Source organism: Winogradskyella bathintestinalis, assembly GCF_030407435.1.
GTDB classification, from domain to species: domain Bacteria; phylum Bacteroidota; class Bacteroidia; order Flavobacteriales; family Flavobacteriaceae; genus Winogradskyella; species Winogradskyella bathintestinalis.
Map to the genome: position 1 here is coordinate 1 of NZ_JASDDK010000003.1, position 57671 is coordinate 57671.

The 57671-nt window shown below is 33.5% G+C and carries 43 protein-coding genes (1 of these 43 running past the window's edge); 20 read left to right on the forward strand and 23 right to left on the reverse strand.

From position 1 onward, the window contains the following. Nucleotides 1–1138, reverse strand: a 1138-nt coding sequence (locus QMA06_RS09600; protein ID WP_290206634.1) for an immunoglobulin-like domain-containing protein, incomplete at its 3' end; no start/stop codon positions are given. A 1121-nt stretch (nt 1139–2259) separates the two neighbouring features. Then, on the reverse strand, nt 2260–3444 hold the full coding sequence (locus tag QMA06_RS09605; protein ID WP_290206635.1) for a hypothetical protein: 1185 nt from the start codon (nt 3442–3444) through the stop codon (nt 2260–2262). A 250-nt stretch (nt 3445–3694) separates the two neighbouring features. Between QMA06_RS09605 and QMA06_RS09610 the strand changes: the two genes are divergently transcribed. After that, on the forward strand, nt 3695–5377 hold the full coding sequence (locus tag QMA06_RS09610; RefSeq protein WP_290206636.1) for an RluA family pseudouridine synthase: 1683 nt from the start codon (nt 3695–3697) through the stop codon (nt 5375–5377). 308 nt (nt 5378–5685) lie between these two features. Here QMA06_RS09610 and fahA read toward each other — a convergent pair whose 3' ends face one another. Further along, complete coding sequence (fahA, locus tag QMA06_RS09615; RefSeq protein ID WP_290206954.1) at nt 5686–6978, reverse strand: fumarylacetoacetase; 1293 nt, start codon at nt 6976–6978, stop codon at nt 5686–5688. Nucleotides 6979–7088: 110 nt separating this feature from the next. Here fahA and QMA06_RS09620 point away from each other — a divergent pair, with 110 nt between their 5' ends. The 7 genes from QMA06_RS09620 (at nt 7089) to QMA06_RS09650 (ending at nt 13163) form a co-directional block, all read left to right on the forward strand. Beyond that, nucleotides 7089–8363, forward strand: a complete 1275-nt coding sequence (locus QMA06_RS09620) for a serine hydroxymethyltransferase (protein WP_290206637.1) — start codon at nt 7089–7091, stop codon at nt 8361–8363. A gap of 201 nt (nt 8364–8564) precedes the next feature. Continuing rightward, nucleotides 8565–9305, forward strand: a complete 741-nt coding sequence (gene pxpA / locus QMA06_RS09625; protein ID WP_290206638.1) for a 5-oxoprolinase subunit PxpA — start codon at nt 8565–8567, stop codon at nt 9303–9305. 6 nt (nt 9306–9311) lie between these two features. Then, nucleotides 9312–10043 (forward strand): 5-oxoprolinase subunit PxpB, encoded by a 732-nt coding sequence (pxpB, locus tag QMA06_RS09630; protein ID WP_290206639.1) that lies wholly within the window; start codon nt 9312–9314, stop codon nt 10041–10043. After that, entirely contained in the window at nt 10036–10884 is an 849-nt protein-coding gene (locus QMA06_RS09635; RefSeq protein WP_290206640.1) for a 5-oxoprolinase subunit C family protein, read from the forward strand. The genes pxpB and QMA06_RS09635 overlap by 8 nt, the downstream gene beginning before the upstream one ends. A gap of 276 nt (nt 10885–11160) precedes the next feature. After that, complete coding sequence (locus tag QMA06_RS09640; protein WP_290206641.1) at nt 11161–11670, forward strand: hypothetical protein; 510 nt, start codon at nt 11161–11163, stop codon at nt 11668–11670. Between the two features lie 6 nt (nt 11671–11676). Continuing rightward, entirely contained in the window at nt 11677–12381 is a 705-nt protein-coding gene (locus tag QMA06_RS09645; protein ID WP_290206642.1) for a hypothetical protein, read from the forward strand. Further along, a complete protein-coding gene (locus tag QMA06_RS09650) occupies nt 12360–13163 on the forward strand; it encodes a sensor histidine kinase (protein ID WP_290206643.1) in 804 nt (267 codons plus the stop codon). Before QMA06_RS09645 ends, QMA06_RS09650 begins: the two co-directional genes overlap by 22 nt. Here QMA06_RS09650 and QMA06_RS09655 read toward each other — a convergent pair. The 4 genes from QMA06_RS09655 to QMA06_RS09670 form a co-directional block, all read right to left on the reverse strand. After that, nucleotides 13160–13870 (reverse strand): RluA family pseudouridine synthase, encoded by a 711-nt coding sequence (locus tag QMA06_RS09655; RefSeq protein WP_290206644.1) that lies wholly within the window; start codon nt 13868–13870, stop codon nt 13160–13162. The two genes, QMA06_RS09650 and QMA06_RS09655, sit on opposite strands and share 4 nt — an antisense overlap. Nucleotides 13871–13900: 30 nt before the next feature. Next, nucleotides 13901–14719 carry a 3-methyl-2-oxobutanoate hydroxymethyltransferase gene (gene panB / locus QMA06_RS09660; RefSeq protein ID WP_290206645.1) on the reverse strand — a complete coding sequence of 273 codons (819 nt, stop codon included), beginning with the start codon at nt 14717–14719 and terminating at the stop codon, nt 13901–13903. Nucleotides 14720–15059: 340 nt separating this feature from the next. Continuing rightward, entirely contained in the window at nt 15060–16484 is a 1425-nt protein-coding gene (locus QMA06_RS09665) for an L-serine ammonia-lyase (protein ID WP_290206646.1), read from the reverse strand. Between the two features lie 120 nt (nt 16485–16604). After that, nucleotides 16605–17108, reverse strand: a complete 504-nt coding sequence (locus tag QMA06_RS09670; protein ID WP_290206647.1) for a dihydrolipoamide dehydrogenase — start codon at nt 17106–17108, stop codon at nt 16605–16607. 171 nt (nt 17109–17279) lie between these two features. Here QMA06_RS09670 and dnaK point away from each other — a divergent pair, with 171 nt between their 5' ends. Further along, complete coding sequence (gene dnaK, locus QMA06_RS09675) at nt 17280–19202, forward strand: molecular chaperone DnaK (protein WP_290206648.1); 1923 nt, start codon at nt 17280–17282, stop codon at nt 19200–19202. 369 nt (nt 19203–19571) lie between these two features. Next, complete coding sequence (hutH, locus tag QMA06_RS09680) at nt 19572–21107, forward strand: histidine ammonia-lyase (protein ID WP_290206649.1); 1536 nt, start codon at nt 19572–19574, stop codon at nt 21105–21107. A gap of 131 nt (nt 21108–21238) precedes the next feature. Here hutH and QMA06_RS09685 read toward each other — a convergent pair whose 3' ends face one another. Together QMA06_RS09685 and QMA06_RS09690 are read right to left on the reverse strand one after the other, a co-directional pair. Beyond that, nucleotides 21239–21628: a hypothetical protein gene (locus QMA06_RS09685; protein WP_290206650.1), complete on the reverse strand. Its 390-nt coding sequence runs from the start codon at nt 21626–21628 to the stop codon at nt 21239–21241. Nucleotides 21629–21714: 86 nt separating this feature from the next. Then, nucleotides 21715–24264 (reverse strand): ATP-dependent Clp protease ATP-binding subunit, encoded by a 2550-nt coding sequence (locus tag QMA06_RS09690; RefSeq protein WP_290206651.1) that lies wholly within the window; start codon nt 24262–24264, stop codon nt 21715–21717. A gap of 434 nt (nt 24265–24698) precedes the next feature. Between QMA06_RS09690 and gyrA the strand changes: the two genes are divergently transcribed. After that, complete coding sequence (gyrA, locus tag QMA06_RS09695) at nt 24699–27251, forward strand: DNA gyrase subunit A (protein WP_290206652.1); 2553 nt, start codon at nt 24699–24701, stop codon at nt 27249–27251. Nucleotides 27252–27279: 28 nt separating this feature from the next. After that, complete coding sequence (locus QMA06_RS09700) at nt 27280–28566, forward strand: tetratricopeptide repeat protein (protein WP_290206653.1); 1287 nt, start codon at nt 27280–27282, stop codon at nt 28564–28566. Between the two features lie 53 nt (nt 28567–28619). Here the strand turns inward: QMA06_RS09700 and QMA06_RS09705 are convergent, their stop codons facing one another. Together QMA06_RS09705 and QMA06_RS09710 are read right to left on the reverse strand one after the other, a co-directional pair. Further along, nucleotides 28620–29369: a C40 family peptidase gene (locus QMA06_RS09705; protein WP_290206654.1), complete on the reverse strand. Its 750-nt coding sequence runs from the start codon at nt 29367–29369 to the stop codon at nt 28620–28622. 9 nt (nt 29370–29378) lie between these two features. Then, a complete protein-coding gene (locus QMA06_RS09710; RefSeq protein WP_290206655.1) occupies nt 29379–30557 on the reverse strand; it encodes an acetyl-CoA C-acyltransferase in 1179 nt (392 codons plus the stop codon). A gap of 204 nt (nt 30558–30761) precedes the next feature. Between QMA06_RS09710 and QMA06_RS09715 the strand changes: the two genes are divergently transcribed. Further along, on the forward strand, nt 30762–32813 hold the full coding sequence (locus QMA06_RS09715) for an HD family phosphohydrolase (protein WP_290206656.1): 2052 nt from the start codon (nt 30762–30764) through the stop codon (nt 32811–32813). 247 nt (nt 32814–33060) lie between these two features. On the opposite strand, the gene ribB is transcribed toward QMA06_RS09715, so the two are convergent. From ribB to tpx, 7 genes are all read right to left on the reverse strand, one after another. After that, the gene (ribB, locus tag QMA06_RS09720; RefSeq protein ID WP_290206657.1) at nt 33061–34209 is read right to left on the reverse strand and encodes a 3,4-dihydroxy-2-butanone-4-phosphate synthase; all 1149 of its coding nucleotides are present in this window, start codon (nt 34207–34209) and stop codon (nt 33061–33063) included. Between the two features lie 30 nt (nt 34210–34239). After that, complete coding sequence (locus QMA06_RS09725; RefSeq protein ID WP_290206658.1) at nt 34240–36225, reverse strand: LptF/LptG family permease; 1986 nt, start codon at nt 36223–36225, stop codon at nt 34240–34242. Between the two features lie 51 nt (nt 36226–36276). Further along, nucleotides 36277–36918: a LolA family protein gene (locus tag QMA06_RS09730; RefSeq protein WP_290206659.1), complete on the reverse strand. Its 642-nt coding sequence runs from the start codon at nt 36916–36918 to the stop codon at nt 36277–36279. Between the two features lie 55 nt (nt 36919–36973). Then, nucleotides 36974–39421: an FtsK/SpoIIIE family DNA translocase gene (locus tag QMA06_RS09735; protein ID WP_290206660.1), complete on the reverse strand. Its 2448-nt coding sequence runs from the start codon at nt 39419–39421 to the stop codon at nt 36974–36976. A 34-nt stretch (nt 39422–39455) separates the two neighbouring features. Further along, a complete protein-coding gene (locus tag QMA06_RS09740; RefSeq protein WP_290206661.1) occupies nt 39456–40229 on the reverse strand; it encodes a M15 family metallopeptidase in 774 nt (257 codons plus the stop codon). Between the two features lie 133 nt (nt 40230–40362). Then, the gene (locus tag QMA06_RS09745; protein WP_290206662.1) at nt 40363–40731 is read right to left on the reverse strand and encodes a diacylglycerol kinase family protein; all 369 of its coding nucleotides are present in this window, start codon (nt 40729–40731) and stop codon (nt 40363–40365) included. A 4-nt stretch (nt 40732–40735) separates the two neighbouring features. Then, on the reverse strand, nt 40736–41236 hold the full coding sequence (gene tpx, locus QMA06_RS09750; RefSeq protein ID WP_290206663.1) for a thiol peroxidase: 501 nt from the start codon (nt 41234–41236) through the stop codon (nt 40736–40738). A gap of 282 nt (nt 41237–41518) precedes the next feature. On the opposite strand from tpx, the gene QMA06_RS09755 reads away from it, so the two are divergent. Further along, nucleotides 41519–42241, forward strand: coding sequence for a hypothetical protein (locus QMA06_RS09755; protein WP_290206664.1), 723 nt, complete (start codon nt 41519–41521; stop codon nt 42239–42241). Nucleotides 42242–42319: 78 nt separating this feature from the next. Here the strand turns inward: QMA06_RS09755 and pheT are convergent, their stop codons facing one another. Beyond that, entirely contained in the window at nt 42320–44746 is a 2427-nt protein-coding gene (pheT, locus tag QMA06_RS09760; protein ID WP_290206665.1) for a phenylalanine--tRNA ligase subunit beta, read from the reverse strand. A gap of 281 nt (nt 44747–45027) precedes the next feature. On the opposite strand from pheT, the gene QMA06_RS09765 reads away from it, so the two are divergent. Continuing rightward, nucleotides 45028–46254: a peroxiredoxin family protein gene (locus QMA06_RS09765; RefSeq protein WP_290206666.1), complete on the forward strand. Its 1227-nt coding sequence runs from the start codon at nt 45028–45030 to the stop codon at nt 46252–46254. A gap of 214 nt (nt 46255–46468) precedes the next feature. Here the strand turns inward: QMA06_RS09765 and QMA06_RS09770 are convergent, their stop codons facing one another. Further along, nucleotides 46469–47650: an LETM1-related biofilm-associated protein gene (locus tag QMA06_RS09770; protein ID WP_290206667.1), complete on the reverse strand. Its 1182-nt coding sequence runs from the start codon at nt 47648–47650 to the stop codon at nt 46469–46471. Nucleotides 47651–47797: 147 nt separating this feature from the next. Here QMA06_RS09770 and QMA06_RS09775 point away from each other — a divergent pair, with 147 nt between their 5' ends. The 4 genes from QMA06_RS09775 to QMA06_RS09790 all read left to right on the forward strand — a co-directional run bounded on the left by QMA06_RS09775 (nt 47798) and on the right by QMA06_RS09790 (nt 52752). Beyond that, a complete protein-coding gene (locus QMA06_RS09775) occupies nt 47798–48457 on the forward strand; it encodes a DUF4331 family protein (RefSeq protein ID WP_290206668.1) in 660 nt (219 codons plus the stop codon). A gap of 108 nt (nt 48458–48565) precedes the next feature. Then, nucleotides 48566–49150: a DUF4331 family protein gene (locus tag QMA06_RS09780; protein ID WP_290206669.1), complete on the forward strand. Its 585-nt coding sequence runs from the start codon at nt 48566–48568 to the stop codon at nt 49148–49150. A 93-nt stretch (nt 49151–49243) separates the two neighbouring features. Then, complete coding sequence (locus tag QMA06_RS09785) at nt 49244–50527, forward strand: tetratricopeptide repeat protein (RefSeq protein WP_290206670.1); 1284 nt, start codon at nt 49244–49246, stop codon at nt 50525–50527. Continuing rightward, nucleotides 50527–52752, forward strand: a complete 2226-nt coding sequence (locus tag QMA06_RS09790) for a TonB-dependent receptor (protein ID WP_407704306.1) — start codon at nt 50527–50529, stop codon at nt 52750–52752. The genes QMA06_RS09785 and QMA06_RS09790 overlap by 1 nt, the downstream gene beginning before the upstream one ends. A gap of 275 nt (nt 52753–53027) precedes the next feature. On the opposite strand, the gene QMA06_RS09795 is transcribed toward QMA06_RS09790, so the two are convergent. Further along, the gene (locus tag QMA06_RS09795) at nt 53028–53555 is read right to left on the reverse strand and encodes an RNA polymerase sigma factor (RefSeq protein ID WP_290206671.1); all 528 of its coding nucleotides are present in this window, start codon (nt 53553–53555) and stop codon (nt 53028–53030) included. Between the two features lie 217 nt (nt 53556–53772). Between QMA06_RS09795 and QMA06_RS09800 the strand changes: the two genes are divergently transcribed. Continuing rightward, nucleotides 53773–55920 carry a S46 family peptidase gene (locus QMA06_RS09800; protein WP_290206672.1) on the forward strand — a complete coding sequence of 716 codons (2148 nt, stop codon included), beginning with the start codon at nt 53773–53775 and terminating at the stop codon, nt 55918–55920. Nucleotides 55921–56266: 346 nt separating this feature from the next. Here QMA06_RS09800 and QMA06_RS09805 read toward each other — a convergent pair whose 3' ends face one another. After that, nucleotides 56267–57319, reverse strand: coding sequence for a YncE family protein (locus QMA06_RS09805; RefSeq protein ID WP_290206673.1), 1053 nt, complete (start codon nt 57317–57319; stop codon nt 56267–56269). A 10-nt stretch (nt 57320–57329) separates the two neighbouring features. Further along, nucleotides 57330–57671, reverse strand: the final stretch of a protein-coding gene (locus tag QMA06_RS09810; protein ID WP_290206674.1) for a TonB-dependent receptor plug domain-containing protein. The gene runs 1509 nt beyond the window's last position; the window shows 342 of its 1851 coding nt (coding positions 1510–1851); its start codon lies beyond the right edge, outside the window; its stop codon occupies nt 57330–57332.

Here is a 57671-nt window from a genome sequence, read left to right on the forward strand (position 1 = left end):
ATGTTACAGTATATATTCCTGGGGTGTTAGCATCAACCGTGTCGCCACCAACTGTTACAGCACCAACAGAACAGTTATCAGTAGCATTAGCACCAAGTTCAGTATAAGTATCAGAACAAGCTTCAAGAGTGATGGTAGCAGCACCATTAAGATTGATTACAGGTTTGGTAGTGTCATTAACCGTAACCACACGAGTTACTTCATCAGCAGCTACACCGTTTGTATCAGTTACATTATATGTTACAGTATATATTCCTGGGGTGTTAGCATCAACCGTGTCGCCACCAACTGTTAAAGCACCAACAGAACAGTTATCAGTGGCATTAGCACCAAGTTCAGTATATGTACCAGAACAAGCTTCAAGCGTGATGGTAGCAGCACCAATAAGATTTATTACAGGTTTGGTAGTGTCGCTAACGGTAATTATACGAGTTACTTCATCAGCTGCTACACCGTTTGTATCAGTTGCATTATATGTTACAGTATATATTCCTGGGGTGTTAGCATCAACCGTGTCGCCACCAACTGTTACCGTTCCAACAGTACAGTTGTCAGTAGTATTAGCACCAAGTTCAGTATACGCATCAGTACAAGCTTCAAGCGTGATGGTAGCAGCACCAATAAGAGTAATAATTGGCGGCTCATTATCGGTAACCGTTACGGTAAAAGTACAAGTATCTCCATCTGGATCAGTGCCATTATTGGCTGTTTCAACATAAGTTACAGTGGTTTCACCAATAGGGAATGTACTTCCAGAGCCCAATGTACTTGTTAGTACCATTGAATAATTAGGGATATCAGTGGTTGGCAGTGCAGCAAATGTCACCACAGCATCACATCTACCAGAATCTACATTAACAGATATATCATTAGGACATGCTGAGATTGTTGCTGACAAGGAAGTATTATCATTAACTCTACTAACTTCAGGAAGAATTGAAATATAATTTGCTATTGTATTATAACTATAAATGGCAAAATAGTTAGAGTTTTCTGAGTTGGTGGAATCAGAATAAATATGTTCTAAATCATCATCTATAGAGACATAATTTTCGATTACTGAAGCATGTCCAGAATTTCCTGAAAGAAAAATGAGGGTAATAAAAAAAGTAAAAAACTTTGAGTAATGATTTATCATATCAAAAATAATTTAGCGATTAAATAAATAAACAGCATTTAAAAGACTAATGTTTAATTAGTTGGTTCAATTTTATTATGTGTAACTATAATTAATTTGCTTAGAGGGAAGGGCAAATATAAATTTTAATATTCTATATGCAAACTAAATCATCGATAAGATGTATTTAAAATCCGATTAAATGTATATTTTTTTAACATTACATAGAAAAGACTGATGTTGTTTATTTATTGAATTATACGATTCTATTGATGTTTGCAATTCTAAATCCTGTTTAGATTAGATGCCGTCTAAATTTCGTTTCAATTTAATTTGTAATAGAACAAATAATACCATTAATAAACTAATAGTACTTCAGAAATAATAATTCAAAGATTAATTACTGTATAACTCGGTTTTGAGATTACAGCGTTAACGCTTTGTTTTCCATATTATGATTTAAAAGAACTATCAATAAAATTTAATAAACAAATATATATTTTAAATCGATTATTTTAACAAAAATCCGTTAACTAGCAAAAAATAACTATGAATGAAATCCTTATTATTTAGTGAGTTACACGTATTTCTCAAGATATGTTAAGTTATTATTTACACTGAATTTAACATAATTAAAAATTTTAAGAGTAAATATTATAAAAATATAAACTCTTAAGGGAAAGTGATTATGAGTATTTTTCTGTTTTAATTAGAATTCAGAATTAAAAATATATAATTTCACGATAGGTTTAGGGAAACTTACTTTTTAAATATTAGAAAATTGCAATTGGTTCTCTAACGAATGCTCTGGGTTCGGCAAATAAAGAGCTTAGAACCGCGTAGAACCTGAAAATTTTTGAGATACGCAAAAAAAAAGCAAGTGGTGTTTCTTATTAAAAGGAGATATATGAGCGATGAATCAATGATGTTTAAATGTTGGGTTTGGGAGCATAGGTTAAATAATTGGATTTTTGAAATGACTAGTAGTTACTAATTGAAATAAATGATAAGATATGTCTAGAATTACGCGTTAAATAATCGTTGCTCAAAAATTGCAGTCAACATTGGTTCAGCCTAAGATATAATATAAATTAAACCCACTATAGATAGAACATTTATAGTGGGTTTAATTGGTAATACATCTAACTTCGTTTAATTCTATAATGCATTATAATATCCTTAAGTTTCAACTTTAAATCTTCACCAGTATCGAAAACCATTTGTGCATCACTAGGAAAATTACGTTGTCTTTGGTTCAAAAGGTGAATATCATCTTTAGCTAAAGCTCTTTTATCGCCTTTATAGGTTCCGAAAACATTTTCAAACACAAAGCTACTTTCAATAGAAAACGTATCAATAATTTCATTTTGTTTTATATCTGTATAGACAACATTTGCAATAACTTGAGCTGATTTCGTTTGTATCGCTTCAATAAATCTTGCCTTAACATTTACAATCTTATCGATTTTTATATCATTGCCAAGACTATCTTTTCTCACATTGCCGTTTCGATCTAGTAAGTATTCCCAGCCATCAACGAGTTCTCTTTGTCTTAAAACTTGACGCTCATTTATGCGTTCTGGCGAAATATTAATTTGCCTTAATTGCAATTGCATTGCAAGATCATAATCGATAGTTGGGTTTGCATTCGCGTGATAGGTGGTCCAAAACTGATTTAAACCATAAGTATTAAAATCTACTAGGTCGGTTTCCAACTGTTGAGGAATTATTTGCTGAGTTCTATTTTGAATAGACACACGCACGTAATCCATTCCTTTTTCATGAGCTTCTGTTATTAACGCTCTATTTTCTTCAAAATTCGGATTAATTTGTTCTATATAGTTAAAAATGCCATGTGCGGTTCTTGCCTTAAATTTATCTCCAGAATCCAATAATGTAATGCCTTGTCCTATTAAATAATCTGACGTTTTATATCTATAATCTACAATCTCAGAACTATAATCGTTAAATTTCAAATTCAAAGTTTTGCCATTTATTCGCAACGGCATAACACGCTTAATTGCATTTTGCCTATCTTTCAAATCTATATAAATGTTATAGATGGTTTTGAATTGTTCAGGGTTGCCATCCTTCTTAAGATGATTAATATGGTTTAGATCTTCCTCCAAAACTTTGTAGTACGCATCTTCAAGCATTACTATATAATCTTGCTTGCGATTTTTATCTTTATTATTTTCAAGTTTATTTAAGGCTTCAGCAATAGCGTCGTCATAATTTCCGTTGCTAATGGAACTCTCAATTTGTTTTTTCGCACTACAAGATAGAAGTACGGAAACAAAAACTGTTAATAGTAAAAATCGTTTCATAATCGTGGGTTTTATTGGTTACATTTTAGTGTTTCCAAATATGATGCCAAATTATAAATTGAAGATCATCACATATGAGGTTGGTGGTAGACTATTTGATAAGGAGTAGCTTTTTTTTTTTCCATAAAATTTTTAATTCATAAAGGTGAAAAAGACGGCCTAATGCGAAATGAAATATTCCACGTTTTTATGCCGTTCCATGATACAAACACTAAAGAAATTCGTTTCTTTGCAATATAGTAAAAGGCTTATGTTTAATACGGAAGATGGTTGTTTTCATCCTATAGAATATCCTTCGGAACAGCTTCCGAAACAATTTACCTTTCCATTTTATTATCAGCCACATTCGCTTTGTGTGCTTGCCGCAGATGAAGTGAAAACGTACTTGGCCACTCAGCAAGATTTTGAACATAATTTCGGATTAGATAGTAAGGATATAGGTTTGAAAATTGGAAAAATGTTTGGTATTATGGTTGTTGAAAATTCGGTAGGACAGCTAGGGTACATTGCGGCATATTCTGGCAAATTAGCTGAAAGTAATTATTTAAAGGGATTTGTACCACCAATTTATGATACGTTAAATAAGGAAGGGTTTTATAAACAAAATGAAGGACGTTTAAATCGCTTGACTGCTCAGATAGATCAATTAGAACAAAATCCGGAAATAGAAATTGTTAAAGCTCGATTAAAAGAAGCACAATTTCAAAGTGCACAACGTCTGAGCGATTTTAAGATTAAGGCAAAATCCAAAAAGAATAAAAGAAAACAACAAAGATTAGAAGCAGAGCAAAATTTACCGCTAGCTGAAAGGGAAGTCTTTTTTGAAATTTTAAAGCAACGAAGTATTCAAAGTAATATTGATTTAAAATATCTAAAGTTGCATTGTGAAGCGGACATTGAAAAAAACAACAAAAAATTAGCGGAACTACTTCAACCTATTGAAAGTTTAAAAGTTCAAAGAAAAACCCTGTCAGCCGAATTGCAACAGCGCATTCATAAGAGCTATCGATTTTTAAATGCTAAAGGGGAGACAAAAGATCTATTAGATATTTTTAAGCGCACCGATATAGGAACACCACCTGCAGCTGCTGGTGAATGTGCTGCTCCTAAACTATTTCAGTATGCTTATGAAAATGATTTAAAACCTATTGCCATGGCAGAATTTTATTGGGGAATTTCTCCAACAAAAGAAGTTAGGGTCCATGGGCAATTCTATCCGTCTTGTCGGGGCCGTTGCGAGCCTATTTTGGGTCACATGATGCAGGGTTTGGATGTGGAACCAAATCCGATTGAATCTGCCGGAATATTTAAAGGCGAATTAGAGATTATTTATGAAGATGATTTTTTACTAATTCTCAATAAGCCACACGAGTTTCTTTCAGTGCCTGGAAAAACAATTAAAGATTCCGTATTAACCAGAATGCAAACTTATTTACCAAATGCCACAGGACCATTGTTGTTGCATCGCTTAGATATGTCAACTTCGGGATTATTATTAGTGGCAAAAAATGAAAGAACACACAAAAAACTTCAGAAACAATTTATAAATCGCACTATTAAAAAGCGTTATGTTGCATTGTTAGATGGTGTTATAGAAATAAAAGAAGGTCTCGTGAATTTACCACTTAGAGTAGATTTAAACAATAGACCCAGACAATTGGTATGTAACGAGCATGGCAAATCGGCAATAACAAAATACCAAGTTATTGATGTGAAAAATAACCAAACAAGAATTTATTTTTATCCCATATCTGGGAGAACGCATCAATTGCGAGTTCATGCGGCACATCACAAAGGTTTGAATTTACCCATTGTTGGCGATGATTTATACGGAACTGTTTCCAATCGGTTACATCTTCATGCAGAAATGTTAAGTTTTGAACATCCCGTAACGCGTGAGTGTGTTAGTTTTAGTTGTGAAGCTGATTTTTAATTAGAGTCTTCAATCCTTAGCTTTCAGTCAAAAAGTGTAAAGATTAACTATGCAATTTCATTTTTCCTTTTATCTCTCTAATCTCTTTTAGGTTATAGGGTTATTTAGAGAATAGCTCAGGCTCGTCTGTGAATCTGTTGTGACTTCTTTGTGGTAATTTTTGTTTAGTTTTTAAGCTTAGTCTTCAAATAAAAAAAAGAAGATTAAAGTTATTAAACTCCAATCTTCTTTCAATATTTGTTCGCTTAAAGCTTGTTGTTTTTTACTTACTGCATACTGCATACTGCATACTGCATACTGCTTGCCACTTACTTCTTTTTCTTAGGATTAAAAACAGGAAGCAATTGCGTTTTAACTTGTCCAAATCCAATTCTGATATCATCATTTTCACAATAACCTCTCATGATCACCGTATCGTTATCATTAATAAATTTACGCTCTGTCCCATCTTTCAGCTTCACTGGTTTAGTGCCTTTCCAACTTAATTCTAACATAGAACCATAAGAATCTGGTGTTGGACCAGAAATGGTGCCACTGCCCATCATGTCTCCTGAATTTACTGGGCAGCCATTAACAGTGTGGTGCGCTAATTGCTGTGCCATGTTCCAGTACATGTATTTAAAATTCGATTTTGCAACCGTTGTCTCTTTTCCGCCTTTAGGTTGTATGCCGACCTCTAAGTTAATATCAAAACTCTTTTTACCTTTAGTTTGAAGATATTCCAAAGGCTTAGGGTTCTGCTTTGGGCTTTCGGTTCTAAAAGGTTCTAGGGCATCTAACGTAACAATCCATGGGGACATTGACGATGCAAAACTTTTTCCTAAAAACGGGCCTAGCGGTACATATTCCCATTTTTGAATATCGCGTGCCGACCAATCATTAAATAATACCAAACCGAAGATATATTCTTCAGCTTCTTCAATAGGAATTGGTTCACCTAAATCGTTAGCGTCAGTGGTAATAAAAGCCATTTCTAGTTCAAAATCGACCAATTTACTCGGTCCAAAAACCGGTTGATTAGAATCGGCAGGAATAGTTTGTCCTTGTGGGCGATGTATTGGAATTCCCGATGGAATTATAGAGGAACTACGGCCATGATAACCAACAGGCATGTGTACCCAATTTGGTAATAATGCGTTGTCTGGATCTCTAAACATAGTACCAACATTTGTGGCATGTTCTTTACTGGCGTAAAAATCCGTGTAATCCCCAACTTGAATTGGTAATTGCATTTCTATCTCATCTAAACGAAACAAAATGGTTTCCTTGTGCGGATTATTATTTTTTAAAGTGTCATTTTCAGCATCAAAAATTTCAGCAATTCTATTTCTTACTAAACGCCAAGTTTTTCTGCCGTCTGCGATAAAATCATTCAAAGTGTCTTGAAGAAAAATATCGTCCGTTAACGGGATGCCTTCAAAGTAGCCTAATTGGTGTAAAGCACCAAGATCAATAGCAGTATCTCCAATTCGAGTACCTATAGTAATAATATCGTCTCTAGTTAAGAAAACACCGAATGGGATATTCTGTATTGGGAAATCTGAGTTTTTACCGACATGTAACCATGACGTTCTATCTGGGTTATTGGCTGATAATGGCATATTGCTATTGTTGATTAAATGTTGATTAATTATAGTCAAACCTACATAAATTTTGATATTTAAACTAATGAATTGATTATTTTTGTATCGATTTAACAAACTCATTATATATGCAACGCGACGAACAAATTTTTGAACTCATTCAAGCCGAAAAAGAACGCCAAACGGAAGGTATAGAATTAATTGCTTCAGAGAACTTTGTAAGTGACCAAGTGATGGAAGCTGCAGGTTCTGTATTAACAAACAAATATGCTGAAGGTTACCCTGGTAAACGCTATTATGGCGGATGCGAGGTGGTAGATGAAGTAGAACAACTGGCTATTGAAAGAGCAAAAACCTTATTTGGTGCAGCTTATGCTAATGTGCAACCACACTCAGGTAGTCAGGCTAATACGGCAGTCTATCATGCATGCTTAAAACCTGGTGATACTATTCTAGGTTTCGATTTGTCTCACGGAGGTCATTTAACGCATGGTTCTCATGTTAATTTTTCTGGTAAATTATACCGACCGACATTTTATGGTGTTAAAAAAGATACTGGCATTATTGATTACGATATGTTAGCCGATCAGGCCAAAAAAGAACAACCAAAATTAATTATAGCAGGAGCTTCGGCATATTCGCGTGATATTGATTTTGCTAAATTTAGAGAAGTTGCAGATAGTGTAGATGCTATTTTATTGGCAGATATTTCACACCCCGCTGGTTTAATTGCGAAAGGTATTTTAAATGATCCTATGCCGCATTGCCATATTGTAACTACTACAACGCATAAAACGTTAAGAGGGCCACGAGGGGGAATGATAATGATGGGTGAAAATATCGATAATCCATTCGGAATTACCTTAAAGAACGGTAAGCTACGTAAAATGTCTGGTTTATTAGATTCTGGTGTGTTTCCAGGAAATCAAGGGGGGCCATTAGAGCATATTATTGCTGCCAAAGCCATAGCTTTTGGTGAAGCCTTAACGGATGACTTTATGCACTATATGTTGCAGGTAAAACATAATGCAGACGCTATCGCAAAAGCTTTTGTTGCTAAAGATTATAATTTAATTTCAGGAGGAACAGATAACCATATGATGTTAATAGACCTGAGAAATAAAAATATTACAGGTAAGGATGCTGAAAATGCGCTTGTAAAAGCAGATATTACTGTAAATAAAAATATGGTACCATTTGATACGGAATCGCCATTTGTAACCTCAGGAATTAGAGTTGGTACGTCGGCGATAACTACGAGAGGGTTAAAGGAAACGGATATGACTTATGTGGTGGAACTTATCGACGAAGTTTTATCTAATCACAACAATGAAACTGTTTTAGAGGGTGTTGCCGAAAAAGTGAATACCTTAATGGGGGGACGACCGTTATTTAATGCGTAATAGTTTATAAGATCTCAATACTTTTACAGCCACGCTTAGGTGTTTGCGTAGGAGCGTTGAGATCTTTTTTGTAGGATTGAATTCCTGAATTTATAAAGAAATTGTTTATTTTAGAATGGCTGAAATCAATTGCGTTTTGTTTTTAAAAAGACCAACAAAGCGTAATCAATAGTGCTAATAGATGCCATAATAAACGTAAACATGAAAAACTTCGGGATTGATATAAATGCAGATGTTGGGGAAGGAGTAGGGAATGAATCCGAACTTATGCCGTATATATCCTCTTGCAATATAGCTTGTGGTGGTCATGCTGGGGATACGTCAACTATGACCGAAGTTGTAAAATTAGCAAAACAGCACCATATAAAAATTGGGGCACATCCTTCATTTCCCGATACATTGAACTTCGGCCGAGTAAATGTAAACATGTCGAGTAGGGATTTATACAATAGCTTAAAGCAACAAATAAATGCTTTACTAACCGTGCTTCACACCGAAAAGGCAGATTTACATCATCTTAAACCTCATGGAGCATTATACAACTTAGCTGCTAAAGACAAAAAAACAGCGAAAGTTGTTATCGATGTTATCAAAGGTATAAAAATGCCAATAGAGCTTTATGTGCCGTTTAATTCTGTGATTGCAGAATTGGCTAAGCTCGAAAATATTCCAATGACTTTTGAAGCTTTTGCAGACCGAAATTATAACGACGATTTATCGCTTGTATCTCGGCAAAATGAAAACGCTATTTTACATGAAAAAGAAGCGATTTTAAAACATGTTTTAAACATCATAAAGCACCAAAAAGTAACTTCAATAAATGGGGTGGAGCTGACCTTAAAAGCGTCGACCATCTGTGTGCATGGTGATACCAAAAATGCTCTTGAAATTATAAAATATCTAAGCGATAATTTAAAAGCAAAAGGCATTCAAATTCATTAAGAAACCATGAATTTTAAACTTAAATTTTCGCAATACAATGAACGTGCTATTTTAGTAGAATGGCCAGCGATTATTGATGAGAATGTGCTGCACGATGTATTGGGATTTAAAAATAGAATTGAAAATGATGCTGTTAAAGAAGTTGTTGAGGTGGTGTCTTCATATAGCTCATTGTTAGTTTTTTATGTGTCAACTATAGGTAACGTCAATGATGTGTTTTTAAGACTTAAGCATCTGTATGAAGTTCAAGATAGTGTTAAATATCTAGATACGCAAACCTTCAATATTCCTGTGTGTTATGAAGGGGAATTTGCTGTGGATTTAGAAAATTATTCCAAGGAAATAAATCAATCCAAAAACGAAATTATTAGGTTACATTCTGCAACTTCTTACACCGTTTATTTCATTGGGTTTTTACCTGGTTTTTTATATTTGGGAAACCTTGATCCGAGCTTATATTTAGACCGAAAAACTACTCCCAATCTCAATGTAAAAAAAGGGTCAGTTGCCATTGGTGGAAAACAGACCGGAATCTATCCACAAGATAGTCCTGGGGGTTGGCACATTATCGGTAATTCTCCGTTAGAATTATTCGATCCAAAACAAAATCCACCATGCTTTATTAAAGCTGGAGATAAAATTAAATTTGATCCAATTTCAACAACTGAGCATCAAAAAATACGAGAAGAGATAAGGTCTTCAAATTTTAATTTTGAAACACGCCTCGTTGATGATTAAAGTTTTAAAAGCAGGATTTTATTCCACCATACAAGATCTAGGTCGTTTTGGTCAACGTGCTTATGGCGTTCCAGTTTCTGGAGCCATGGATGCATATTCAAATGAATTTGCCAATGAATTATTAGGAAATGATAAAACAAATGCCGTTTTAGAAATGACCATGAGCGGAGCTGAGTTGCAATTTTTAATTCCTACTACAATTGCCGTTACTGGTGCAAATATGAATCCGAAATTAAACACTAAACCCATTCCTATGTTTAAGTCGGTTATTTTAAGGTCTAATGATATCTTGTCTTTCGGAAATTTAGAATCTGGTTTTAGAACATACCTTAGTGTAAAAAGTGGTTTTTTAACAGAAACAATATTAGGGAGTCGAAGTATGACAAACAATATTACGGAAACCGCACGAATCCAAAAAGACGATATTCTTCAAATTTCGAATGCTTCAGACGCGGTACGACCTAAACATGCAAAGTTAAAATTTAATGCCTCTTATTTTGAAGATTATGTTTTGGAAGTTACAAAAGGACCGGAATTCTGTAAACTGTCATATGCTCAGCAAGAATCACTCTTGAATCAAGAATACAAAGTATCTAAATTCAATAATCGGATGGCATATCAGCTTCTACCTTTGTTTCATAATGACTTAGACTCTATATTAACGGCTCCAGTCTTGCCGGGAACGGTTCAGCTCACTCCATCTGGACAACTCATTGTGCTAATGCGCGACTGTCAAACTACAGGAGGATATCCAAGAATTCTTCAATTAACGGAACAATCTATAAATACGTTGAGTCAAAAATTTACAGAAAATTCGCTAAAATTTCGCTTAAAAAATTGATGCGATCGAAAACGATTTACTAAGAGAATTTTTAATATTAGGTTTTTTCTAAATTGAGACCTAATATAATTGTAAATAATTTTAAGGATAGTAAAATTTTAAATTGATATTGTAACTAATTGTTTATTAGCTTTTTGTAATCTGGTGGTGTTTTTTTTCGGTTGCTATCGGAATAACAGCGAAGCCGTAATATATCTATAATTAAACTATAATAATTTTATATGTTAAATAAAATCAATAATTTACAGATCTACTAGTAAAAACCAACCTATAATTATGAAAAACTTTGGATTATTTGTTTTGGGAATCATGCTTGGAGCATTAGCGATGTATTTTTATTTTAACCAAAACCAAGATATGATAACAGAACCAAAAAAACCTTCTGGATTAATTACACCAGAGGAAATTAGAACTCTAGATCAAGCCTATAACGAGCGTTATAAAATTATCAATGATTCTTTATTTAAAAATTCTAAAGCTGAAGACAACCGATCGTCTTGGTATAAATTAGATGAAATTGAAAATTATTTGGCTTATGCAAAACATCAAGCTAAAGAAAAAGGCTATACTTTAAATGGCTTGCGTTTGTATTTAGGGGCTTATCCGGATACCAATGAAGGAAAGGGGTTGACCACCTTATTTTTTGTACCAACGGGTTATGAGAACAAATCTGATGGAAACTTCTTGTCACTAGCTGGTGATGACGATGGTGATGATATACCAGGAGGTGGAGGTTTGAATATAGGGGGGACAGGACATCCTCCAAGTGCAAATTATCCTCAATAATATGGTATGGGAGAGTTTTTAAAGCAGAACTATTTTTTGTTAACTTATTCCGTCGAATTTTTAGCAGCGGTTATTGGCTTATTTTCTTTGAAAAAATATAGTCATACTGCTGCTAAATTTTTGATTTATTTTTTGGTGTATGCACTTATTATTGACTTATTACATGGATACCCTCAATACTTAAGGAATATTAATAATTATAATTTAATAGAAGGAACTTTATTTGAAAAAAACTATTGGTTGTCTAATATTTTTTGGTTCGGTGGTTTGGTGTGTTTTTTGTTTTTTATAAATTATAAAATTATCAATAACACTCAATTGAAAACCGCTTTGAAATATAGTTTTATTGTTTATTTATTATTGTTCGTTCTGTATGCAATTTTTAATTTTAGTTTGTTATTTTTAACACTAAATTCATTTGTAGCTATATTAAGTTTGTGGATGGTATTTGTTTGTTCTTCAGTGTTTTATGTTCAATTTTTACAAAGCGATTTAATACTAGCATTTCATAAATCGCTATATTTTTTTATTAATTCATGTTTTTTATTATGGAATATTATAATGATTCCTCTAGTTTTCTATGAAATCTATTTCTCTACAGCTGATTGGAATTTTGTAATACTTAAATGGCAAATCTATTTAACAGTGAATATCATTTTTTATCTAACCCTTTCTTTAGCCTTAATATTTTGCAAACCAGAGATAAAATAGTCACTTCAGATGCCGAAAGATATCTTTTGGTATACATGATTGGTGTATTAGTTATTGTTAGTACCTTAATCATTGTTTTCTTCATTGTCTTCCAAAAACGTAAAAACCAATTATTAAGAGATAAAATTAAACAGCAACAAAAATTCGATGAAGAGCTGTTAAAGACCCAGCAAGAAATCCAAGAAGAAACCTTAAAGCACGTTGGGCGGGAATTGCATGATAATGTAGGGCAGATGTTGGTATTGGCCACCATGCAAATGAAAGCTGCTGCTAACATCGTAAAAGATGAAGCAAAATCTAAGGTGGATAATGCAGCTAGTGCTTTAAAAGAATCCTTGGAAGAAGTCAGAGCCTTATCAAAATCTTTAAATAGTGATGTGATTTTTAATTTGGGTTTTGATGCTACGGTAAAAAATGAAGTTGCTCGTTTAAATAAAACAGGACTTATAGCATCTAGTTTAGTGATTTCAGGAGAAAAGATCAATTTTGAAAATAAAAAAGATGAAATTATTTTGTTTCGGATTTTACAAGAATTTTTTTCGAATACCTTAAAATATGCCGAAGCAGAGCATTTAAAAGTGACATTAGATTACAAAGCACAATTCTTGAATATCAAGGTTGAAGATGACGGCGTAGGTTGTGACCTAAATACTGCAGAAAAAGGTTCAGGTTTAATAAATATGGAAAAAAGAGCTGAGTTGTTGCATGCTAAATTTCAATTGGATTCTCAGCCAGAAAACGGTACAATACTCATTTTACAATATCCTTATAGAACAGTTTAAACATTACAGGCGTTCCAAAGTGGATCATTTGGTAAAGGTGCTGCAATAATCACTTCTTCCTTTTTAACAGGATGTATAAAACGTAATGTTCTGGCATGTAAACTGATGCTTGCATCTTTATTGCTGCGGTCAAATCCGTATTTTAAATCGCCTTTTATAGGGCAGCCAATGGAGGCTAACTGCACTCTGATTTGGTGGTGTCTTCCAGTTTCCAAATCAACTTCAAGTAAGTAGAAATTATCGAGCTCTTGAATGATTTTATAATGGAGAATTGCTTTTTTGCTGTCACCAACTTCTTTAGTATATGCTGTAGATTTGTTGTTTTTGGGATTCTTTTTTAACCAATGAATTAAGGTGTCTTCATTTTTCGGTGGTAGATTTTTCACCAAAGCCCAATAGGTTTTTTTAGCGGATTTCTCTGCAAATAGTTTATTGAGTCGAGGTAGGGCTTTGCTCGTTTTAGAAAAAAGAACAATACCTGTTGTTGGTCTGTCCAGACGATGCACTACACCCAGGTACACATTGCCTTCCTTATTGTATTTCTCTTTTAAATAAGATTTAACGACTTCGCTTAGTGGTTTGTCTCCCGTTTTATCACCCTGAACTATATCTCCTGCACGTTTATTAACCACAATGATGTGATTGTCTTCATGAAGAACCTGAAGATTATTTTTATTGGAAAGGATTTTGTTAGAATTACGAGCCACAAATACTAGAATAATTAATTTTTTCTACTGCTAATACTGTTCTTCATCATTAGGAAAATCTTCAGACTTTACATCAGCACCATATTGTCTAAAAGCTTTAGTCATATCTTCGTATAAGTTCATATAGCGACGTAAGAATCGCGGATTAAATTCATGTGTCATTCCAACCATGTCGTGCGTTACTAAAACCTGACCGTCGACACCATTACCGGCACCAATACCAATCACAGGGATAGAAACACTTTCGGCAACTTCTCTGGCTAAAGCTGCTGGTATTTTTTCAACGACAATCGCAAAACATCCCGCTTTTTCTAGCATTAAGGCATCTAATTTTAGTTGATCCGCTTCTTGTTCTTCTTTGGCCCTCACGGTGTAAGTTCCGAATTTATAAATCGATTGAGGTGTCAAGCCTAAATGTCCCATTACAGGGATTCCAGCATTCAAAATGCGTTTTATTGAATCTTTTACTTCTTTTCCGCCTTCCATTTTAACCGCATGACCTCCAGACTCTTTCATAATTCTAATTGCAGAACGCAAAGCTTCCTTAGGATCACTTTGGTAACTTCCAAATGGTAAATCAACCACAACGAGAGACCGTTCAATTGCTCTAACTACAGAAGAAGCATGATAAATCATTTGATCTAAAGTAATTGGCAATGTTGTTTCATGTCCGGCCATAACGTTACTCGCAGAATCACCAACTAAAATCACATCGATACCAGCTCCATCCACTATTTTAGCCATCGTATAATCATAAGCAGTAAGCATCGATATTTTTTCGCCTTTAGACTTCATATCGACTAAAGTCTTTACCGTGATTCTTTTGTATTCTTTTTTTGCTATTGACATGATATTTTTATTAGTTGAATGTAAAAATAAAGAGATTTGTTAGACTTTTCTTTAATTGATGATACAAATAATGTTGAATTCATCATTTAATGTTGAATTCATCATTTCAATCAAAAATTTGAAACTTGATTGAACTATCGCATTTTTAGGTTTAAACTAAAATATATGCCTTGCGCTTAAGCAGAGCGCAATTAGTTCAATCTATATTTTTAATGTGATAATATTGATAAATTAGTGTTTCATCTTGTGGATTCGCCTAAATTTTATTGGTATGTCGACAAGAAGTCGCTGTTATATTAATTATAGGATACGGTGTAGCTCAATATTTACGGAATAAGGATTAACAATCTGACATATTCACTCCAACTGCCAAACCACCTTCCGAAGTTTCCTTATACTTGGTGTTCATGTCCTTTGCAGTTTCCCACATTGTATTGACCACCTTATCTAAAGGAACTTTTACATTTTTAGGATCTGTATCCAATGCTAATTCCGCGGCATTTATGGCCTTTATTGCACCCATAGAATTTCGTTCAATACAAGGAATTTGTACCAAACCACCAATAGGATCGCAGGTTAGCCCCAAATGATGTTCCATGGCAATTTCTGCGGCTACTAAAACTTGTTCGGGTGTTCCTCCTAGCAATTCGCACAAGGCACCAGCAGCCATGGCAGATGACACTCCAATTTCGGCTTGGCAACCGCCCATCGCAGCAGAAATAGTCGCTCCCTTTTTAAAGATACTACCGATTTCGCCAGCCACTAATAGGAATTTTTTGATGTGTTTAAAATCGGCATCATGGTTTTCTATAACCAAATAATACATTAATACAGAGGGAATGACTCCAGCACTACCATTTGTAGGGGCAGTAACAACACGACCTAATGACGCATTAACCTCATTTACCGCTAATGCAAAACAACTGACCCATTTTAAAATCTGTCTGAATTTTACTTCCGTTTTTCGAATTGATTCAAGCCATTCTTGCGGATTTTCATATTTGCGCTCTCCAATGAGATTTTTGTGAATATCAAAAGCACGACGACGCACATTTAGTCCTCCCGGTAAATTGCCTTCGGTATGGCAACCAACGTACATGCATTCTAACATGGTATTCCAAATACGTTTTAACTCAAAATCAATTGAAGTTTCTTCTCTAATCGATTTCTCATTCTCTAACACCACGCCAGAAATAGGTAATTGTAATTGTTCACAGAATTTTAGTAACTCTGTACCATAAGAAACAGGATATGGAAATGTACAATAGAAAATTATTTTGTTGGCTTTCGAAATTTTGCGTTCTTCTTGTACTACAAATCCTCCGCCAATAGAATAATAGGTAGATTTGTAATTTCTACCATTAATAAGCGCCGTGAAAACCATTCCGTTAGAATGAAATGGTAAAAATTTTCGATTAAACACAATATTCGACTTAAAATCGAAAGGCAATTCTCTTTCGTTATTAAACATTAAGACATTTTTGGTCTTAACGTCATTTATTATGGTGTCTATGTTTTCGATGGGCATGCGCTCTGGATCTGCTCCTGTAAGCCCTAAAATTACGGCAAAATCCGTGGCATGTCCTTTTCCAGTTAAAGATAATGACCCGTAAAGATCGACCGTAATACTTTCAACTTTATTAAAACGTTTTTTGTCTTTTAATTCTTTAATCCAACGCTCCGCTGCTCGCCAAGGTCCAAGCGTATGAGAACTAGAAGGGCCAACGCCTATTTTAAGCATGTCGAAAACTGAAATACACTCCATTTACGAAATCGTTTTAATTGTATTGCAAATATAAATGTTGTTTAAAGAAAGCATCTGTTTTTAGAAATAAAAAAAGCCTGAAATTAATTTCAGACTTTGAATTGCATTTATAATTTTATTTTAATCTATTTTTTGAACGTGCTCCATGACATCATTATAATTATTAACGTCTAAATTACTACTGTCTATAAAATCAACTGGTAATACAACTATTCTAAATGTTTGACTTATTCTTTCTTCATCCAACAATAAATTAAAATCAAAATCTGGATGAGATTCAATAAAAACGGTTACTAAATCAAAATTGTGCTCATAGTTGTATTGAAATTCTTCACCAGAATTAATATAAACGGTTTCAGGAAGTGATTTCCATACATCATAATCATCGATTGTTCCTCTAAGATGATAAACTAAAACCATATCAGATTCTAACAATTCAATATTTTGAGGAATCTCTAGCGTTTGCTCATAATTATTTGTAGATGTAAAATCAATAGTTTTTTCAAAAGATTGTCCTACCATGTTAACACCATTGGCTCCTGGAGGACCTGGAGGTCCCGGGTCGCCTTCACAAGCTGTTAATAGTAAGGCGAATACTGTAATAAATGATAAAATACGTTTCATAATTTTTTTGTTTTCTATTAATATATCAAATCTAATACCAAAGTAACCGATACGAAAAATAATTTTAATAAAACAAATCTGACATCATGTCACATTTTTTGTCATGGCATAATCATTGACTTATGGTTACCGAGTTTAAAAATTATTATAAAACAAAAACACACATATATTATGAGTAAGATTATTGGAATTGATTTAGGTACAACTAACTCTTGCGTTGCCGTAATGGAAGGTAATGAGCCGGTTGTAATCCCAAACGCTGAAGGTAAGAGAACAACTCCTTCGGTTATCGCTTTCGTTGAAGGTGGTGAAATTAAAGTTGGTGATCCAGCAAAAAGACAAGCAGTAACTAATCCAACAAAAACGGTTTATTCGATTAAACGTTTTATGGGAAATAAATATTCTGAGTCTAAAAAAGAAGCAGAGCGTGTACCATATAAAGTTGTAAAAGGTGATAATGATACACCAAGAGTAGATGTTGATGGACGTATGTACACTGCACAAGAATTATCGGCAATGGTGCTTCAAAAAATGAAGAAAACTGCTGAAGATTATTTAGGAGCAGATGTAAGTAGAGCGGTAATTACAGTACCAGCTTATTTTAACGATGCACAACGTCAAGCAACTAAAGAAGCTGGTGAAATTGCAGGTTTAAAAGTAGAACGTATTATAAACGAACCTACGGCTGCAGCATTAGCTTACGGAATGGACAAAAAAGGGACTGACCAAAAAATCGTAGTATTCGATTTTGGTGGAGGTACACATGATGTTTCTATTCTTGAATTAGGTGATGGTGTATTTGAAGTATTATCTACGGATGGTGATACGCATTTAGGAGGTGATGATGTTGATCAAAGAATTATCGATTGGTTAGCAGAAGAGTTTAAAGCAGATGAAAATATGGACTTGCGTGAAGACCCAATGGCTTTACAACGTCTTAAGGAAGCGGCTGAAAAAGCGAAGATTGAATTATCGTCTTCTGCACAAACAGAAATCAACTTACCATATGTTACGGCTACAGCGAGTGGACCAAAGCACTTGGTACGTACGTTAACACGTTCTAAATTTGAGCAGTTAATTGACGATTTAATTAAGAGAACAATAGAGCCTTGTCAAACTGCTTTAAAAGCAGCAGGTTTATCAAAATCTGATATTGATGAAGTTATTTTGGTTGGTGGTTCTACAAGAATACCAGCAGTACAAGAAGCTGTTGAAAAGTTTTTCGGAAAAGCGCCAAGTAAAGGTGTAAACCCTGATGAAGTTGTAGCTTTAGGAGCAGCGATCCAAGGTGGTGTTTTAACTGGTGATGTGAAAGATGTTCTTTTATTAGATGTTACTCCATTATCTCTTGGTATTGAAACTATGGGTAACGTTATGACGAAGTTAATTGAGGCAAATACTACGATTCCTACGAAGAAATCACAAGTATTCTCAACAGCTGCAGATAATCAGCCATCGGTAGAGATTCACGTATTACAAGGTGAGCGTCCAATGGCAGCAGATAATAAAACGATTGGTCGTTTCCACTTAGATGGTATACCACCAGCAAGAAGAGGTACACCTCAGATTGAAGTAACGTTTGATATTGATGCCAATGGTATCATTAAAGTATCTGCTACAGATAAAGCGACGAATAAAACTCAAGATATCAGAATTGAAGCATCATCTGGATTAACAGAAGATGAAATTGCAAAAATGAAGCAAGAAGCTGAAGCTAATGCAGAATCTGATGCAAAAGCAAAAGAAACTGCTGATAAATTGAATAGTGCTGATGCTATGATTTTCCAAACGGAGAGTCAATTGAAAGAGTTTGGTGATAAATTATCTGATGATAAGAAAAAGCCAATCGAAGATGCACTTGAAGAATTGAAGAAAGCTTATGAAACGAAGGATATCGCAGTTATCGATCCAGCTTTAGAGAAAATCAACGAAGCATGGAAAGTAGCCAGTGAAGAAATGTACAAAGCGCAAGCAGAAGCTCAGGGCGGAGCACCAGAAGGTGGACCAACCGATGCAGGGGCAGGTGCTAAAGGACAGGCTGCTGGTGATGAAAGCAGTGATGTTGAAGATGTAGATTTTGAAGAAGTGAAGTAAGCAGAGAACCAGCTTTTGCTTTTCGCAAAAGCTGTGTGAATCGCTTATTCCGAATTAACTTCGGAATCTCTAGAATCACATAAAATTTGAAGTTAGAAACATGAAAATGTGGACGGCTGAATAAATAAGATAAAACGCAATCATTAAGTTGATTGCGTTTTTCAGTTTATAAATTGTTCTTCATAATGAATCCAAACTTTTTAAAAAACATTATTTTTCCATAAACCCATAAACCCATAAACCCATAAACCCATAAACCCATAAACCCATAAACCCATAAACCCATAAACCCATAAACCCAACAAACTATTAACAAATCATGGTAGAGTAAAAAAATATCCTCAATTTTGAATTCTAAAATTCTTCCTCATGGATAACTATCATATCATTTCTTCTGAAGCCTTGGATATTGTTACGATTTACAATATTTTTTATGAAAATAAAAAACTAAAACTATCAGAAGCTTCCATAAGTAATATTCAGAAATGTAAAGCATATTTAGAACATAAATTGGCTAAAGAAAAAAAACCGATGTATGGCATAAATACTGGATTTGGCTCTTTGTATAATGTGAAAATTTCTGATACTGACCTTAGTCAGCTTCAAGAAAACTTAGTAATGTCTCATGCTTGTGGAACGGGCGAACGAGTACCTGAATCTATTGTGAAGGTAATGTTACTCTTAAAAATTCAATCTTTGAGTTATGGCCATAGTGGTGTTCAGTTAGAAACTGTAAATCGATTAATTGATTTTTTCAACAATGATATTTTTCCGTTTGTATTTACGCAAGGATCTTTGGGCGCTTCTGGAGATTTAGCGCCGTTAGCACATTTAGCTTTGCCTTTATTGGGGAAAGGAAAAGTGGTTCATAATAATGAAGAATACGAAGCCGAATCAATTTTAAACGAATTTAATTGGAAACCCGTAAAATTAGAAGCCAAAGAAGGTTTAGCTTTGTTAAATGGAACACAGTTTATGAGTGCTTACGGCGTTTATTTATTGTTGATGTCGCATAAAACCTCTTATCTAGCAGATATCATTGCCAGTATTTCCCTCGATGCTTTTGATGGTCGCTTAGATCCATTTCATGATTTGGTACATGCTGTAAGACCACATCCAGGTCAGCGCAAAGTAGCCAGACGTTTTAACGAATTTTTGAAAGGTAGTGAATTGATTGCTCGCGAAAAAGAACATGTGCAAGATCCGTATTCGTTTCGTTGTATTCCACAAGTTCATGGTGCAACAAAAGATACGTTGGATTTTGTAGAAAAAGTGATTTTAACGGAAATCAATTCGGTGACGGATAATCCTAATATTTTCCATGAGGAGGATTTAATTATTTCAGGTGGAAATTTTCATGGGCAACCACTTGCATTGGCTTTAGATTATTTAAAAATTGCCATGGCAGAAATTGGAAATATCTCTGAACGTCGCGTATTTCAGTTAGTCTCAGGTTTAAGAGGATTACCAGCCTTTTTAGTGGATAACCCTGGGTTGAATTCAGGTTTTATGATTCCACAATACACCGCCGCTAGTATCGTTAGTGCTAATAAGCAAATGGCCACTCCTGCAAGTGTAGATAGCATTGTTTCGAGTAACGGCCAAGAAGATCATGTAAGTATGGGGGCGAATGCTGCTACACAAGCTTTTACGTTGGTTAAAAACGTAGATCGTGTCATCGCCATTGAATTGATGAATGCGGCGCAAGCGCTAGAATTTAGAAGACCTTTAAAAACCTCTCCGTTGTTAGAGTCTTTTTTAGAACAATACAGAAAAGTGGTGCCTTTTATAAAGGCAGATGAAGTTTTGCACGATTCTATCGAAGCATCTATTCAGTTTTTGAAAAATGTGGATATTGAAATAGAAGAGTTGTTTTTAAATTCTTATGATTTAAAATCAGAGTAACAAAGTCACTTTACTATTTCTAAAAACAATAGTAGACAATTAATAAGTGCTGAAACCTATTATTTAATATGTTTTATGTTAACTATTGAATATTCTCAGAATTTGAAAACAATGACGCCAACATTAAAAATTTAAAAAAAAGAATGTTCTTGCTGTTCAATTAAATTATTAGCCCAAACAATTGCTTCTTCGATATATGAGAAAATCTCAAAAGGTTTATTATTGAGAAACATTCGTTCTATTTTGGCATTGGTTTTTGCTTGATGATTAGTTGAGACCACGGCGAATCCTACTAAATTTTCAATTCGTGCTGTTTCGAAATATATTTGTGGATCAACGGAATAAGAATTTTTTCTGTGTATTATATAAACATACGGTTTATTTAGAAAATAATTTTTTGTGATTTCGGCTAATACATTATTGTAGCTAGGGGTAAGAATTACACCTTCTTTCATAACTACAATGATATAATTGTCGTAGACAGAAATATCGCAAAATTCATAATGTAGTTTTTCCTTCATTATTATAAATGTGTCTGATAATTCTATTAATATAAAAAAAATCTCCATCATTATGAAGGAGATTTAATTAAAATTGTTAAAATATTCTAAGATTCAGTTGTCTTGCTATTAGATTTAATTGTAATGCTTAAAGCATCATCATTGTCATTCAAATCCATAGTAATGGTATCACCTTCGTGAATTTTAGAATTTATGATTTCTTCAGCTAAGGCATCTTCAACATATTTCTGAATCGCTCTATTTAAAGGTCTGGCTCCATATTGTTTATCAAAACCTTTCTCTGCAATATAATCTTTGGCTTTGTCTGTAAGTGTAAGTCCGTAACCTAATCCTCTAATTCTGTCAATAAGTTTAACAAGTTCTATGTCAATGATTTTACTGATGTCTTCTTTTTCTAAAGCGTTGAAAACAACAACATCATCAATTCTATTTAGAAACTCCGGAGCAAAAGCTTTTTTCAATGCATTTTCTATGACACCTTTAGCGTAATCTGATTCTTGAGCGGCTTTCGCAGATGTTCCGAAGCCAACTCCAGATCCAAAATCTTTTAATTTTCTGGCACCAATATTCGAAGTCATAATTATGATTGCATTTCTGAAATCAATTTTACGTCCTAAACTGTCCGTTAAATAACCATCGTCTAATACTTGCAATAACATATTGAAGACGTCTGGATGCGCTTTTTCAATTTCATCTAAAAGTACTACGGCGTAAGGTTTACGTCTAATTTTCTCAGTTAATTGCCCACCTTCTTCATAGCCAACGTATCCTGGAGGCGCACCAACTAAACGCGAAATAGCGAATTTCTCCATGTATTCGCTCATGTCTATCCGTACTAATGCATCATCGCTATCAAATAATTCGCGAGCCAACACTTTTGCTAGTTGTGTTTTACCAACCCCTGTTTGGCCTAAGAATATAAATGAACCAATTGGCTTATTAGGATCTTTAAGTCCAGCTCTATTTCTCTGAATGGCTTTAACTACTTTAGCAACCGCTTGATCTTGTCCGATTACTTTGCCTTTGATTAACTCGGGTAATTGCGAAAGTTTATTGATTTCTGTTTGTGCAATTTTATTTACAGGAATTCCCGTCATCATTGAGACCACATCGGCAACATTATCTTCAGTTACAACTTCTTTATGTTGTTTAGTCTCTTCTTCCCATTTTTCCTGTGCCGTTGACAATTCTTTTTCCAATCGTTTTTCGTCGTCTCTTAGCTTAGCTGCTTCTTCATATTTTTGCTTTTTAACAACACTATTTTTAGTTTCTTTGACTTCTTCAAGTTTCTTTTCGAGCTCAAGAATTTGTTTAGGCACATCAATATTGGTAATATGAACTCGAGAGCCAGCTTCATCTAAAGCATCAATAGCTTTGTCTGGTAAAAATCGTTCCGTCATATAGCGGTTCGTTAGTTTTACACAGGCCTCAATGGCTTCTGGAGTATAATCAACATTGTGGTGTTCCTCATACTTTCCTTTAATATTATTAAGAATCTCTATAGTTTCTTCTACCGAAGTAGGTTCCACGATTACTTTTTGGAAACGACGTTCTAGGGCGCCGTCTTTTTCGATATATTGTCTATATTCATCTAGGGTAGTAGCTCCAATACATTGAATTTCACCTCTTGCAAGAGCTGGTTTAAACATGTTGGAAGCATCTAAACTTCCGGTTGCCCCACCTGCACCAACAATGGTATGAATTTCATCAATAAAAAGAATAATATCGTCGTTCTTCTCTAATTCATTCATTACAGCCTTCATACGTTCTTCAAACTGACCTCTATACTTTGTGCCGGCTACTAAACTTGCTAAATCTAACGTGACTACTCGTTTATTAAACAAGGTACGAGAAACTTTACGTTTTACAATTCTTAGCGCTAAGCCTTCAGCGATGGCAGATTTACCTACGCCAGGTTCACCTATCAATAATGGGTTGTTTTTCTTTCGTCGACTTAAAATTTGAGATACACGTTGTATTTCTTTTTCACGGCCTACAACGGGGTCTAATTTATCCTCTTCAGCAAGCACCGTTAGGTCTCTTCCAAAATTGTCTAAAACAGGGGTTTTTGATTTCTTATTTGTTTTGCTTGCTTGTCCGCCAAACGGATTTTGCTTAGTACCTTCCTCTTCATTGATATCATCATCAGAATACGATTCAGCCTTTGGGGTGTCTAAATAATCATCTTCGCTAGTTGCCATAGATTTAAATTCTTCTTTTACATTATCATAATCTACTTTAAGCTTATTTAAAAGCTTAGTAGTAGGGTCGTTTTCATTTCTTAAAATACACAATAACAAATGCGCAGTGTTAATAGAAGTACTTTGAAACAATTTTGCTTCTAAAAATGTGGTCTTCAAAGCACGCTCTGCTTGCCGGGTTAAGTGTAAGTTCTTTTTTTCGTTAGATGTGGTTACAATATTAGGGTTTGCTGGACTCAGAATCTCAACTTTACGTCTTAAATGATTGAGATCAACTTCTAATGCGCCTAAAATATCTATGGCCTTGCCGTTGCCATCTCTTAAAAGACCAAGCATTAAATGCTCTGTACCAATAAAATCATGACCTAAACGCAAGGCTTCTTCTTTGCTATAAGCAATAACATCTTTAACTCTTGGGGAAAAATTATCATCCATATTATATTCCTTTCTGCTTTAAAAATAATAAAAACATATTGAACAAATTAATCTTTTTGTCTTTAAGCAAAAATTAGAAATTTTTACGTTGAGTAAAGGTATTCCTAGTATTTCATAGCAACGCCACGAAATGGTAAAAAGACAAATTTCAACCTAAAAAGTAAAACTTTTCAGTTAAAAGAAAAAAAATTGTAAGTTCATCGTAATAGGTCAAAAACTGTACCTTAATTACATGTTTATGAAATGTTGGAAACGAAGAGACTAAAAAAGGCTTTTAAATCAAAGAAAATTGAGAGATACTTATTAACGAAAAAGATATTAAATATTGTTAATAAAAAATACCAAAAATGATAATGAATTAGGCTGATAACATCACTATTTTGGCTATATTAGCACGTTATGAAAATTCACAAAAAAACTAATTAATTTTTTATATGGCAGAAGGAGAAAAACTCATTCCAATTAACATTGAAGATGAAATGAAATCGGCTTACATTGATTATTCAATGTCGGTCATTGTGTCACGTGCGTTACCAGATGTAAGAGATGGTTTAAAGCCGGTTCATAGACGCGTCCTTTACGGTATGCATGAACTTGGTATTAGAGCAAATAGTGCACATAAAAAATCAGCGAGAATAGTTGGTGAGGTTTTAGGAAAGTACCACCCGCATGGTGATACCTCTGTTTACGATGCAATGGTTCGTATGGCCCAAGAATGGAGTTTACGTTATATGTTAGTCGATGGTCAAGGGAACTTTGGATCTGTAGATGGTGATAGTCCGGCAGCAATGCGTTATACGGAAGCGAGAATGCGTAAAATATCTGAAGACATGTTGGCAGATATTGATAAGGAAACCGTGGATCATAAATTAAATTTTGATGATACTTTAGAAGAGCCAACTGTACTTCCGACTCGTATTCCTGGTTTATTAGTTAATGGAGCATCGGGTATTGCGGTAGGTATGGCAACTAACATGCCGCCACATAATTTAACTGAGGTTGTTAATGGTACTATTGCTTATATAGAGAATAATGCTATTGAAGTAGATGAATTAATGCAGCACATTAAAGCTCCAGATTTTCCTACAGGTGGTACTATTTACGGATACGACGGTGTAAAGGAAGCTTTTCATACTGGTCGAGGTCGTATTGTTATGCGTGGTAAAGCGATTATAGAAGAAGTACAAGGAAGAGAATGTATCATTGTTACTGAGATTCCTTACCAAGTTAACAAGGCTGACATGATTAAAAAGACAGCAGACTTAGTTAACGAAAAGAAAATGGATGGCATTTCATCTATTAGAGATGAATCGGATAGAAACGGAATGCGCATAGTATACGTTTTAAAACGCGATGCTATCCCTAATATCGTTTTAAATAAATTATATAAATACTCTGCATTACAAACTTCGTTTAGTGTTAATAATATTGCCTTAGTCAATGGGCGTCCACAGTTGTTAAACCTAAAAGATTTAATACATTATTTCGTTGAGCATAGACATGAGGTTGTAGTAAGACGTACAACTTACGAATTACGTAAGGCTGAAGAGCGTGCTCATATCTTAGAAGGTTTAATTATTGCTTCAGATAATATTGACGAAGTTATTAAAATTATCCGTGCCTCATCAAATGCAGATGAAGCGCGTAATAATTTAATTGAACGTTTTAAATTGTCAGAAATTCAAGCCAAAGCTATTGTTGAGATGCGTTTGCGTCAATTAACAGGTTTAGAACAAGACAAACTACGTGCTGAGTACGATGAAATTATGAAAACAATTATAGACCTTAAAGACATCTTAGATAAGAAAGAACGTCGCATGGCTATAATCAAAGAAGAACTTGAAGTCGTAAGAGATAAATATGGTGATGATCGTCGTTCCATAATTGAGTATGCTGGTGGTGATTTGAGTATTGAAGACATGATTCCAGATGAACAAGTCGTGATAACCATTTCTCATGCTGGTTATATTAAACGTACGTCACTTACCGAATATAAAACGCAGCATAGAGGTGGAGTAGGACAGAAAGCTTCAACCACTAGGAATGAAGATTTCTTAGAACATTTGTTCGTTGGTACTAATCATCAATATATGTTGTTTTTTACCCAAAAAGGCAAATGTTTCTGGATGCGTGTTTATGAAATTCCAGAAGGTTCTAAAACATCAAAAGGTAGGGCTATTCAGAATTTAATTAATATTGAGCAAGATGATAAAGTGATGGCTTTCATTTGTACTCAAGATTTAAAAAATGAAGATTATATTAATAGTCATTATGTAATCATGGCGACTAAAAAAGGTCAAGTAAAGAAAACGTCGTTAGAGCAATATTCTCGACCAAGATCTAACGGTATTAATGCGATTACCATTAAAGAGGATGATGTTCTATTAGAGGCTAAATTGACAACGGGTGAAAGCCAAGTTATGTTAGCTTTAAAATCTGGTAAAGCGATTCGATTTGAAGAAGCTAAAACCCGACCGATGGGTAGAAATGCTTCTGGTGTCCGTGGGATTAGACTACAAGATGAAAAAACAGATGAGGTTATAGGTATGATTGCTGTTGACGATATGGAAAGTAATATTCTTGTAGTGTCAGAGAATGGCTATGGAAAGCGTTCGAGCTTGGAAGACTATAGAATTACCAATAGAGGAGGAAAAGGTGTAAAAACCATCTCTATTACAGAAAAAACAGGTAACTTAGTGTCTATTAAGAATGTAACCGATGATGACGATTTAATGATAATTAACAAATCTGGAATTGCTATAAGGATGGCAGTAGCCGATTTACGTGTTATGGGAAGAGCCACGCAAGGGGTTAAATTAATTAACCTTAAAGGTAATGACTCAATTGCAGCAGTTGCCAAAGTGATGAAAGATGATGAAGAGAATATTGAAGATATTGATGCCGAAATGATTGACGGTAATGTGGCTGACAATTTGGGATCAAGTGAAGATGGCACGGCTATTGATAATAATGAAACTGAAAATTAAAATTAACTATAAACTAATTTAATACACAATGAAAAAATTAATGACATTAGTGCTACTCTTGGCAATAACTTCAATGTCCTTTGCACAAAAGAAAGAGTTAAAGGCCATTGAAAAAGCACTTAAAAATTCAAATTTTGCAGATGCTAAATCAGCAGTTTCTTCAGCCGAAGCTTTAATGGGAAGTATGGATGATAAATCTAAAGCTAAATTCTTATTTTTAAAGGCACAAGCATTGTATGCAAATGGTAGTGGTACAGATGCTAATATTGATGAAGCTATTTCAAGTTTAGACAAGTTAAAGGAATTAGAGTCTGAAATGGGGAAATTAAAATATACTCAAGAAGCTAATACTATGACCAATGGAATGATTAATAAATTTCTAACCAAATCTAATGATGCTTTTACTAATAAAAATTTTAAAGTAGCAGCTAAAGGTTTTGAAAAAGTTTATAGAATGTCTCCACAAGATACTATTTATCTTTATTATGCGGCCTCTGCAGCAGTTTCAGAACCAGATTATGATACAGCTTTAGATTATTATAATCAGTTGAAAAATATGGGGTATGATGGTGCACAAATGAACTATTATGCAACAAATCTTGAAACTAATGAAGTGGAAAGCTTTAACGATAAATCCTCTAGAGATTTATCTGTAAAGGCAAAAATGCATTCTAATCCTGAGGATAGAATGAGCGAATCAAAAAAAGCTGAAATTGTAAAAAATATTGCTTTAATCTATGTTTCTCAAGGTGAAGATGAAAAAGCTTTAGGCGCTATGGCTGATGCTAGATCAGAAAATCCTGATGATATAGGTTTGTTACTTTCTGAAGCTAACGTTCATCTTAAAATGGGCAATAAAGAAAAGTTTAAAGAATTAATGCAGGAAGCAACAACTAAAGATCCTAAAAATTCGGAATTACAATATAACTTAGGTGTTTTGGCAGCTGAAGGAGACAATCCAGAAGAGGCTTTAAAGTATTATGAAAAAGCCATTGCTATTAATCCAAACCATGTAGACTCATATAATAATATTGCTGTTGTAATTTTAGGGAGAGAAGCAAAAATTATTGATGAAATGAATGCTTTAGGTAACAGTTCTGCCGATAACAAAAAGTATGAAGAACTTAAAGAAGTACGCACAAAAATATATTATGATGCTATACCGTATTTAGAGAAAGCGTTAGAATTAAGAGAAACTAATGTTAATGCAGCTATGACATTAATGAATATTTATAGTGCTTTAGGTGAAACAGATAAGTTTAAAGCTATGAAAGCTAAAGTTGAAGAAATGGAAGCTTCAGCAGAAGGGAATTAGTAAATAATAAGTGAATATAGAATAAAAAAAAGCGACTGAAAAGTCGCTTTTTTTTATATAATCTTTTTAATAACGCGTAGTTTATGGGTATGAATATTCTTTTCAATATTATAAATACCACTATGATCTAAACGATCTATACGTACCTTACCATGTGCATGAATGACATAGTTATCCTTCATAATTATCCCCACATGTGTAATATTGCCTTCGGCATTATCAAAAAATGCTAAATCACCGGGTTCACTTTCTTCAATAAAACTTAGAGCTTCTCCTTGTAAAGCCTGCTCTGAGGCATCTCTATACAATTTGTAACCGTTAAGTTTATATACCATTTGCGTAAAGCCAGAACAATCAATGCCAAAAGGAGTTTTGCCTCCCCACAAATAAGGAGCATTCAGAAATAAAAATGAAGAATTAATAATATGTTCTTTAGTACTCTTTGAAGTTAGAGCTGCTCCATCAAATTTATGGTTTAATAAAGCCATTCCGTTTAAATCAGAACCAACTGGGATAGGGTATAAATTGTTAACGCTATCCGAAACAAACTCAATTAAATCTTTAGATAAATTAATATCTGATGTTTTTAGCTTATTATACTCTAATTCTTCTATTTCAAGATATTGCTTATTATCAATCCAGCCTTCATATTTATCGAAAGCAAAACGAATACGACTCCACTTTTTTCGTTGCTCAAGCACTTTAAAAAAATCCCCATATAATGCCTGCGTTACCATTTCGCTGGTATCGCTAGGTTCTAATCGAATAGGTACAATCCCTAGATTGCAAATGCCGTATTGCATAGAGTATGGTTAAGCGCGTTCTAATACCATTGCTGATGCTCCACCGCCGCCATTACAAATGGCTGCTGCACCGAGTTTCGCATTATTTTGTTGTAGCACATTTAGTAAGGTAACTAAAATTCTCGCTCCAGAACATCCAAGCGGATGCCCCAATGAAACGGCACCCCCGTTAACATTAACATTACTGTCGTTTAAACCTAAAATTTTCATATTAGCTAAACCAACGACAGAAAAAGCTTCATTAAATTCAAAAAAGTCAATATCATCGATATTAATATTGGCTTTTGCCATTGCTTTTGGTAAAGCTTTTGAAGGAGCTGTAGTAAACCATTTTGGTTCCGTTGCCGCATCAGCGTAACTTTTAATTGTGGCTAGTGGTTTTAACCCTAACTCATCGGCTTTTTCTCTACTCATTAAAACCAAGGCAGCAGCTCCATCATTTATAGTTGAAGCATTCGCCGCAGTAACAGTACCGTCTTTTGTAAATGCCGGACGCAAAGCAGGAATTTTCTCCATCTTCACGTTAGTATATTCTTCATCTTTGTCAACAATTACAGGTTCACCTCGACGTTGAGGAACTTCCACAGCAATAACTTCATCATTATATTTACCAGCATCCCAAGCTGCTTTTGAGCGTTCGTAAGATTGTATAGCAAAAGCATCCTGATCTTCTCTAGAAAATTCATATTCTGTAGCACAGGCATCGGCACAAACTCCCATAGCATTTTTGTCATAAGCGTCAACTAAGCCATCTTTTTGCATGCCATCTTCAAGCGTAGCTGGTCCAAATTTAGTTCCAGTTCTTGCATGATAATAATGAGGAATTAAGCTCATGTTTTCCATACCGCCAGCCACAACTATATCGGCATCACCTAATTGAATGGCTTGAGCAGCTTGCATAACTGCTTTCATCCCAGAGGCACATACTTTATTTATTGTCGTACAAGGAACAGTATCAGGAATACCTGCATAAATAGCTGCTTGCCTCGCAGGTGCTTGTCCTGTTCCGGCTTGGACAACATTTCCCATTAATACTTCATCTACCAATTCTGGCTTCAAATTAATTTTGTCTAAAGCTCCTTTAATTGCAGCAGCTCCTATACGCGGTGCTGGTATTGAAGATAAGCTTCCTAAAAAACTACCAATAGGTGTTCTAACGGCTGAAACGATAACGACGTCCTTATTCATTATGAGTGTGTTTGATGTTGTTTGCTGCGAAATTAAACATTTTTTGAGAGATTTTAGAATGTATTAATGATATTAGCGGTCTAAAATTCTATTATTTATTACATTTGATTGTATATGAAACCTCAGTGATTAAAATTTCAACTTATAAAGCTGTAATTTTATGAATATAACATATGACGGTTAAAAAACGATGAGTCTAAACACATGAATGTATTCCTCAATAAATGGTATAAGAATCATGCCTTGGTCTATAAGGTATTGCTATTCTTGCTGACTACTTTATTTATCGTTTATCTGTTTCCAAAAACCGGAAAGTTTAGGTACTCTTTTGAAAAAAGTAAACCATGGCAATCTGAAAATTTATATGCTCCTTTTAATTTTGCGATTAAAAAATCCCAAAAGGAAATAGATTCAGAAAAAGTTGAAATCAGAAATCAGAGCCCAGTATATTTTGAATTATCTGAAGGCATTGGAGATGAAGTTTTAATTAATTATTCCGAGATTTTTAATCAGGTATTTACGGATTCTACACCTTATAATATTGAGAAACCTGCATTATATAAAAAAGGTAAATTATTGGTTATTGATCTTTATAAAACGGGTATATTAGATTTAGATTATAATTACGATGATGACAGATCTGTAATTTTAGCAACTTCAAATAAGGTTGAAAAAGAGTTGGAATATGGCAGACTGCATGAGTTAAGTGAATTACGTCAACTTGTTGAAAATAATTTAAATACCGGCTTGTCTGCAGATGTAAAAAATAAAATGGTTTCGATTTTTTTCGATGTCATTAAACCTAATATTTCACTTAATAAAAGTTTAAGTAAACAAGCACTAGAAGAAGCCTTATCTCGCATATCATTAACAAGAGGGCATATAGAAAAGGAACAACTTATAATTTCCAAAGGGCAAGTTGTTGAGGAAGATCAGTATGTGATTTTAAGCTCGCTAAAATCAGAATATGAATCTCAGGTCTGGAATTCAACAAATTATAATTGGGTGCTTTTGGCCTATACTTTACTCGTAGCATTAGCCCTATTAATGTTATTACTGTTTTTAAGAAAATATAGGTTTGAAGTTTTTCTTAATAATACTAAGGTTACCTTTATATTTTTCAATGTGGCTTTAATGATATTACTAACCACTTTGGTTATTAACTATAATTCGCAATATATCTATGTGGTGCCTTTATGTATTTTACCATTAGTTCTAAAAGCTTTCTTCGATGCGAGATTAGGTCTGTTTGCCCACGTCCTAACCGTATTACTATTAGGGTTTATTGTACCAAATAGTTACGAATACATGTTTCTTCAAATAATAGCAGGTATGGTAACTATTTTAACCGTTTCGGAATTATATAAAAGAGCCAATTTATTTATTTCGGTAGGGCAAATTACTATAATATATATCATAGCTTATTTTGCATTTTTTGTTATTCACGAAGGACAATTAACTGGAATAAAACTTGAAACATTTGGCTTGTTCATCTTATGTGGTTTGGCAACACTTTTTGTTCAACCGTTAATATATATTTATGAGAAGATTTTTGGACTCGTCTCAGACGTGTCACTTTTAGAACTTTCAGACACAAATACGAAATTATTGAAAGAGTTATCTAACAAAGCACCTGGTACTTTTCACCATTCATTGAATGTTGCGAATTTAGCAGAGGCTGCTGCTAACGAAATAGGTGCAAATGCGATGCTTATTAGAGTTGGTGCACTTTACCATGATATTGGTAAAATGAATAATCCAACTTATTTTACCGAGAATCAGAGTACAGGGATTAATCCACATGATGAATTATCGAACAAAGAAAGTGCGAAAATAATTATTGACCACGTTATAAAAGGTATAGAGATAGCCAAAAAACATAATTTACCGGATCGGGTTATCGACTTTATTAGATCGCATCATGGCACGAGCATGGTTTATTATTTTTATATGAAAGAAAAAGCTGAAAATGAAGATGTGGATATCAATGATTTTACATATCCTGGTCCGAAACCTTTCAGTAAAGAAACGGCAATTTTAATGATGTGCGATAGTGTAGAAGCAGCGTCTAAAAGTTTAAAGGAACCAACAAGTACAAAAATTAATGATTTTGTTGAAAACATTATCAATAAACAGATGGAAAATAAACAATTCTTAAACGCTAATATTACTTTTAAAGAAATTCAATCTATTAAGAAAGTGCTGAAACATAAATTGGCTAATATTTATCATCTTAGAATAGAATATCCTGAATAAAAACTTAATATAATATCGAATCTATAATGAACAAAGCTCGATTAAAAATCGAAATGTTACTATATAAATTGTAACCAATTATCATTTACTAGTTGATGTCAATTTGCTTAAGAAGTTTTTCTTTACACGTTGACTTAAATCGCTTACACTTATGTTTGATTTAAAAAAAAAAGATACTTTTAATAGCATTTATCTAAATAACACTTAACAATTTTTACGATTTAATTTTTGAATTTAAAAGATGAGCTTAATAATTCACATACTCTACAATTTCAAGACCATACCCAATCATTCCAACACGTTTGGTCTGTAGTGAATTCGAAATTAATTTTAGTTTGCTAATTTTTAAATCGTGTAGAATCTGTGCTCCGATACCAAAATCTTTAGAATCCATTCCTATTCTAGGAGCCTTAATTAATTGTCCATCAACTTGTTCTTCTTTTAAAATAGACAGCCTTGCTAATAGATTCATTGATTCGGCCTGCTGATTTATAAAAATAATAGCACCTTTACCCTCCTTATTAATAACATTAAACATATTGTCTAATTTCTGATCAGCGTTATTAGTTAGCGTACCAAGAATATCATTATTAACCAATGTGGCGTTTACACGTGTTAAAATTGGTTCTTTAGAGGACCACGTGCCTTTAGATAAAGCAATATGCACTTGATTATTTGTAGTTTGCAAATATGCTCTGACTCTAAATTTTCCAAAACGAGTTTCAATATCAAAATCCTCTTTCTTTTCTATTAGAGAATCGTGCTCCATACGGTAAGCTACTAAATCTTCAATAGATACTATTTTTAAATCGAACCTCTTAGCCACTTCCATAAGTTGAGGCAAACGCGCCATAGTACCGTTTTCGTTCATAATTTCAACGATAACTCCAGCCGGTTTGAAACCAGCTAAACGGGCAAAATCTATAGCCGCTTCTGTATGGCCTGTACGTCGTAAAACACCACCTTCTTTAGCTACTAAAGGAAAGATATGCCCTGGACGTGCTAATTCGAAAGATTTTGTTTCATTGCTTACTAGCGCTTTAACGGTTTTTGCTCTATCACTTGCAGAAATTCCTGTGCTAACACCATTACCTCTTAAATCTACAGAAATAGTAAAAGCTGTTTCCATAGGATCGGTATTATTTCTCACCATCATAGAGAGGTCTAGCTCTTTACAACGATGCTCCGTTAAAGGAGTACAAATTAAACCACGTCCGTGCGTTGCCATGAAATTAATCATTTCAGGAGTTACTTTCTCTGCCGCAGCTAAAAAATCGCCTTCATTCTCACGGTTTTCATCATCGACAACAATAATTACTTTACCTTGTTTTATATCTTCAATGGCTTCTTCAATAGTATTTAGGCTCATTTTTTTTTGTGCGGTTTTAGTTCTCATATTGCAGATTTAAGCTGAGCAAAGATACATTTATTTTATCTTTTGGAGACAGCTTAAATAGAAGTCATTAGAAATTCGATTTCGTAATATAATATATTTTAAAGGGTAGAGTGGAAGCGTTAATATTAAAATGCTAGGATTGATAGGTCTATCCTTTATGTCAATCGTCTTATAGAATTTTGAATATTTTGTAGCATCAACAATGGCATAAATAATAAAAAATATAAAACCAACAATGCTTAAACTTAAACAAGCTTCCGCCATGTCGGGCAACTTATTATTTTTAAAGACAAAATGTAATACCAATAAAATGACTCCAATAGTATAGCTAACTAAACTAGTTTTAGAGTAATCTTTATAATCTTTAAGTAAAACTCTTGCTTTTATAAGCGTATCTGGAATCTGTAGACCTTCAGCCTTTAAACCTTCAAGTGAAATATTTCGATCTAATAAATTTTGAAGCGCAATTTCTTTCGGCTTCTTGTCTAAATCGAACTCATTTTGGTTCTTAATCACCGCAATCAACTCTTCAATAGAATACCTCTTATAATAATTATAAGTTTTGGTATCGCTTTCAGAAAGACGTAGCTTATTTTTTGTAGAAAATAAACGCTTTAACGGAACTAAGATAGCATCAAATTGAAATACCCCTTTGTCGTTAGTAGCTCTTGTTGTTAAGTATACACTTAAAGGTAGCATTATGGCGGTAGCAAGCCATACTCCAATAATCGGCTCAAAACTTCCTTTTTCAGCGCTATTTTTAGCAAAAATACCAAAGAAATGATAAGTTAAGAACAACACAATGGCGATTACCATCGGTAATCCAAGTCCTCCTTTTCTTATTAAAGCTCCTAAAGGTGCACCAACAAAAAACAATATTATACAGGCAAAACCTAAAACAAACTTGTCGTGCAAAACGATTATGTGTTTGTTCAACCGAATCGTTTTCTGTTCAAAGGTTTTTTTATTCGCATCTAATATTTGTCGCGTACTATTAGAGGAGTTGATGGCTAAATTTAAAATTTGAACCTTCTGTTGGGTATTATAAAGTTCAATGATGCTTTTTTCATTAACTATGGTGTCAATTTTAACGATATCTATATTTTTTTGCAAGGAAGCAAAGGTGCTTCTATTATATAGTGTTTTAGATAAATCTTGGTAATCGCTAATTTTTTTAGTTTTGAGAGAATCGATGACTTTATTTAGCTGACTAACATTAAACATGTTATAGCGGTCATTATGATTTTTTTCATCTAAATCATCTGTATTTAATAATTCTAAATCGACATTAAATGTGTAATTATCAAAATAACTTTTTACATGAGGTTTATTTACATTTTTTCGAGCCACTTTGCTTATAATTTCCTCGTAATAATTCCCGTTTACCAATTCGAGCTGGAGGATATTCGAGTCAACGCTACTCTTTAGTTCTCCTTTTTCGGCAACAATTACAGTATAATTTCCAGACCGTGTTGGGCTTTTTTTATGAATAACGACTCCATCAAGAAACTGTCCTCGATCACCCGATTTCTTATCCACTTTAATGTTGATATTCCCAATGGTATTAAATTGACCTTCGGCAATTGCTAAAGCAGGTTTAACCTTAGCAATATTTCTTCTTAAATTGTAAAAATTATATTCGCCCCAAGGAATGACATTATTGGCAAAGAAGAATGTAGCGATACCGAGCGCTACTATAAACACACTTAAACTTCGCATGGCACGTTGCAAGGAAATCCCTGTAGATTTCATGGCAGCGAACTCATAATTTTCGGCAAAATTACCAAAAACCATAATGGAAGATAATAAAACCGTAAGTGGTACCACCAAAGGAATGAGCTTTGGCATATAGTACAAAATAAATTTTGCCGTTACAGTTATATCTAAATCTTTACCAGCAAGTTCAGCAATGTATAGCCAGACTCCTTGTAAAATAAAGATAAACATAAATATAATAAAGACGCTAAAAAACGTTCTTAAGAATGTGATAAGTATGTACCTATCTAAAATTTTCACGCGGTTAAGGTTTGGCTCTAAAGCAAGTTAAGTAAATCAATAATATCTTAATTAATCAATTTTATTGATAAAGTAATCGCTGTATTTACTTTTGTCAAATGTAAATAAGGTTTTTGAAATAGGTTCGTCGGTTTGAAAAGAATTAACAGTTAATGTTGTTTTAGTGCCGTTTTTTCCAACTTCAATTAAGTTATATATGTGCTTTGTGGTAGCATCTATACCTAATAAAACATGTTTAATTTCAGAATTAGTGTCGATCGGAATTAATTTCACATATTGAATTTTTCGCCCTTTTACAGTTTGAACAATATCCATTTTATATGAATAACCATCTTCATAAAACGATAGCATTTGGCTAGGAGTTATAGTACTTTCATCTTCTGTATTGTTTGAAGAAATGGTAACTTCTTCATCTTCTGGACTAATAGTATATAGCGTTTTACCATCGTAAATCCGCGTAACTCCTAAAATATTGAGTTTATATTTCTCGCCTTCAATAACCACATCACCTCGCGTTTCTTGCTTAATATTTTCGCTTACATTATTTAACTCGTATTTAAAATCTAAACTTATATTTTTGTAACTTTTTATTTTAGTACTGACCTCGTTTAATAAAGACTCTGCTTTCTTATCATTTTGTCCAAATGCTGTAAATCCTAAGGTGATAAATGCTATTATAATTAAATTTTTCATTGTTTTATTTATTTCAAAAATTATATTTTTATTTAATTCTTAATTCTTCATTTTGCTACTCATTATCTAACAATTGATCTAAAGACGCTAAGTCAGGGACTAAAACTTGTCTTGCTTTACTACCTTCAAAATTACCGACAATGCCGGCGGCTTCTAATTGATCAATAATTCTACCAGCTCTATTGTAGCCTAATTTTAGTTTACGTTGTAATAAAGATGCTGAGCCTTGTTGCGCCGTAACAATAAGTTCTGCGGCATCTCTAAATAATTTATCTCTGTCGGATATATCTATATCAAGATTTGTGCCACCTTCTTCACCCACATATTCCGGTAATAAATGTGCATCTGGATATGCTTTTTGAGAGCCAATGAATTCTGTTATTTTTTCAACTTCTGGCGTGTCTACAAAAGCACATTGAATTCTAATAAGTTCATTTCCTTGAGTGTATAACATATCACCGCGACCAATTAATTGATCTGCACCAGAACCATCTAAAATAGTTCGTGAATCAATTTTACTAGTAACTCTAAAAGCAATACGTGCCGGGAAATTTGCTTTAATAATACCTGTTATTACATTAACGGACGGTCGTTGTGTTGCTATAATTAAGTGTATACCAATAGCACGTGCCAATTGTGCTAATCTGGCGATTGGCGTTTCAACCTCTTTTCCGGCAGTCATAATTAGATCGGCAAATTCATCGACCACTAAAACAATATATGGTAAAAATGCATGACCATCATTAGGATTTAACTTTCGGGCTTTAAACTTAGCATTGTACTCTGCAATATTTCTACAAAATGCATTTTTTAGCATTTCATACCGGTTATCCATTTCAATACATAGCGAATTCAAGGTGTTGATTACCTTGGTGTTATCTGTGATAATAGCGTCTTCACTATCTGGAAGTTTAGCCAAATAGTGACGTTCAATTTTATTGAATAATGTTAATTCTACTTTTTTAGGATCTACTAATACAAATTTTACTTCAGCAGGATGCTTTTTATATAATAACGAGGTTAAAACAGCATTTAGCCCTACAGATTTACCTTGCCCAGTAGCTCCTGCCATAAGCATATGAGGCATTTTTGCTAAATCGACCACAAAGGTTTCGTTGCTAATAGTTTTACCAAAAGCGATGGGCAATTGCATATCTGATTTTTGAAATTTTTGAGAAGCAATAACCGAGCGCATTGAAACGATGGTAGAGTTTTTATTAGGCACTTCAATACCGATGGTTCCTTTACCTGGAATAGGAGCAATAATTCTTATTCCTAAAGCAGCAAGAGATAGAGCGATATCATCTTCTAAATTTTTAATTTTTGATATACGAATGCCAGCATCTGGGACAATTTCGTATAATGTTACCGTCGGTCCTATTGTGGCCTTAATACTCGTAATACCAATCTTATAATTGCTGAGCGTTTCTACAATTCTATTCTTATTTTCCTCAAGTTCTTCTTGATCTATCGAAATCCCTTCATTATGATATTTTTTTAATAAGTCTAAGGTTGGGAATTGATATTTTCCGAGTTCTAAAGTGGGATCGAAATGGCCAAAGTCTTCAACCAGTTTATCGGCTAAATTATCCGATTCAGATTTTTCTTCTTCAACCGTATCAACTTCCATGGTAAGTTCTGGAGTATCAACGGTCTCTTCTTTTGGCTTCTCAGTAACCTCCATCGTTAGCTCTTCAGCTACAACCTCTTTCTTTGGGTTTGGTTTAGAATGATTACTGATGGTGGGTTCTTTGTTTTCCAATGGAATTTCGAAAGCAGATTTTATGGCTTCGGCTTCATCGGTTAAACTATTATCAAAAGTTACAACTGGTTCGTTAGTTGTATTTTCAGCTTGTAAGTCTTCTTTAATTGATTTTTTCGCACGTTTAAAGCTATTGACAATAGTGTCTCCTGTAACTTTAAACCGAATCGCTAAATAAGCGATAAGTCCAAATAATAAGAGAAGTATGGTACCTGCTTTACCAGAGTAGTCTTGAAAAAATTGATTCATTTCAAAGCCAATAGTTCCACCCAATACATCGTATTTATGAGTAAAGAAACCAAATAAAATTGATAGCCAAATAACAATGAGTGTTCCCCAAATCCAATGTTTTCTGAGCTTAACTTTATTTAAATTCAAGGTTACATAAACTCCTGATAGAAATAATAAACCTGCAAAGATAAATGACGGCAGTCCAAAGCCTTTAGTTATAAAAAATTCACTAACCCAAGCCCCTAATTGACTTGCCCAATTCTTATATTGATCCGTACGTTCGGGAAAGTTGCTGAGTACACTTTGGTCTTCTTTGCCTGTAAAAACAAAAGACAAAAATGAAATGAAAAGTAGCACACCAATTATAATTAGGAAACTACCAAAAATCAGTTTTTGTTGGTTAGAAAGTTTGAACGAAGGCCTTTTTATTTTCGCCTTAACGTTTGACTTCGCTTTTGTTTTAGGCTTCGCCTTAGAAGTAGTTTTCTTTTTTGTTGTTTTTTTTGCCATATTTATCCCACAGAAGTGGAAGTCTCAATTATAATTAATTGTACTCTAATGCTTTTTCTGATAAACCATTTACGTAATTAGAGATCATTTTATTCGGTACTGCTAACGTATCGCCCTTAAAACCATTAATATCTTCGTAATTGATATTATGATTATAAAACTTTAAATACTGACTAGCCAAAGGTAAATAAGACCAATGCCATTTTTCTAAATTATAACCTGTTCTCCCATTATCTTTACTAGTATAAGTTTGATAAAAGCCAAATGTACTAGCGTTACTTGTTAACCAATCATATTCTAGCTTTCCTCTTCCTTTGCTAAAATACGAATTGTTTAAACTATTTAAATCCATGTCTGTACCCCAATGATGCCTTGATGTTAATGGCATTGAACTATACTCCAAAATCTTTTGAGCGCGCAAGTTAGGGTCTAGATTATTGTAGGAATTCCATTTGCGTTCCCAAATGACTTTCTGTTCTTCAAAATTCCGGGTGCCAGAAATTATTGAAAGAGAAATACCATCTTTCTTCGCGGCTTCGTGCATTTTTAAAAAAGCGGTGTAGACGTCATTATCTAAATACAACGTTTTTTCAGAATACTTAGATTCTACCTTTATAAATTTCGAATGCACTTTATAATCAAATTTACCTAAAACGAAAGCTTTAGCTTTGTTGTAATCTTCGGTGTTATTAATATCAAAATTACCTAAATGCCCATGCATTTTAAAAATATGTTTAACTGGTTTTACTTGTTCATTACAAGAGAAAACGAATACAGAAAGCATAAATAATAGTATAAATTGCTTCATTATATTTTTTGTAAAATATGGTAAAAACAGGATTCGACAAAAATACAAATTAGTAACGTTTATCCTAGTTGTTTTGGTATAGAAACGCGGATTTATTCTTGTTATTTACTTTGAATAATCTTACTCGATAAAGTTAGTTGAATTTTGGAATATAGATAATACCAGCAATGATAACCGCAATAATTGATGCAATAAAAACGGCACCAGCGGCAACATCTTTTATTAAACCGATTTTTTTATGATACTCAGGATGGACAAAATCGGCGATGTATTCCACAGCTGTATTCATGCCTTCAATACTAATTACTAAACCAATAATTGTTATTTGGATTAACCATTCTGTTCGTGAAATTTCAAAATAAAAGCCAGCAAAAGTTACTACAATTGTTATAAACAATTGCACCTGTATGCTGGCTTCAGTTTTAATAAGTATTAGCATACCTTTAAAAGCAAAACCTATACTTTTAAGTCTGTTAATAAAGAACGATTCTTTTTTTTGCATTAACTTATTTTAAAGCGTCTAATGCAGCTTCATAATTAGGTTCATCCTTAATTTCTGAAACTTGTTCCGTATGTAAGATGGTACCATCTTTATCTGTAACCACAATACAGCGAGATAACAATGTTTCTAACGGTCCATTTTTAATAGTTATACCGTAATCTTTGCCAAAACCACCTGTTTTAAAATCCGAAAGACTTTCTACATTGTCTAAACCTTCTGCACCACAAAATCGATTTAATGCAAATGGTAGGTCTTTTGAAATACATAGCACTTTAGTGTTCTCTAACTGGGTTGCTTTTTCATTGAACGTTCTTACTGATTTGGCACAAGTGCCTGTATCAATACTCGGAAAGATATTTAATATCAATCTACTTCCTTTATAATCTTCTAAGGATTTACTTGATAAGTCAGTTGCAGTAATTTTAAAACTTGGAGCTTTGCTTCCAACGGATGGTAGTGTTCCTATAGTTTCTATAGGATCTCCTCCTAGTGTAATATGTGCCATGATCTATAAATTTTTAGTTAATGTTAAAAATAACAACTTTCGAGTGTATTAGTAAGAAAGAAAGTATATTATTTAGAATTTTTGCCATAACTGATGGTTTGTTAATAGTCTGATTATCGCTTAGACTAATTATAGGTCATTAATCGGAGTTATAAGCTGTTCACATAACATATTGATTATAATTAGCTAAAATTTTTATATTAGGTATTTAAGCTATTAATCTAAACCGCATTACTCCTTAGATAAATTCCCTATTTATCTGGTTTATAAATTTTTCTTTCAGTGAAATTTAAAGTACGAAAATCTAAGGTTCTTCGCAATTTGTTCATTGCTATAGTATTATTAAGTTTAGGAAATCTATTTTCCATTTACTTGCTTTTTACTACATTGGGTATGGGAGATAAGGTAACAAGACTTCTTGTTAAATTCTTAAATGTGAATCTAGAAGCTAATTTACCAACCTATTTTTCTGCATTAGTGTTGTTGGGTGATGCTATTTTGCTAGCTGTTATTGCTTATGGCTGTAGAGCAATAGGCGACAAATTTTGGCATTGGATTGGCTTATCCGCGATGTTTATTTTTATCTCTTTAGACGAAATGATACAGATCCATGAGCAATTAAGAGCACCAATGGAAGCACTTTTTAATACTTCTGGATTGCTCTATTTTGCATGGTTTATACCATACATCATCATTGTTATTATTGTAGGAATTGCCTATTTTAAATTCCTAATGCGTTTACCAAAGGTTATTTCAAAGCTATTTATCTTAGCTGGGAGTATCTTTGTTTTTGGTGCAGTTGGTATGGAAATGTTGGGTGGTATGCATGCTGAAACACATGGAGAAAAAACCTTAAACTACGCACTAATGTATAGTTTTGAAGAATTTTTAGAAATGTCTGGAGCTGCTATATTCTTCTATGCACTAGTCTCTTATATTGAATTGAAGTTTGAAAAAGTTAGGCTTAGATTTAAACCCAAAAAAAAGAAAAATATAAGCATTTAATTGATGCTTAGCTAAAAAATAAAAAAGCCTTTAAAGTTCTTATTAAAGGCTCTATAATAATATATTAATCTCTAAATCCTAACGTAATTCAGCACCTAGTTTACTTTCAAAATTTGCTTGAAGTTTAGACATTATTTTATCGATTTGTTTATCGTTAAGTGTTTTGTTGTCATCTTGTAATATGAAACTTACTGCGTAACTCTTCTTCCCAGATGGTAGGTTTTTACCTTCGTAAACGTCAAATAGATTTACATTTTTAAGCAATTGCTTTTCAGTTTGTTTGGCAATAGTATGAATTTCTTCAAAAGTTACATGATTATCGAGCAGTAAAGCAAAATCACGTTTAACCTCCGGATACTTCGGAATCGCTTTAAACTTAATTTTATTATGTTGTGCCATCTCTATAACATTATTCCAATTAAAATCAGCAAATAATACGTTTTGGTTTATGCCAAAGTGTTTTAAAACTGATTTTTTAACCAGACCAAAGTCCACCATTTTTTTCTTTCCAATAGAAAAACTCATACCTTCACTAAAAACGTCAGATTTTATTGGTGCCGATTTCAGCTTTGTTAAACCCAACCGTTCTAAAATTACTTCTACCGAGCCTTTCAAGTAAAAGAAATCACTCGGACTTGCCGCAGCATTCCAGCGCTCTTCAGTTTTATTTCCTGTAACAAATAGAGATAAGTGTTTGTATTCCTCTCTTGTTTCTGAATATTGATGATATGTTTTTCCGAATTCAAATAATTTTAAATCGTCACGTTTTCTATTAATGTTATGAGCTACAGCTTCTAAACCAGAGAACAACAATGATTGGCGCATCACTTCTAAATCGTTACTCAACGGATTTAGCATTTTTACATTATGGTCAGCATTTAAGTCTTCACTTAACTCCACATATTTTGGGGTTGTCAAAGAATTTGACATAATTTCAAAGAATCCTTGAGAAGCCAATTGATTTCCAATTATATTCTGAAGTTTATAATCTTCAAAACGAGACGAATTTGATATGGAAGCATTCAACTTGGTCGTTGTTGCTATATTGTTATAGCCGTAAACCCTAAGGATTTCTTCAATAATATCAGCTTCGCGCTGTACATCATTTCTATATGCAGGCACGGTTAAGCCTAAGCCTGTTTCAGTAACGTTATTAACTTTAATATCTAAAGAAGAAAGTATACTCTTTATGGTTTCTTTCGGAATTTCTTCACCAATTAATTTTTTGGCATTGTCAAAACTCAATCTAACCTCAAAGTCTTTAATTTTCTTAGGGTAGGCATCAACAATGTCGCTAGTAATTTCTCCGCCGGCAATTTCTAAAATTAATAAAGCAGCTCGTTTTAATGCATATTCAGTAAGGTTAGGATCAATACCTCTTTCAAATCGAAAAGATGAATCGGTATTTAAACCATGTCGTTTCGCTGTTTTTCTTACACTAACAGGATTGAAATATGCACTCTCTAAGAAAATTCGGGTTGTATGTTCTGTAACACCAGAATCAATGCCCCCAAAAACACCAGCGATACACATAGGTTTGTTGGCATCACAAATCATTAAATCCTCTTCATGTAATTCGCGCTCAACACCATCTAAAGTGGTGAATTTTGTGCCAGCTTCACAGGTTTTGACAATAATTTTTCGCTCTGTAATTTTATCAGCATCAAAAGCATGCAAGGGTTGTCCTAACTCGTGCAACACATAATTGGTAATATCAACCAGGTTGTTAATTGGCGATAACCCTATTGATTTTAAACGATGTTGCAACCATGCCGGAGAGGTTTCTACTTTTAAACCAGAAATAGTAACGCCACAATACCGTGGAGCTTTTTCGTAATCTTTTACATCAACGTCTATTTTAAGTGCTCTAGCATCTACATGATATGAACTCACTGAAGGTGTAATAAGTTCTAAAGAAATTTCTTTCTGTAGAAGGCCAGCTTTCAAATCTCGCGCCACCCCATAATGACTCATCGCATCGGCTCTATTTGGTGTTAAGCCTATTTCAAAAACGTCGTCGTTTTCAATTTTAAAGAGCTCAGAAGCCAATGTGCCCACTTTAGTATCGGCATCTAAAACCATAATACCATCGTGCGATTCTCCAAGTCCTAATTCATCTTCAGCACAAATCATTCCATGGCTTTCTTCTCCTCTAATCTTTCCTTTTTTAATTTTCCAAGCTTCACCTTCGGCGGTATATAGTGTAGTGCCTATAGTGGCTACGGGTACTTTTTGCCCAGCGGCGACATTTGGAGCACCACATACTATTTGTAGAGGTTTATCTCCACCAATATTTACGGTGGTTATTTTTAAACGGTCGGCATTAGGATGCTGTTGGCAGGTTAAAACCTCTCCAATAACGATCCCTTTTAAACCTCCTTTAACAGATTCGTAAGTTTCAATGCCTTCTATTTCCAATCCGAGATCAGTTAATAATTCGCCTGTTTTCTCGGCGTCCCAATCCGTATTTATAAACTGTTTAAGCCAGTTGTATGATATTTTCATGTGTCAATTTAATCGAGGTGCAAAGATAGTAATAGTTAATTCCTATAAAAACAGGAAATGATAATTTTTAATACGGAATTAAATATTGAAATAATTTCAATTAACTTCCTTTCATGTTATATCTACGTTCGCTCTGCTCAATATGCAGTAATGCAAAAGCATTTTGCTAACCTGTTGATTTCCATGCGACTTGAAAATACACAAATTTATATTTTAATTTTTATTAATGATAAATAAATCTAATTGTCGAATTTTGATAAATTTTTAAGCCTAAACACTGTATGCGATATATTATTTTAAGTCTAGTTCTATTATCTATTTGCTCTTGTAAAGAAAATAATAAGCGAGACACCAAGTCACAACAACTTAAAATTGGAAAATATAGAGCTGTTATAGACGTTCAAGACCAAGAAGAGTTACCGTTTATTTTTGAAGTGACCTCACCAAACGAAATAAAAATTTATAACGCCGAAGAAACGATTGCGGTAGATGAGATAAGTTACCGAAACGATTCTGTATTTATAAAAGCTCCAGTATTTGAAGGTTATATCGCTGCTGCGTTTGATGGTAATAATCTTAATGGGAGCTTTATAAAAGAAAGTTTAGATAGAGTAGTGCCCTTTTCTGCTGAATATAATAAAAGTAATCGTTTTGAAATAAAAGCGAAGCCCCAACAAACGGTTTCTGGAATTTGGGAAACTGTTTTTAGTGAAGGTATTGCTGATGACCAATATATTGCCAAAGGCATTTTTAAACAAGAAGGATCTAAGGTTACTGGCACATTTAGAACCACCACAGGTGATTACCGTTATCTTGAAGGAGTAATGGATGGTGACATTATGAAGCTATCCACTTTCGATGGAGCACATGCGTTTTTATTTACGGCAAAAGTATCCGATTCTACCATGGAAGGTTCCTTTTATTCTGGCAATCATTGGAAAGAACCTTTTGTAGCTAAACGCAATGAATCTTATGAATTACCCAATGCCGACGAACTTACGTTTATAAAAGAAGGTTATGATAAATTGGAATTTTCGTTCCCCGATGTGCATGGAAATATGATTTCGTTAAGCGATGACCGTTTTAAAAACAAGGTAGTTATAGTGCAAATTATGGGAACTTGGTGCCCAAACTGCTTAGACGAAAGTAAATATTACACCAATTTTTATAAAGATAATAAAGATAAAAATTTTGAAATTGTAGCTTTAGCTTTTGAGTATGCTAAAACTGAGGAAAAGGCGTTTAATAGTATTTCTAGATTACGTAAAAGATTAAATATAGACTACCCAATACTCTTAGCACAATACGGAACTTCAGATAAGGAAAAAGCTCAAGAAAAATTACCGATGTTAAATAGAGTATTGTCTTATCCTACTTCAATTTTTATTGATAAAACCGGTAAGGTACGTAAGATTCATACAGGATTTAACGGTCCGGCTACAGGAGAAAAATATAGTGAGTTTAAAAAGGATTTTGAAACAGTTGTGGATAATTTATTAAATGAATAAATCTATCTTAGTCGTCTTTAAATTGTAATGAAATTCACTAAATAAGAACTATATAATTATAAAATATTTTGGTTTAGTCCTTTAAATAAATCAAGCAAACATTATATTGAATTTTAGTCAAATTTTCTTCTTAGCCATTATGCTATTATCAGAAATTGTAAGTTGTAATGCATTATTTAACTAATTGTTTTCGACAAGATTCCCGAATGGCAATTTAGCTTTTTTTCTTGATGTCAATTCTGTTTTCATCAAAAGCAGAAGGTAGTAATTTAGGAATAAATTTCACAAACAAAGGCAATAATAACATGCCTCCTGGTAACAAAAAAATAGCTAAACTCGGAATGGATTTAAAAATATCCATTAATTGCGATTGAATTTTCTTTTGTTCTTCGTCTGTAAGTTGCCGTGTTGTAGATTGTGCTAAAAGTGTCATTGCTTCTTTACTTTCAGATAATTCTGTTATTAACCTTTTGCTGTTACGCGTTATTAGTTTAGAAACAACTTTACTGCTATTATTATAAAAACTTTGCGCTAAATTTTTAGAACTTAAAAAAGCTACTTGTTCTTTGTGTTCGTCATAAAACAAATTGATATCATTAACGGATTGAGCGACAATTTCGCTATTAAGAGACAGATCATTCTTTAAGCGCACCAAAAATTCACGTTCTTCAGTATCAATTAATTTATCCGTCCAAGAGGCCATACACACCAAATCAATAACATATAATTTCTCTAATGGAGCACTTATAAAGGCGACAGCTTCATCATAAGACGGTAGCTTAGAATTTTTATGTCTTATAGAATCTTCAAATAGTTTAATGAGGTTTTCGTCGTATTCGGTTTTTTCAGACTTTTGGTCTATTACGGAGAATACTATAGTTTCTAACGCAGATTCTAATCGGTTTACATAAGTTTTTATATTGTTTTCATCTTTAAGAAAACGATGATAACCTAAAACATCAACAAACAACAGCGCATTTATTAAAAAATAATTAAAGCTTTTTGAAATAAAGTTATCATCAATATGAATACGTTTATGAATAACTTGTTCTAATAAATTATCGGGTTTTTTATTGCCAAATAATTCTTCAAAAAAGGATCGCTTTTTATCATCTATAGATTTGTAATATCGAATTAAACTATCTAAAAAATCTTCTTTCGTATTTTCCTTTATAAAAATGAAATAATAAGTTAGTAATAGATTAATTTTACAGCGCTCTTCTTCAGTAAAATCAAAGGGTTTAACAATGTCTAATACAACTTTAATATTACTTCCATATATAAATCCAGCATGTTTTAAGCGATTATAAAACTCGGCGTTTTCGGTCTCAGAATACTTTGTTTCAGAAACTTGAGTTAGTAATTTTTTTATCCAGCCATGAGCTGATGGATTCATAACGCTAATTTTAACGCTACAAAGTTAAATTTTTATAGCAATAAATCATGAATTTATTTCATTAACAAAAGCTTAACAAAACCGCACCTTTCTTTTTTTCGTAGGTAGAACAGAGACACAAATTAATTAACAAAAATCTCAAAAATTATGAAAAAAACAAAAATTTTAATCGCAACAGCAATAGTATGTATTGCTACGTTTGTTGCCATTGCAGCCGATCATATTGATGCGCCTGCAGTAACAGGTGGAACAAGTGATATTACGGACTTTTATGCCTTTAGTGGTGAAGACAATTCTAACATAGCGTTTGTGGCTAATGTGCAAGGGCTTCTATTGCCTGGTGATACGGGTAGTGCGTCATTTGATGAAAATGTTCTTATTGAAATTAATATCGATACGGATGAGGATGCCGTTCAAGACTTAGTTATCCAAGCGATTCCTAGAGATGGTAGAATGTACTTTTTTGGACCTTATGCTACAAATAGTACAGATTTATCGAGTAGTATAGGTACGACTTCGTCAATTCAAGGTGTGGTAGATATTACGCAATATGGTGAAAATGCAATTACAGCAACGGCTAACAACATGACCTTTTTTGCAGGTCCAAGAGATGATCCTTTCTTTTTTGATTTTGATCAATTCAACTCTATTTTAGACCCAGATAATTCTGCGTCTTCATTCAATGATCCTGGTATAGATAAATTTGCAGGTACTAACGTATTGTCTGTAGTTGTAGAGGTGCCAAAATCTATGATAGGCGGTTCAGGTAATATTAATACTTGGGTAGAAACGAAAAGAAAACAATAATCTCAAAAAATTAAAAATCATGAAACATCTTGATCATTAATATTCATTTAATGATAGAATACTATAAGATGTAACATGAGACAATAACAATAATTAAAAATAGAACTCATGAAAATAAATAATATAAAAATATTCGCAGTAGCAATTTTAGCGTCAATGACTGCTTTTAATTGTAGCGATGACGATGATAGTATAAACATCCCTGACGGACCAGATTTTTCAGGAACGTATATTCAACAAGACCAAATGGCTAGACCTGCTATTAATACCGTTTTAGTTAATGATGGTATGAAAGATGCTTTTAATACTACGGTGCCTTCAAACATGGGAGCGATGTTTGCCGAACCATTTCAGGCTAAACTCGAAGCTTTAAGTCCTGCTTATGACCCTGCAAATCCAACGGATGCTAATGCACTAGGATTTACTGCTGAAGCATTTGCAGGGGTTTTGGCTACCGATGTACTTACGGTATCCTTAGATGGTGAAACCACATTCTTTAATCCAGCTTCTGGTGCAACCTTAACAGGTAGAACTTTAGCTGACGATGTTATAGATGTAGAATTGATATTGATATTTGGTGGTGAAGAAGGATTAAGTAACCCAGAAGTTCCTGGATTAGTATCTGACAATGTAGATGGTAACGATAAACCATTTTTAACATCATTCCCTTACTTAGCGTCTCCTCATATGTAAAATAGGAATAACTTTAAATTCTGAAGTAAGGTCTATTGACTTTACTTCAGAATTATTTTAAAACAAAAAAAAACTCAAAAAAACCTTTTAATCATGACACTTAAAACAACCTTTCCCCTTCTTTTATTGGTATTTATATTCAATTGTACTGATAAGCCTAAAAAAGTCACAAACAAAAACGATTACAATCAATATTTAACCACCAAAATAGATAGCACAGCGCTTTTCGCAACAGCACAATTTTGGAATAATAAAATTAATCCTGAATTAGATCAGTTCTCTGTTCTTTCAGCACGCGCTGGTGGATATACAAAAGTATTTGATGCCACAGGTAATATTGATTATCTTATTAAAGCTGAAAATGATTTATTAGAATCTAATAAAATTTCAAATTATAAGAATTCGGCGGTATTAAAAACATTAGCTACAAACTATATTTCACAACACCGTTTTCAAGAGGCTTTAAAACTTCTAAAAATAGCTGAAACAAATGGCGATAAGCTAAATACAACGAAAAAGATGCTTTTCGATGTACATTTAGAATTGGGAAATTACATTTATGCAGAAGCCTATTTAAAAGAGATTAAAAATAATTCCGATTTTGATTATTTAATACGTCTAGCAAAATGGGAAGATCACAACGGAAATTTAGAAAAAGCGATTGAAAACATGGAAAAAGCCATGACAATTGCAGAATCCTCTAATCAGAAATATTTAAAACAATGGTCTTACACAAACATTGCCGACTTCTATGGTCATGCTGGTGAGATCGAAAAATCATATAACTATTTTCTAAAAGCATTAGAATTAGATCCTAATGATGCCTATGCTAAAAAAGGAATTGCATGGATTGTGTATTCACATGAGAACAATTCAGAGGAAGCTTTAAATATATTAAATCATGTTACTACTTATTACAACGCACCAGATTACGATTTATTAAAAGCTGAAATTGCTGAATTTCAAAACAATGAAACGTTGAAATCTGATGCCATTAAGAATTACCAAATGGCTTTAAATAATAAGCATTACGGTGAAATGTATAATGCTTATGATGTAGCGCTTTATGCAGATGAATTTTCACAACCAGATATGGCTTTAGAAATTGCCAAGACTGAAGTAGAAAATAGACCAACCCCGCAATCTTACGATATGTTAGCTTGGAGTTATTTTAAACAAGGCAATGTTAAAAAAGCTAATGAAATTATTGAAGAGTATGTAGATGGTAAAACATTTGAGCCCGCGGTTTTATATCATGTAGCAGAAATTTATAAAGCAGCAGGAAAAACCGATAAGGTAACACCAATAAAGAAAGAATTAATTGCTAGTCTTTATGAATTAGGACCTTTAATGAAATCTAAAATTAAACAACTATAATGATGATAAAGCAAATTTTAGCACTGTTATTGTTTAGTTGTTTTTCGACTTTGGTCACGGCCCAAAACCTGAAAGGGTTAGTAGTTAATGAACTCAATCAACCTTTAGAAGCTGCATACGTATATAATGAAACAACAGAAAGTCATGCACATACCGCAGAAAACGGAGTGTTTGTGTTGACTAACACGAGCCTAGGGGATTCAATAAGAATTGGTTTATTAGGTTACAAAAGAAAACTTGTAAAACTCGAAGTAACAGAGAATTTTAGAATTGTTCTTGAAGAAAAAACCTTTCAGTTAGATGAGATGGTTATCAAAGAAGAAATGAATACGGTTAATACCATTTCAAGATTAGATTTAAATATAACTCCGGTAAATTCCTCACAAGAGGTATTACGAAAAGTACCTGGTTTATTTATTGGTCAGCATGCAGGTGGAGGTAAAGCTGAGCAAATATTTTTGCGTGGATTCGATATCGATCACGGAACGGATATTTCGCTTTCAGTCGATGGTATGCCCGTAAATATGGTTTCTCATGCACATGGTCAAGGCTATAGTGATTTGCATTTTGTAATTCCAGAAACCGTTAACAAAATCGATTTTGACAAAGGCGGTTATTATGCCCAAGAAGGTGATTTTAATACCGCAGGTTATGTCAATTTTAAAACAAAGGACTATTTAAAACAAAATGAAATTTCATTGTCGGCAGGTCAGTTTAATACGTTGAGAACGGTTGGGTTGTTCAATCTTATGGAAAACACAAAAAACCAAAATGCTTACGTTGCCATGGAATATATTGGCACCGATGGCCCGTATAAATCTCCGCAGAATTTCAACCGTTTAAATCTCTTTGGAAAATATGTAATGTTTTCGCCCGAGAACGATAAATTGACTTTAACAGCGTCACATTTTACAAGTCGTTGGGATGCTTCTGGTCAAATTCCACAGCGTGAAGTTGATAATGGAAACATTTCCAGGTTTGGTGCCATCGACGATACTGAAGGTGGAGAAACCGAACGAACTAATCTTAATGTTACATTCGATAAATATATCGATGATAACACCAAATTAAGTTCTAATGCTTTTTATTCACATTATGCCTTTGAGCTGTATTCAAATTTTACGTTCTTTCTAGAAGATCCTGTAAATGGTGATCAAATTTTTCAAAAAGAGGACCGTAATATTTTTGGGGCTAACGCCGCTATCTCGCATACTAAATTCTTAGGAAATACAGAATTGGTTCTAACCTCTGGTTTAGGTATAAGACACGATATTTCTGATGATGTGGAATTATCACGGACTTTAAATCGAAGCACAACATTAGAAAGTATTCAACTCGGAGATATCAATCAAACTAACATTGATGCTTTTGTAAATGCGGAGTTTGAATTTGGAAAACTAAAAATAGCACCAGCTTTACGATTAGATTATTTTAAGTTTTTGTACAATGATGCGCTCCAAACAGAATATGAAACATTATCTGAAACCAAAACGATTGTAAGTCCTAAGTTGAATTTCTTTTTCAATGCTCAAGACAATTTACAATTATATTTAAAATCTGGTCTAGGATTTCATTCCAACGACACTAGAGTCGTGGTAGCCAACGGTGGCGAAGACATTTTGCCACGCTCATACGGCGCAGATTTAGGAACCGTTTGGAAACCTTTTCCAAAACTTATAGTGAATACGGCACTTTGGTATTTATTTTTAGAACAAGAGTTTGTCTATGTTGGTGATGCCGGGGTTGTTGAACCAAGTGGAAAAACAAGACGTTATGGATGGGATTTTGGTTTACGTTATCAAATGACCGATTGGTTATTTTTAGATACTGATGCCACAGTAACTAATGCGAGAAGTATTGATGAGCCAGACGGTGAGAACGACATTCCATTAGCACCAGATTTTACCTTAACTGGTGGGTTGTCGTTTGATGATCTCAACGGATTTTCGGGTGGTCTGCGCTTTCGATATTTAGATGATAGAGCTGCAAACGAAGATAATTCAATTGTTGCAGAAGGATATATGGTAACAGATTTTAATATCAACTATAGTATGAAAAATATTACACTTGGTTTGGCTATTGAAAACTTGTTTGATGTCGAATGGAACGAAACTCAATTCGCTACAGAATCGCGTTTGCAAAATGAAGCGCAATCGGTAGAAGAGATTCATTTTACGCCGGGGACACCGTTCTTTTTAAAAGGAACAATAAGTTATAAATTTTAAGATTATAAAAGCTTTCAACCCTTAGTTTGTGGGGAAGCAGATTAAGTTTGTTGATTGGTGACTAACAAAAAAGATTAACCCTTGATTAAGGTTAGTCGAATCATGAGTTATTCATGATGTTTTTTGAGTTTTTTTGTTAGGGAAGGCACCTACTCGAAAGAGTGGGTGTTTTTTTTGTAAGATGAAGAAAAAAATATAAGTAGAGCAGAATTGATAAATGCAATGAAGCGTTTCATAAACTATCATGGCATAATATAAATTAGAAACGTAAAATATTATAGAACTAATAAACGTAAAGATTTTATACCGTTTCGTTTTCTAGTTTTTACTGTGCTTATCGATATTTTCAAATGTTGAGAGACTTCTTTTTGCGTATAACCTTTTATAAAAAGTAGTTCTATAATTTCACAGCGTTTAGCAGATATTTTAGGTAGAAATTTTTTAATCCCGATAGCGTCTGTGCTTTGATCTAAATCATAAGTATGAGTAAGCAAATGTTCGTACGCGTCTGAATTCAAATTGTTTTTAGCTTTTTTAAAAGACTTAGATCTTACGGTATCAATAGCGGAGTTACGTGCTATATTTAATATCCATGTAAAAAAACGTCCTTTTTTAGAAGAATAGGATGCGGCATTTTGCCAAGCTTTAATAAAAGTATCTTGTAAGAGTTCGTCAGTAATAGCATTATTTTTTACAATATTGAAAATAACACCTCTAATACTGACAGCGTACATTTCATATAATTTTTTAAAAGCTTTTTCATCTTTATTTTGAAATTGCTCTACTAAGTCTTCTATCTTCAAAGTGGAATTATTTAGTGGAAACTAAAAATAATTAAGAACTGCTTCGGTATAGTGCTCATTTAGATAATTTGTTAACCTGAATCAGATAATTTTAGCCGTTTTATCTCAAAATTATAATTAAAAGAGATAAGATTAAAATTCTTTATTTATTGTATTCACAGATTTAAAAACATCATAAATTTCAGTATTTTTATGCCTATAATTAAAACAACAAAACATGAAGAAAATTTCCCTAACAATTATTGCTTTTATCATGTCATTTTCCTCAGCGATGGCTGATGAAGGCATGTGGTTTTTAATGCATATTGAGCGGTTAAACCATCGCGATATGCAAAAAATGGGTTTACAATTAACACCCGAAGAAATCTATAGTGTCAACAATCAGAGCTTAAAAGATGCTATTGTACAATTTAATGGAGGCTGTACGGCAAGTATTGTTTCAGATAGTGGCTTAGTATTAACCAATCATCACTGTGGATACAGTGCCATTGCAGAATTATCCACTGCAGAACAAAATCATTTAAAAAATGGATTTTGGGCAGGATCTATGGCAGAAGAGTTAAAGCCAGAAAGCTTATATGTTCGCTTTTTTGTGAGAATGGATGACGTTTCTAAGCGTATGTTAGCACAAGTTAATGATAGCATGAGCGAAAAAGAGCGTGAAGCAGCACTTAATAAGGAAATCGCTAAAATTGAACAAGAAAATAACGAAGGTGGAAAATATACGGTTTCTGTACGTTCATTCTATCAAGGTAATGAGTTTTATTACTTTATTTATGAAGATTACAACGATGTACGTTTAGTAGGAACGCCACCAGAAAACGTTGGTAAATTTGGTGGAGATACAGATAATTGGGAGTGGCCTAGACATACAGGTGATTTTTCTTTATTTAGAGTTTATGCAGATAAAGACGGAAAACCAGCAGACTATTCAACAGACAATGTGCCTTTAGATGCGAAATACCATTTACCTGTAAATATTGATGGAGTAAAGGAAGATGATTTTGCTATGATATTGGGTTATCCAGGTCGTACTAACCGTTGGATGCCAGCTTCTGGTGTTGAACAAAACGTAAACTATGCTTATCCAGCATGGGTTGAAGGGTCTAAGCTGAGTATGGACGTTATGAAGAAATATATGGATAAGGATGAATCCGTAAATCTTATGTACGCATCTACTTATGCAGGTATTGCTAACTATTGGAAAAATAGAGCTGGAATGATTGAAGCTTTAAATGAGCACAAAACAGTAGAAAAGAAGCGCAAAATTGAAAATAAATTTGAAAAATGGGCCAAGAAAAAAGATAATAAAGCCACTTACGGAAACGTTATTGATAACATTAATAATTACTATAACTTAACCAATGAAAAGGCGAAACAAGGCAATTATTTGTTAGGAGTATTACGCTCTAGTAAGTTTGCGGTATTACCTTATAGAATTGGCTCAGCTTTTAAACAGTACGTTGGTGCGGACGCAGCGGAACGCAAAAATATGAAACCGCGATTAGAAGCTATTATAGAAGATTCTTATAAAGATTTTTATTTGCCGTTAGAAGAAGAGGTGTTAGCTAAGCAATTAGGTTTATTGGCTTCAAAATCTAACTATTCACTTCCTGAATTAGTGGCTGAGGTGGGCAATAAAAATAATAATGATTTTTCTGCTTATACTAAGGCTATTTTCGATTTAAGCATATTTACGTCTAAAGAAGGTGCCTTAGCGTTTTTAGAATACCCGAACGAAGCGATTTTAGAAAGTGATCCATTACTTAAATTATCGAATCAACTGTTAGATAAGTATAGGGAAAATCCTGAAAATTTAGTACAGCCTGAAAATGATTTTGAAGCATCGTTTCGTTTATTGGTTAAAGGTTTGCGCGAATCAGGATTAAGTGATATAAAATATCCAGATGCCAACTCTACTTTAAGATTGTCTTACGGAAAAGTAAGGGCGTTGCCAAAAGATATGAGAAATGATGCTGACCAAAATAACTACACGACATTAAAGGGTATGATAAATAAATACAAGCCTAATGATAGTGAATTTGACTTGGATCAAAGTATGTTAGATATTTATGAAAAGAAAGATTACGGTCGTTATGCCAATGAACGTGGACAATTGCCTGTTAACTTTTTAACCGATAATGATATTACTGGAGGAAATTCGGGCTCACCAGTTATTAATGGAAATGGGGAACTAATCGGTTTAGCTTTTGATGGAAATATTGAAGCCATGGCCGGAGATGTTATATTCGATAAAGATTTACAACGTACTATCAATGTAGATATAAGATACGTACTTTGGTTAATCGATAAATACTCTAACGCCAAGCATATTGTCGACGAGTTAACGATAATTACCAAATAATAACTACAATAAATTAAGTTTTAAAATATAGCGACCTGAAATTCAGGTCGCTTTTTTTTAATATGAAGTAAGCAAACTAAACAAGAACAATTTCTAAGAATGAACTAAATTGAAAAGGATTATTTTAAATCCTGAAAGTATGGTGATAACGCTAAGTATTATTTAATAAAGTAACTAATGGACATCGTTTATAACCATATAGTCTGGTCTAGATCACAATAGTTATTTGAATTATGATTTCAAACAAGTTCAGCTTCTACTATGGAAAGCTTTATAACTAAAAAACCACCCCGTAAAACAAGGTGGTTTTTTATTATATCAACTATAGTGATTTTAAATAAACGGACTATTCATTGAAATATATTTTTGAAGCACCTATTGCAACACTAAAACTATTGGTTTCAGTTCCTGTAGATATATCATAAATTAGTAAAGTGCTATTAGCTGTAAAGTTTCCATCCGTTACAAATAGCTGATTATCTCTAACAGATAACCCATAAGCGTATCCAGTAGTGATATCAAATAGAGGTGAGGTTGGCAAGCTTGTAGCATTATCCTCTAAGGTGTATACCTTGTTGTTTAAAATATAATAGGCAATACCGTCATCATAGGTCATTAAACCTGGATGTTCTCCAGTTGCAAATTCAAGATTAGAAATTATAGAGTTATCACTTAAATCAATTCTTGTAATAGATGCTGCAGTCTCTACAGGTGGAGTTAACCAAGACTGATTAGCACCAGAACTCAATACTAATAAATTTCCAGATTCATCTATAAACATCTCATCTGGTACATCATTAACCGTGATTGTTTCAAGTAAATTATTAGAGATGTTAATTACAGAAATTACATTATTAACTCCATATCCACCTTTATGAGATACATAAATTTTACCAGATTCTTCTAAAACTTGTTCAGGACCTTCCGAAACAGGAATTGTACTTGTAACTGAGTTAGTGCTCAAATCAACAACGGCAATATAGTCATCTGTGGTGTCGTTAGGATCTGCCCAATCTGATACATAAGCCGTGTTACCATCAAAAGCAATGAATCGTGGTAACGTTAGTCCTGTTGAAATCGTTCCTAATTTTTCGAAGGTATAACGGTTAACTACTGTAATGGTACCAGCATCAACAACAATATAAGCCTTGTCATCATTAAAACCTATGGATTGTAAATACACACCAGTGGCCTCATTATTTACATTAAAATAAATTTCGTTTTCAGTAGTCATTAAGTCGTTCGAAATAAAAGAAATAGAAGAAGGACCTCCTTCACCACTAACTATAATTCCGTCTTCATAAGCTCCTAATGGTTCAGAAGGTGTTGCATCATCATCGCTAGAACATGAAACGATAAATAATGACATTGCAAAAATTGATAAAATGATTTTTTTCATTGTACTTGTTTTAAAATTTGTATTGAATTTGAAAATTAAAATTACGATCTGGCATTGGTCTAAAGGCCACGTTTTCGTAAGCGGTATTAAATAGATTATTTACTTTTAAACTTAAATCTATTTGTTGGGTGTTCGTTTTTAATACTTTGTAACTCGCGCCAAAATTGTTTACTTGGTAAGGATCTACGCTATAAAATGGACCAGAAATGTTTTCTGTAGTTGTATAAACCTCTCCTGTAAACAAATGTTGAAAAAATAGCGATAAACGCTTGTGGGCATAAGCTAAATTGATATTCGCCTTATGATATGGTACATAAATCAATTGGTTATTAGTTTCTAAATTTTCTGAAAC

Excerpts from the sequence above, each read along its gene's own strand:
- QMA06_RS09605 (WP_290206635.1), bottom strand. The coding sequence starts at position 3,444 with ATGAAACGATTTTTACTATTAACAGTTTTTGTTTCCGTACTTCTATCT.
- QMA06_RS09610 (WP_290206636.1), top strand. The coding sequence starts at position 3,695 with ATGTTTAATACGGAAGATGGTTGTTTTCATCCTATAGAATATCCTTCG.
- fahA (WP_290206954.1), bottom strand. The coding sequence starts at position 6,978 with ATGCCATTATCAGCCAATAACCCAGATAGAACGTCATGGTTACATGTC.
- QMA06_RS09620 (WP_290206637.1), top strand. The coding sequence starts at position 7,089 with ATGCAACGCGACGAACAAATTTTTGAACTCATTCAAGCCGAAAAAGAA.
- pxpA (WP_290206638.1), top strand. The coding sequence starts at position 8,565 with ATGAAAAACTTCGGGATTGATATAAATGCAGATGTTGGGGAAGGAGTA.
- pxpB (WP_290206639.1), top strand. The coding sequence starts at position 9,312 with ATGAATTTTAAACTTAAATTTTCGCAATACAATGAACGTGCTATTTTA.
- QMA06_RS09635 (WP_290206640.1), top strand. The coding sequence starts at position 10,036 with ATGATTAAAGTTTTAAAAGCAGGATTTTATTCCACCATACAAGATCTA.
- QMA06_RS09640 (WP_290206641.1), top strand. The coding sequence starts at position 11,161 with ATGAAAAACTTTGGATTATTTGTTTTGGGAATCATGCTTGGAGCATTA.
- QMA06_RS09645 (WP_290206642.1), top strand. The coding sequence starts at position 11,677 with ATGGGAGAGTTTTTAAAGCAGAACTATTTTTTGTTAACTTATTCCGTC.
- panB (WP_290206645.1), bottom strand. The coding sequence starts at position 14,719 with ATGTCAATAGCAAAAAAAGAATACAAAAGAATCACGGTAAAGACTTTA.
- QMA06_RS09665 (WP_290206646.1), bottom strand. The coding sequence starts at position 16,484 with ATGGAGTGTATTTCAGTTTTCGACATGCTTAAAATAGGCGTTGGCCCT.
- QMA06_RS09670 (WP_290206647.1), bottom strand. The coding sequence starts at position 17,108 with ATGAAACGTATTTTATCATTTATTACAGTATTCGCCTTACTATTAACA.
- dnaK (WP_290206648.1), top strand. The coding sequence starts at position 17,280 with ATGAGTAAGATTATTGGAATTGATTTAGGTACAACTAACTCTTGCGTT.
- hutH (WP_290206649.1), top strand. The coding sequence starts at position 19,572 with ATGGATAACTATCATATCATTTCTTCTGAAGCCTTGGATATTGTTACG.
- QMA06_RS09685 (WP_290206650.1), bottom strand. The coding sequence starts at position 21,628 with ATGAAGGAAAAACTACATTATGAATTTTGCGATATTTCTGTCTACGAC.
- QMA06_RS09690 (WP_290206651.1), bottom strand. The coding sequence starts at position 24,264 with ATGGATGATAATTTTTCCCCAAGAGTTAAAGATGTTATTGCTTATAGC.
- gyrA (WP_290206652.1), top strand. The coding sequence starts at position 24,699 with ATGGCAGAAGGAGAAAAACTCATTCCAATTAACATTGAAGATGAAATG.
- QMA06_RS09700 (WP_290206653.1), top strand. The coding sequence starts at position 27,280 with ATGAAAAAATTAATGACATTAGTGCTACTCTTGGCAATAACTTCAATG.
- QMA06_RS09705 (WP_290206654.1), bottom strand. The coding sequence starts at position 29,369 with ATGCAATACGGCATTTGCAATCTAGGGATTGTACCTATTCGATTAGAA.
- QMA06_RS09710 (WP_290206655.1), bottom strand. The coding sequence starts at position 30,557 with ATGAATAAGGACGTCGTTATCGTTTCAGCCGTTAGAACACCTATTGGT.
- QMA06_RS09715 (WP_290206656.1), top strand. The coding sequence starts at position 30,762 with ATGAATGTATTCCTCAATAAATGGTATAAGAATCATGCCTTGGTCTAT.
- ribB (WP_290206657.1), bottom strand. The coding sequence starts at position 34,209 with ATGAGAACTAAAACCGCACAAAAAAAAATGAGCCTAAATACTATTGAA.
- QMA06_RS09730 (WP_290206659.1), bottom strand. The coding sequence starts at position 36,918 with ATGAAAAATTTAATTATAATAGCATTTATCACCTTAGGATTTACAGCA.
- QMA06_RS09735 (WP_290206660.1), bottom strand. The coding sequence starts at position 39,421 with ATGGCAAAAAAAACAACAAAAAAGAAAACTACTTCTAAGGCGAAGCCT.
- QMA06_RS09740 (WP_290206661.1), bottom strand. The coding sequence starts at position 40,229 with ATGAAGCAATTTATACTATTATTTATGCTTTCTGTATTCGTTTTCTCT.
- QMA06_RS09745 (WP_290206662.1), bottom strand. The coding sequence starts at position 40,731 with ATGCAAAAAAAAGAATCGTTCTTTATTAACAGACTTAAAAGTATAGGT.
- tpx (WP_290206663.1), bottom strand. The coding sequence starts at position 41,236 with ATGGCACATATTACACTAGGAGGAGATCCTATAGAAACTATAGGAACA.
- pheT (WP_290206665.1), bottom strand. The coding sequence starts at position 44,746 with ATGAAAATATCATACAACTGGCTTAAACAGTTTATAAATACGGATTGG.
- QMA06_RS09765 (WP_290206666.1), top strand. The coding sequence starts at position 45,028 with ATGCGATATATTATTTTAAGTCTAGTTCTATTATCTATTTGCTCTTGT.
- QMA06_RS09770 (WP_290206667.1), bottom strand. The coding sequence starts at position 47,650 with ATGAATCCATCAGCTCATGGCTGGATAAAAAAATTACTAACTCAAGTT.
- QMA06_RS09775 (WP_290206668.1), top strand. The coding sequence starts at position 47,798 with ATGAAAAAAACAAAAATTTTAATCGCAACAGCAATAGTATGTATTGCT.
- QMA06_RS09780 (WP_290206669.1), top strand. The coding sequence starts at position 48,566 with ATGAAAATAAATAATATAAAAATATTCGCAGTAGCAATTTTAGCGTCA.
- QMA06_RS09785 (WP_290206670.1), top strand. The coding sequence starts at position 49,244 with ATGACACTTAAAACAACCTTTCCCCTTCTTTTATTGGTATTTATATTC.
- QMA06_RS09790 (WP_407704306.1), top strand. The coding sequence starts at position 50,527 with ATGATGATAAAGCAAATTTTAGCACTGTTATTGTTTAGTTGTTTTTCG.
- QMA06_RS09800 (WP_290206672.1), top strand. The coding sequence starts at position 53,773 with ATGAAGAAAATTTCCCTAACAATTATTGCTTTTATCATGTCATTTTCC.
- QMA06_RS09805 (WP_290206673.1), bottom strand. The coding sequence starts at position 57,319 with ATGAAAAAAATCATTTTATCAATTTTTGCAATGTCATTATTTATCGTT.